General features: G+C 72.2%; 46 protein-coding genes. 20 read left to right on the forward strand and 26 right to left on the reverse strand.

Annotation, left to right across the window (positions count from 1 at the left end):
• Positions 1-104: 104 nt before the first annotated feature.
• The 4 genes from FLX08_RS25470 to lepA all read right to left on the reverse strand — a co-directional run bounded on the left by FLX08_RS25470 (position 105) and on the right by lepA (position 4,008).
• Positions 105-680 (reverse strand): DUF6461 domain-containing protein, encoded by a 576-nt coding sequence (locus FLX08_RS25470; RefSeq protein WP_142622113.1) that lies wholly within the window; start codon positions 678-680, stop codon positions 105-107.
• A gap of 169 nt (positions 681-849) precedes the next feature.
• The gene (locus FLX08_RS25475) at positions 850-1,413 is read right to left on the reverse strand and encodes a hypothetical protein (protein ID WP_142622115.1); all 564 of its coding nucleotides are present in this window, start codon (positions 1,411-1,413) and stop codon (positions 850-852) included.
• Positions 1,414-1,468: 55 nt separating this feature from the next.
• On the reverse strand, positions 1,469-2,116 hold the full coding sequence (locus FLX08_RS25480) for an MOSC domain-containing protein (protein WP_142622117.1): 648 nt from the start codon (positions 2,114-2,116) through the stop codon (positions 1,469-1,471).
• A 68-nt stretch (positions 2,117-2,184) separates the two neighbouring features.
• Positions 2,185-4,008: a translation elongation factor 4 gene (gene lepA, locus FLX08_RS25485; RefSeq protein ID WP_244312880.1), complete on the reverse strand. Its 1,824-nt coding sequence runs from the start codon at positions 4,006-4,008 to the stop codon at positions 2,185-2,187.
• 119 nt (positions 4,009-4,127) lie between these two features.
• Between lepA and FLX08_RS25490 the strand changes: the two genes are divergently transcribed.
• Together FLX08_RS25490 and rpsT are read left to right on the forward strand one after the other, a co-directional pair.
• Positions 4,128-5,162: a glycoside hydrolase family 18 protein gene (locus tag FLX08_RS25490; protein ID WP_142622121.1), complete on the forward strand. Its 1,035-nt coding sequence runs from the start codon at positions 4,128-4,130 to the stop codon at positions 5,160-5,162.
• A 183-nt stretch (positions 5,163-5,345) separates the two neighbouring features.
• Positions 5,346-5,618 carry a 30S ribosomal protein S20 gene (gene rpsT / locus FLX08_RS25495; protein ID WP_142622123.1) on the forward strand — a complete coding sequence of 91 codons (273 nt, stop codon included), beginning with the start codon at positions 5,346-5,348 and terminating at the stop codon, positions 5,616-5,618.
• A 199-nt stretch (positions 5,619-5,817) separates the two neighbouring features.
• Here the strand turns inward: rpsT and FLX08_RS25500 are convergent, their stop codons facing one another.
• Entirely contained in the window at positions 5,818-7,023 is a 1,206-nt protein-coding gene (locus FLX08_RS25500) for an MFS transporter (RefSeq protein WP_142622125.1), read from the reverse strand.
• A 66-nt stretch (positions 7,024-7,089) separates the two neighbouring features.
• Between FLX08_RS25500 and FLX08_RS25505 the strand changes: the two genes are divergently transcribed.
• On the forward strand, positions 7,090-7,587 hold the full coding sequence (locus FLX08_RS25505; RefSeq protein WP_208761652.1) for a MarR family winged helix-turn-helix transcriptional regulator: 498 nt from the start codon (positions 7,090-7,092) through the stop codon (positions 7,585-7,587).
• A 110-nt stretch (positions 7,588-7,697) separates the two neighbouring features.
• Here FLX08_RS25505 and holA read toward each other — a convergent pair whose 3' ends face one another.
• From holA to hflX, 6 genes are all read right to left on the reverse strand, one after another.
• The gene (holA, locus tag FLX08_RS25510) at positions 7,698-8,663 is read right to left on the reverse strand and encodes a DNA polymerase III subunit delta (protein WP_244312882.1); all 966 of its coding nucleotides are present in this window, start codon (positions 8,661-8,663) and stop codon (positions 7,698-7,700) included.
• Positions 8,664-8,728: 65 nt separating this feature from the next.
• Positions 8,729-11,209: a ComEC/Rec2 family competence protein gene (locus FLX08_RS25515; protein WP_142622127.1), complete on the reverse strand. Its 2,481-nt coding sequence runs from the start codon at positions 11,207-11,209 to the stop codon at positions 8,729-8,731.
• On the reverse strand, positions 11,206-12,333 hold the full coding sequence (locus FLX08_RS41505; RefSeq protein WP_208761653.1) for a ComEA family DNA-binding protein: 1,128 nt from the start codon (positions 12,331-12,333) through the stop codon (positions 11,206-11,208). Before FLX08_RS41505 ends, FLX08_RS25515 begins: the two co-directional genes overlap by 4 nt.
• A 121-nt stretch (positions 12,334-12,454) precedes the next feature.
• Positions 12,455-13,309 carry a DegV family protein gene (locus tag FLX08_RS25525; protein ID WP_142622129.1) on the reverse strand — a complete coding sequence of 285 codons (855 nt, stop codon included), beginning with the start codon at positions 13,307-13,309 and terminating at the stop codon, positions 12,455-12,457.
• A 204-nt stretch (positions 13,310-13,513) separates the two neighbouring features.
• Positions 13,514-14,722, reverse strand: coding sequence for an imidazolonepropionase (gene hutI, locus FLX08_RS25530; protein WP_142622131.1), 1,209 nt, complete (start codon positions 14,720-14,722; stop codon positions 13,514-13,516).
• A 451-nt stretch (positions 14,723-15,173) separates the two neighbouring features.
• Positions 15,174-16,577, reverse strand: a complete 1,404-nt coding sequence (gene hflX / locus FLX08_RS25535; RefSeq protein ID WP_244312883.1) for a GTPase HflX — start codon at positions 16,575-16,577, stop codon at positions 15,174-15,176.
• A gap of 221 nt (positions 16,578-16,798) precedes the next feature.
• On the opposite strand from hflX, the gene FLX08_RS25540 reads away from it, so the two are divergent.
• The gene (locus FLX08_RS25540; RefSeq protein WP_244312884.1) at positions 16,799-18,151 is read left to right on the forward strand and encodes an FAD-binding oxidoreductase; all 1,353 of its coding nucleotides are present in this window, start codon (positions 16,799-16,801) and stop codon (positions 18,149-18,151) included.
• A 7-nt stretch (positions 18,152-18,158) separates the two neighbouring features.
• Here FLX08_RS25540 and FLX08_RS25545 read toward each other — a convergent pair whose 3' ends face one another.
• A complete protein-coding gene (locus FLX08_RS25545; protein WP_142622137.1) occupies positions 18,159-18,839 on the reverse strand; it encodes a DUF4097 family beta strand repeat-containing protein in 681 nt (226 codons plus the stop codon).
• A 146-nt stretch (positions 18,840-18,985) separates the two neighbouring features.
• On the opposite strand from FLX08_RS25545, the gene aceB reads away from it, so the two are divergent.
• Genes aceB through FLX08_RS25575 form a run of 6 tightly spaced genes read left to right on the forward strand, consistent with a single transcriptional unit; the run spans position 18,986 to position 25,628 of the window.
• A complete protein-coding gene (gene aceB / locus FLX08_RS25550) occupies positions 18,986-20,575 on the forward strand; it encodes a malate synthase A (protein WP_142622139.1) in 1,590 nt (529 codons plus the stop codon).
• Between the two features lie 24 nt (positions 20,576-20,599).
• Positions 20,600-22,051, forward strand: coding sequence for an FAD-linked oxidase C-terminal domain-containing protein (locus FLX08_RS25555; RefSeq protein WP_142622141.1), 1,452 nt, complete (start codon positions 20,600-20,602; stop codon positions 22,049-22,051).
• Complete coding sequence (locus tag FLX08_RS25560; RefSeq protein ID WP_142622143.1) at positions 22,051-23,385, forward strand: FAD-binding oxidoreductase; 1,335 nt, start codon at positions 22,051-22,053, stop codon at positions 23,383-23,385. The genes FLX08_RS25555 and FLX08_RS25560 overlap by 1 nt, the downstream gene beginning before the upstream one ends.
• Entirely contained in the window at positions 23,385-24,650 is a 1,266-nt protein-coding gene (locus FLX08_RS25565; RefSeq protein ID WP_142622145.1) for a (Fe-S)-binding protein, read from the forward strand. Before FLX08_RS25560 ends, FLX08_RS25565 begins: the two co-directional genes overlap by 1 nt.
• Positions 24,647-25,381, forward strand: coding sequence for an IclR family transcriptional regulator (locus tag FLX08_RS25570; protein WP_142622147.1), 735 nt, complete (start codon positions 24,647-24,649; stop codon positions 25,379-25,381). The genes FLX08_RS25565 and FLX08_RS25570 overlap by 4 nt, the downstream gene beginning before the upstream one ends.
• Before the next feature lie 28 nt (positions 25,382-25,409).
• Positions 25,410-25,628 (forward strand): DUF2277 domain-containing protein, encoded by a 219-nt coding sequence (locus FLX08_RS25575; RefSeq protein WP_142558590.1) that lies wholly within the window; start codon positions 25,410-25,412, stop codon positions 25,626-25,628.
• Between the two features lie 80 nt (positions 25,629-25,708).
• On the opposite strand, the gene FLX08_RS25580 is transcribed toward FLX08_RS25575, so the two are convergent.
• Positions 25,709-27,544 (reverse strand): M48 family metallopeptidase, encoded by a 1,836-nt coding sequence (locus FLX08_RS25580; protein ID WP_142622149.1) that lies wholly within the window; start codon positions 27,542-27,544, stop codon positions 25,709-25,711.
• Positions 27,545-27,651: 107 nt separating this feature from the next.
• Between FLX08_RS25580 and FLX08_RS25585 the strand changes: the two genes are divergently transcribed.
• From FLX08_RS25585 to FLX08_RS25615, 7 genes are all read left to right on the forward strand, one after another.
• Positions 27,652-28,554, forward strand: a complete 903-nt coding sequence (locus FLX08_RS25585; RefSeq protein WP_142622151.1) for a hypothetical protein — start codon at positions 27,652-27,654, stop codon at positions 28,552-28,554.
• Between the two features lie 266 nt (positions 28,555-28,820).
• Positions 28,821-30,782, forward strand: a complete 1,962-nt coding sequence (locus tag FLX08_RS25590) for an FHA domain-containing protein (RefSeq protein WP_142622153.1) — start codon at positions 28,821-28,823, stop codon at positions 30,780-30,782.
• Between the two features lie 153 nt (positions 30,783-30,935).
• Positions 30,936-31,622, forward strand: coding sequence for an RNA polymerase sigma factor (locus FLX08_RS25595; protein WP_341874347.1), 687 nt, complete (start codon positions 30,936-30,938; stop codon positions 31,620-31,622).
• Positions 31,622-32,650 (forward strand): CU044_5270 family protein, encoded by a 1,029-nt coding sequence (locus FLX08_RS25600; protein WP_142622154.1) that lies wholly within the window; start codon positions 31,622-31,624, stop codon positions 32,648-32,650. The genes FLX08_RS25595 and FLX08_RS25600 overlap by 1 nt, the downstream gene beginning before the upstream one ends.
• Positions 32,651-32,726: 76 nt before the next feature.
• Positions 32,727-34,100, forward strand: a complete 1,374-nt coding sequence (locus FLX08_RS25605) for an SWIM zinc finger family protein (RefSeq protein WP_142622156.1) — start codon at positions 32,727-32,729, stop codon at positions 34,098-34,100.
• Entirely contained in the window at positions 34,097-37,153 is a 3,057-nt protein-coding gene (locus tag FLX08_RS25610; protein WP_142622158.1) for a DUF6493 family protein, read from the forward strand. Before FLX08_RS25605 ends, FLX08_RS25610 begins: the two co-directional genes overlap by 4 nt.
• Before the next feature lie 61 nt (positions 37,154-37,214).
• On the forward strand, positions 37,215-38,681 hold the full coding sequence (locus FLX08_RS25615) for a hypothetical protein (protein WP_142622160.1): 1,467 nt from the start codon (positions 37,215-37,217) through the stop codon (positions 38,679-38,681).
• 10 nt (positions 38,682-38,691) lie between these two features.
• Here FLX08_RS25615 and FLX08_RS25620 read toward each other — a convergent pair whose 3' ends face one another.
• From FLX08_RS25620 to FLX08_RS25670, 11 genes are all read right to left on the reverse strand, one after another.
• Positions 38,692-39,453 carry an HNH endonuclease family protein gene (locus tag FLX08_RS25620; protein WP_244312885.1) on the reverse strand — a complete coding sequence of 254 codons (762 nt, stop codon included), beginning with the start codon at positions 39,451-39,453 and terminating at the stop codon, positions 38,692-38,694.
• 253 nt (positions 39,454-39,706) lie between these two features.
• A complete protein-coding gene (locus FLX08_RS25625; RefSeq protein WP_142622162.1) occupies positions 39,707-40,657 on the reverse strand; it encodes an ABC transporter substrate-binding protein in 951 nt (316 codons plus the stop codon).
• A 175-nt stretch (positions 40,658-40,832) separates the two neighbouring features.
• Positions 40,833-41,813, reverse strand: a complete 981-nt coding sequence (locus tag FLX08_RS25630; protein WP_142622164.1) for an ABC transporter substrate-binding protein — start codon at positions 41,811-41,813, stop codon at positions 40,833-40,835.
• Positions 41,810-43,747, reverse strand: a complete 1,938-nt coding sequence (locus tag FLX08_RS25635; protein WP_142622166.1) for an ABC transporter permease — start codon at positions 43,745-43,747, stop codon at positions 41,810-41,812. The genes FLX08_RS25630 and FLX08_RS25635 overlap by 4 nt, the downstream gene beginning before the upstream one ends.
• Positions 43,748-44,818, reverse strand: coding sequence for a quaternary amine ABC transporter ATP-binding protein (locus tag FLX08_RS25640; protein ID WP_244312886.1), 1,071 nt, complete (start codon positions 44,816-44,818; stop codon positions 43,748-43,750).
• A gap of 349 nt (positions 44,819-45,167) precedes the next feature.
• Complete coding sequence (locus tag FLX08_RS25645) at positions 45,168-45,929, reverse strand: SDR family NAD(P)-dependent oxidoreductase (RefSeq protein ID WP_244312887.1); 762 nt, start codon at positions 45,927-45,929, stop codon at positions 45,168-45,170.
• A 94-nt stretch (positions 45,930-46,023) separates the two neighbouring features.
• Complete coding sequence (locus FLX08_RS25650; RefSeq protein ID WP_142622170.1) at positions 46,024-48,300, reverse strand: tetratricopeptide repeat protein; 2,277 nt, start codon at positions 48,298-48,300, stop codon at positions 46,024-46,026.
• Between the two features lie 66 nt (positions 48,301-48,366).
• A complete protein-coding gene (locus FLX08_RS25655) occupies positions 48,367-49,134 on the reverse strand; it encodes an SCO6745 family protein (protein ID WP_142622172.1) in 768 nt (255 codons plus the stop codon).
• Positions 49,135-49,207: 73 nt separating this feature from the next.
• Positions 49,208-50,020 carry a diaminopimelate epimerase gene (gene dapF, locus FLX08_RS25660; RefSeq protein WP_142622174.1) on the reverse strand — a complete coding sequence of 271 codons (813 nt, stop codon included), beginning with the start codon at positions 50,018-50,020 and terminating at the stop codon, positions 49,208-49,210.
• Between the two features lie 9 nt (positions 50,021-50,029).
• The gene (miaA, locus tag FLX08_RS25665) at positions 50,030-50,944 is read right to left on the reverse strand and encodes a tRNA (adenosine(37)-N6)-dimethylallyltransferase MiaA (RefSeq protein WP_142622175.1); all 915 of its coding nucleotides are present in this window, start codon (positions 50,942-50,944) and stop codon (positions 50,030-50,032) included.
• 28 nt (positions 50,945-50,972) lie between these two features.
• Entirely contained in the window at positions 50,973-51,506 is a 534-nt protein-coding gene (locus FLX08_RS25670) for a methylated-DNA--[protein]-cysteine S-methyltransferase (protein ID WP_142622177.1), read from the reverse strand.
• A 42-nt stretch (positions 51,507-51,548) separates the two neighbouring features.
• Between FLX08_RS25670 and FLX08_RS25675 the strand changes: the two genes are divergently transcribed.
• Positions 51,549-52,256, forward strand: coding sequence for a class III extradiol dioxygenase subunit B-like domain-containing protein (locus tag FLX08_RS25675; RefSeq protein ID WP_142622179.1), 708 nt, complete (start codon positions 51,549-51,551; stop codon positions 52,254-52,256).
• Here FLX08_RS25675 and FLX08_RS25680 read toward each other — a convergent pair.
• Positions 52,229-53,179 (reverse strand): ribonuclease Z, encoded by a 951-nt coding sequence (locus FLX08_RS25680; RefSeq protein ID WP_142622181.1) that lies wholly within the window; start codon positions 53,177-53,179, stop codon positions 52,229-52,231. The two genes, FLX08_RS25675 and FLX08_RS25680, sit on opposite strands and share 28 nt — an antisense overlap.
• Positions 53,180-53,471: 292 nt before the next feature.
• On the opposite strand from FLX08_RS25680, the gene FLX08_RS25685 reads away from it, so the two are divergent.
• Complete coding sequence (locus tag FLX08_RS25685; protein ID WP_142622183.1) at positions 53,472-54,215, forward strand: hypothetical protein; 744 nt, start codon at positions 53,472-53,474, stop codon at positions 54,213-54,215.
• Between the two features lie 71 nt (positions 54,216-54,286).
• On the opposite strand, the gene miaB is transcribed toward FLX08_RS25685, so the two are convergent.
• The gene (gene miaB / locus FLX08_RS25690; RefSeq protein ID WP_142622185.1) at positions 54,287-55,807 is read right to left on the reverse strand and encodes a tRNA (N6-isopentenyl adenosine(37)-C2)-methylthiotransferase MiaB; all 1,521 of its coding nucleotides are present in this window, start codon (positions 55,805-55,807) and stop codon (positions 54,287-54,289) included.
• 280 nt (positions 55,808-56,087) lie between these two features.
• Between miaB and FLX08_RS25695 the strand changes: the two genes are divergently transcribed.
• Positions 56,088-57,503 (forward strand): sensor histidine kinase, encoded by a 1,416-nt coding sequence (locus FLX08_RS25695; protein WP_142622187.1) that lies wholly within the window; start codon positions 56,088-56,090, stop codon positions 57,501-57,503.
• Positions 57,504-57,671 lie beyond the last annotated feature (168 nt).

Below are 57,671 nucleotides of genomic sequence, written 5' to 3' on the forward strand. Positions count from 1 at the left end.
GTAATGTGAAGTGACATCCCGACGTAGGACAGGACCGATTTCCGACCAGACCGTACGCGACTACATCACACGCGGCGCATCCAAGCAGACGGCGTCGGCCGGCGTTACGACGTGGCCGGTTCTGGAGCGACGGCACCCCACATCAACGTGGAGCCCTTCAGCAGCTGCTCCGTCGCCCTGATTCCGGTCAGGTGCTCGACGAGCAGGAAAGCCGGCCCTCGGTAGAGCCGAGGACCCGATGGGTAAATCCTGTCGATCTCCGCCATCACATCCACGAGTTCGTCCGGGATCTCTGTCAGATATCCGTCATCGCCGCCCCAGGCGAATCGGATTTCGCCATCCTCACACCAGTAGAAGTAGTCCAAGTCCTTGATGGCGAGTGCGGCTTGGGAGACGAGGCGGGTGCCCTCAGACAGTTTGGTGATCAGGTCTTCGCGGTTGCCGAGCCAGTCGGGGTCGAAGACGAACGTCCAATCGCCGAAGGAGGTGACGCCCAAGGGCTCCCCAGAGCCCGAGTAGTAATCCGGGTCGTCGGGGAAGGGACCCGGCGTGAAGTCCTCCCATCGGCCGCCGAGGCGGGCGACCACCTGTTCCGGCGTCGCACGAATGTAGATGAAGCTGTAGCACTCCTCGGCGTATTCGCCGCAGAGCCAGGAGATATCGAGGGGCCGCATGGTCATGTCGTCATGCTGCCAGCCCCCACCGACAGAAATGGTCACGCGGAACGATGGAGCCGGGCGCGATGCGGCGTGGCGCACCATAGGCGCGAACCGGGGATTCCGACGACCAGCACGTCTTCGCCGTACAGCTCGGAGGCGGGTGACGCCGGAAACGGATGCTCGGCCGGCATCAATCGTCGCAGTACTTCGTCCGTCCTTGCCGGTCGAACTCGGCCTGCGGGAGCAGCACGTCGGAGACCTTGTCCCTCTCCGGGTCGTAGTCGTTCACGAGCACGGTGCCCGGGTTGCGCCTGAGCTTGCCCGCGTCGCCGATCTGGAACTCGACATGCGCGGTGGAGAAGGTGTTGTCCCGCGTCCAGCCGTACGCCCGATAGGTGATGGCCGGGTCGAGGGAGGGGATCCGCTGATCGGCCCGCCAGCCGTTCCCGGGAGCGTCGAGCCGGAACGACGCGGTCTCACCCGCCACCCGAGGAGCCCAATAGGAGGCGTCGTCGACGGGGGGATTGGGCGGCCCGCTCGCGTCGGGGTCGTACGTCTCGGGGGTGGGATCCTCCGAGTACGTGTCGTGGTAGACGGTCACGCCGTCCGGCTGCCGCCCGCACCAGGCCAGGACGATGACGAGGTTCCCGTCCTGGTCGAGGCCGACGCCGGTGATCCCGTTGATGGGGACGGTGCAGCCGGTCGCCCCGAAGGCGAGCAACCCGACCACGAGCAGACCCGCGAGCCGTCTCATACGGCGACGGTAGATCGCCACGCGGCCGAGGCCGAGGGCCGCGGGCAATTCGTGATCAGGATGCGACGACGCCGCTGCGGTCTCCGAGCACGCGCTCGGCGATCCGGTCCCACTTGTCACTGTGGCCGGGAAGATCGAGGATCTGCAGCATCAGGTCACGGTCGCCGTGATAGGCCCGGAACGACTCGGCGATCGTCACGCCGTTCGAGGGCCGGTGGAGCACCTCGATCTCGTCTCCGGCGCCGAGCTCGCCCTGCTCGACCACCCGGAAGTACGCCCCGGTGCGGTTCGCGTCGGTGAAGCGCTTCACCCAGCCGCGCTCGTCCAGCCAGTTGCGGAACACCACGCAGGGGATGCGGGGGGCGGTGACCTCCAGGACGGCCGTGCCGATCCGCCACCGCTCCCCGAGGACCGCACCGGTCACGTCGGCCCCGGACGTGGTGAGGTTCTCCCCGAACTGGCCGTCACGCAGGTCGCGGCCCATGATGGGCTCCCACCAGTCGTAGTCCTCCCGCGCGTACGCGTACACCGCCTGGTCCGGGTGGCCGTGGTTGACGACGTCGGCGCGCTCGTCGCCCGCGAGACCGTTCTCGCGGACGGCGATCCGGCCCTCGATCTTCCGCTTGTCGATCGCGGTGCGCCGCAGGTTGCCGGCCCAGTCGGCGTCCACGGCCCGGCCCACGTTCACTGAGAGGATGCGCATGACCAAACGTTAACCGATGGTCATGTTTCTCCGCGATCGCAATTAAGTTCTGGTCAACCCAGGGACGCCTACTTCTTGTTCTTGTCCGGGGCCTCGGACGAGAGGGCGGCGACGAAGGCCTCCTGGGGGACCTCCACCCGGCCGACCATCTTCATCCGCTTCTTGCCTTCCTTCTGCTTCTCCAGCAGCTTGCGCTTACGGCTGATGTCACCGCCGTAGCACTTGGCGAGCACGTCCTTGCGAATGGCCCGGATGTTCTCCCGGGCGATGACGCGGGCGCCGATCGCGGCCTGGATGGGCACCTCGAACTGCTGCCGCGGGATGAGCTCCTTGAGCTTCTTGGCCATCTCGACGCCGTAGGCGTACGCCTTCTCGCGGTGAACGATCGCGCTGAACGCGTCCACGGTCTCGCCCTGCAGCAGGATGTCCACCTTGACCAGGTCGGCCTCCTGCTCCCCGGACGGCTCGTAGTCGAGCGAGGCGTATCCGCGGGTCTTCGACTTGAGCTGGTCGAAGAAGTCGAAGATGATCTCGCCGAGCGGGAGCGTGTAGCGGATCTCGACCCGGTCCTCCGACAGGTAGTCCATGCCCTGAAGCTGCCCGCGGCGGCCCTGGCACAGCTCCATGATCGCGCCAATGAACTCGGACGGCGCGAGCACCGTGGCCTTCACCACCGGCTCGAAGATCTGGCCGATCTTCCCGGCCGGGAACTCCGACGGGTTGGTGACGACGTGCTCCTTGCCGTCCTCCATGATCACCCGGTAGATGACGTTGGGCGAGGTCGAGATCAGCGACAGGTTGAACTCGCGCTCCAGCCGCTCCCGGACGATCTCCATGTGCAGCAGGCCGAGGAAGCCGCAGCGGAAGCCGAAGCCGAGCGCCGCCGAGGTCTCCGGCTCGTACACGAGCGCGGCGTCGTTCAGCCGCAGCTTGTCGAGGGCCTCGCGCAGCTCGGGGTAGTCGTCGCCATCGATGGGATAGAGCCCGGAGTAGACCATCGGCTTGGGGTGCTCGTAGCCGCCCAGGGCCTCGGCGGCGGGCTTGGCCGCGTTGGTGACGGTGTCACCGACGCGGGACTGACGCACGTCCTTCACACCGGTGATCAGGTAGCCCACCTCGCCGACCCCGAGCCCCCGGTCGGACGGCATGGGCTCGGGCGAGATGACGCCGATCTCCAGCAGCTCGTGCTGCGCGCCGGTGGACATCATCAGCACGCGCTCGCGCTTGGAGAGGTGGCCGTCGACCACCCTGACGTACGTCACGACGCCCCGATAGGTGTCGTACACCGAGTCGAAGATCAGCGCCCGGGCGGGGACGTCGGGGTTCCCCACGGGCGCGGGGACGTGCTCCACGACGTGGTCGAGCAGCTCCTTGACCCCCGCGCCGGTCTTGCCGGACACGCGCAGCACGTCGGAGGGGTCGCAGCCGATGAGGCCCGCGATCTCCTCGGCGTACTTGTCCGGCTGCGCGGCGGGCAGGTCGATCTTATTGAGCACCGGGATGATGTGGAGGTCGGCGTTCATGGCCAGGTAGAGGTTGGCCAGCGTCTGGGCCTCGATGCCCTGCGCCGCGTCGACCAGCAGGATCGCGCCCTCGCACGCCTCCAGCGACCGGGACACCTCATAGGTGAAGTCCACGTGGCCGGGAGTGTCGATCATGTTGAGGACGTGGCCGTTCCACGGGAGCCGCACGGCCTGCGACTTGATCGTGATGCCCCGCTCCCGCTCGATATCCATGCGGTCGAGGTATTGCGCGCGCATCGATCTGTCGTCCACCACACCGGTGAGCTGCAGCATCCGGTCGGCGAGTGTCGACTTGCCATGGTCGATATGCGCGATGATGCAGAAGTTGCGGATCAACGCGGGGTCGGTCTGGCCAGGCTGAGTGCGCACCGAGGTCCGTTTCGACAAGATGATTGACTGCTGATCGGGCGGGCCGTCCGCCTCGCCTCGCGCTCGGCGGGCCCTCCCGAGGCTGGCGGACCAGCCACCCTCCATGGTGGCATGTCCGGGTGCTTGCCTTGACCACCAGACGTGTTCTGCGATTAGCCGCCATCGCCGTCGTGGCCGTGCCGCTCGCGCTCGGCCTGGCCGGCGCCGCCGCGCTGCGCCTGCAGTACGCCGGCACACCGGCCGGATGGGCCAGGACCACCGGCCACGACGCCCTGTGGATGGGCCACGCGTGGGTGGACGGCCGCCGCACCGAGGCCGACGTGCGGGCCCTCGCCGTACGGCTGCGCGCGAGCGGGATCAGGGACGTGTACGTCCACAGCGGGCCGTTCAAGTACGACGGGACCCTGCCGCCCGACCGCTACGCCAACGCCGGAAATTTTTTGAAATGGTGGCGGAAGAACGTGCCGGATGTGCGGGTATCCGCCTGGCTCGGCCAGACGGTCAACGACAACGGCAAGCTCCACCTGAGCCTGGCCGACACGGCGACGCGGGCACGCGTCGTGGCGGGCGCCCGCGACCTGGCCGCCCTCGGGTTCGACGGGATCCACTACGACTTCGAACCCGTCTCCGACGGGGACGGGCCGTTCCTCAGCGTCCTGCGCGAGACCCGGCAGGCCATCGGCGCCCGGCTGTTGTCGGTCGCCACCCAGCAGATCGAGCCGCTGCCCGGCCTGCGCGGCCCCACCGCCCTGGCGATCGGCCACGACAAGTACTGGACGCCGGACTACTTCCGCCAGGTCGTGGGCCTCACCGACCAGGTCGCGATCATGACGTACGACTCCTGGACGCCGCTCAGCTCCCTTTACGGCGGCTACGTCGCGCGGCAGACCTCGCTCGCCCTCGGCCTGGTGCCGGAGGACAAGACGCTCCTCATCGGGGCTCCGGCCTACCACGACCACGGCGTCTGGTACGGCGACTCGGCCGAGAGCGTCGAGACCACGGCCGAGGGCGCACGGCTCGCGCTCAGCGATCTCGGCCCGCGCACCGAGTTCGGCCTGGCCCTGTACGTGGACTTCGCGGCCACGGAGGAGGACTGGAGGGAGTACGAGCGGGCCTGGGTGCGCGGCGGCGCCCGAGGGAGCGTGGACTCCTAGGGTGGGCGGCCCGATGTGCGGACCGCGGTGGCCCCGCCGCGATAGCATGAGCAGGGGCGGCCCTGTCGTCGTTGATTTGAGCGGCGACCCGGGCTGTTGGTATCCTGTCCAACTGCGTGTGGCGCGCCCTCTCACCAGCCCGCGCGCCCCATCCGACCAAGACTTAACACTGAGGCTTTCTTCGTGGCGAACATCAAGTCCCAGATCAAGCGCAACCGGCAGAACGAGAAGCGCCGGCTGCGTAACAAGGCCGTCAAGTCGTCCCTGAAGACCGCGGTCCGCAAGTTCCGCGAGGCTGCCGACCAGGGCAACGTCGACGATGCCCTCGTCGCGCTCAAGGCCGCGTCCCGTCAGCTCGACAAGGCCGTCAGCAAGGGCGTCATTCACAAGAACCAGGCCGCCAACCGGAAGTCGGCGATCGCCAAGCGCGCCGCCGCTCTGCAGGGCGCCAAGTAGGTCGACCGACGCGCACGCCGCATCCCCCTCGCGGGGGTGCGGCGTTTTCGCGTGCCCGCCGCCGGCGTGGCGCGGCCTTTTCGCATGCCCGACAGCGGCGTGGTGCGATGCAGCCGCCTGCCCCCTGTCGGCAGCAGGACGGTCGGAGGTTGCCGGGCCGGTAATGGCTGCCGGTGTCTGGCCGGTAAGGGCCCTCATGTCAGGCCGGCACGGGCTGCGCCGCCTCCTCCGTCGTACGCCGCCGGACCTCGGGCAGGGCGAGCACGGCCAGGTTGACCACGGCCACCAGCGCCGCCGCCGTGAGCAGCGGTGCCGCTGTGCCGGCCCAGGCGGCGACCGGCGCGGCCGCGGCGAGCCCGAGAGGCCGTGCCGCGAAGGAGATCAGGCCGTCGAACGAGTCCACCCGGCCGAGGGCCTGCGGCTCCACACGCTGCTGCACCACCGTCTCCCACAGCGGCGTCAGCATCCCCACGCCCAGCATGGCGACGACGTACGCGGCGGTCACGACCACGGCCGGGGCGGGCAACGCCGCAGGGAACGCGAAGGCGGCGAGCGGGCACGCGTAGACCGCGGCGCCGACCGCCGCCACGGCGAGGGGCCGCCGGATCCGCAGCCTGGGGGCCACGAAGACGCCGAGCACCGTCGCCACCGTTCCCGCCTGCATCACGACCACCCAGGTCGAGTCCCCTCCCAGGCTGCGTACGGCGATGACGGGACCGAGGGTCAGCAGGATGCCCGCCCCGAAGTGCCAGACGCCATGCCCGGCCACGCTGATCAGGAACCAGCGGTGCCGCCGCGCCTCGCGCCACCCTTCCCGCAGGTCGTGGAGGAAGTGATCGCGTTCGGCCGCCGGCCGCGAAGCCGTCACCAGGCCGCCCAGCGTGACCGCGGACCCGGCGAACAGCACCCCGGTCAGCAGGAAGGACCATCCCGGCCCGAGCCACAGCGTCAGGCCTCCGGCGAGCGCGGGACCGGCGATCTGGGCGACGCCGCCGGCCACTCCCATGTGGGCGTTCACCCGGAGCCGGCGCTCCGCCGGCACCACTCCGACGACCAGCGGGGACACCGCCGGGACGCCGAAGGCCACCGCGGCTCCGGTGAGTGCCGCGAGTCCCGCCATCAGCGCGACAGGGGGCTGCCCGAGGAGGAGCAGCGACCCCAGTGTCACCTGAGCGGCGCAGCGGACCAGATCGGCCACGAGGATCACCCGCCTCGGCGGGAAGCGGTCGGCGAACACTCCGCCGACCGGGAGCAGCAGGAGCATGGGCAGCATCTCGGCGGCGAGGACGACACCGAGATCGAGGGCGGAGCCCGTCACTCTGATGACGGCGAGGGTGAGCCCGGTGGGGATGAGTGCGGTGGCGAGCGCCGCGACCGTCCGCCCGGCGACCAGACGTGCAATCATGCGAGGCAAGGTATTTCGCCAGCGAATCTTTCGTCAACGTATTTTTATCTGGCGTAGGATTGCCTCGTGGACGACTCGGTGGACCGGCACATCGCGCGGTGGCGCGGGAAGGCGCCCTTCGACGAACGCGTGGAGGCGATCGTCACGCGCATGCAGTTCCTGGTGAAGCACCTGGCCCAGGCGAAGGACGGCGCGCTCGCCGCGGTGGGCCTGCAGGACTTCGAGTACGAGACCCTGCACTGGCTCGGGGCCCGGGGAGAGGGCGGCCGTGCCACCCCGTCGGAGCTCGCCGCCGAGCTGAAGGTCTCCCCCGCCGGCATGACGGGCCGCCTGGACACCCTGGAGAAGGCGGGGCTCGTCCGGCGCATCCGCAGCGTGGAGGACCGCCGCCGGGTGGACGTGGAGCTGACGAGCGAGGGCCGCGCGATCTGGCTCAAGGCGATGGACCTGCGCGGCGAGGTCGAGGACACGATGGTGGGCGTCCTGGGGCCGGACGACCAGGAGATCCTCGCCGCGTTGCTCAAGCGAATGCTGCTGCGCATGGAGAACCCCGGCCGCGGCTGACCGGTGGGCGGGGAGCGGCGCGTCCAGGCATGGCGACCGGCTCCCGCGACCAGGCGTCCCCGGCCGGGCGTCTCGGTGCCTCGGCGACGTCCCGAGCCGAGGAGGTGTGGTCAGCGCTTGTGTCGGCTGGCCACGATCGTGTGGACGGCCTTCTCCAGCGCGTACGCCGGGTCGGTGCCGCCGCCCTTGACCTGCTCGTCGGCGGTGGCCACGGCCTGGAGGGCGACGGAGATCCCCTCCGGCCCCCAGCCGGCAAGCTGGCGCTTCACCCGGTCGATCTTCCACGGCGGCATGCCCACGTGGCTCGCCAACTGGCCGCCGCGCAGGTTGCGGGGCGCCCCGCCCACCTTGGCGAGCGAGCGCAGGCCCGCCGCGAGCGCACTGACGATCAGCACCGGCGCCACGCCCGTGGCGAGGGCCCAGCGGACCTGTTCGAGCGCCTCCCCCAAACGGCCCTCGATGGCCAGGTCGGCGATGGTGAAGCCGCTGACCTCCGCGCGCCCCCGGTAGTACTTCGCGACCGCCGCCTCGTCGATGTTCTTGCCCTCGGTGTCGAAGGCGAGCTGGCTGCAGGCGGCGGCCAGTTCGCGCAGGTCGCTCCCCACCGCGTCGAGCAACGCCTGGGCGGCGGCGGGCGAGATCGATCGGCCCTCCCGGCGGACCTCGGCCTTGATGAAGTCGAGCCGCTCCCCCGCCTTGGTCGCCTTGGCCACGGTGACGACGTCCGCGCCCGCCTTCTTCACCCCGTCCACCAGGGCCTTCCCCTTGGCCCCGCCGGCGTGGGCCAGCACCAGCACCGCGTTGTCGGCCGGATGGGCGGTGTATTTCACGATCTCGGCGATGACGTCCTTCGAGAGGTCCTGAGCCCCGCGGATCACGATGACCGACCGGTCCCCGAACAATGAGGGGGAAGCGAGCCCGGCCAGCTCCCCCGGCTCCACCTTGCTCCCCTGAAGGTCGTGCAGCTCCGCCCCCGGATCCTCGGCGCGTACCGCCGCCACGATGGAGCCCATGGCGCGATCGGCCAGGAACTCCTCGTCGCCGACGACCAGGGTCACAGGTGCTGGGTTCGCCATGTCACGCAGCATGCCACGCCCAGGCGGCCGGGGCACATCCACCGCCAGCCCCGCCCTCGCCTTCTTCACCTGGCTCGCGCTCCTTTTCCCCGTACGACCACAGCCAGGCCGTTGTGAGTGGCGACGACGGCGATGTCTCCCGACAGGTCGGTGCGGTAGGGGCGCATGCCCAGCCAGCGCAGGCGCCGCAGCGTCAGCGGGGCGGGATGCCCGTAATCGTTGACCGCGCCGACGCTGATGAGCGCGGCCCGCGCGCCTGTGGCGGCGAGGAAGGCCGGTGTCTGTCTCGACGAGCCGTGATGGGGAACTTTCAGCAGGTCGACCCGTGGCAGGCCGCGCCGCACCAGGGCTTCCTGCGCCTCCGTCTCCAGGTCGCCGGCGAGCAGGGCCGCCCCGAGAGCCGGTGCCGGCGAGCCGTCTGGTGCCGTGGACGGTCCGAACCAGCGGACCAGCAGCACGACGCTGGCGTTGTTGGCCACCGCCCCCTCGCCGGGACCCTGCGGCCCCACACCGGGCTCGGGCGCGAGCACGGTGATCTCGCTCGGTCCGAACCGCCACCGCAATCCGGGGACCGCCTGCCATTCCGGAATGTGCGCCGCCCTGAGCTGTGCGGAGACGCGTCCGGCCTCGCCCTCGGGCACGCGGCTCGGGCTCACGACCACCGCCCCCACCGCCCGGCGGCGCAGCACGCCCGGCAGCCCGCCGACATGGTCGAGATGGGGATGGGTCAGGACCACGAGCGGCACCTGTCGTACCCCGAGAGCGCGCAGGCACCGATCGGCGGGGCCCGGCTGCGGCCCGGTGTCGACCACCACCGCCCGGCCGGGACCGGCCGCCAGCGCCAGGGCGTCCCCCTGCCCGACGTCGCAGACGACCAGCAGCCATCCCGGCGGCGGCCAGGGCGACACCACCGGCATGGCCACGAGCGCGGCGAGCAGCGCTCCGGCGGAGAGCGCCGCCACCAGGCGTCTTCGCGCGCGGCCACGCAGCACGAGCCATCCTGCGACGGCCGCCGCCGCGAGCGCGGCGACGCCCGCCGCTCCCCCGAACCACTCCGCCGAGGCGAACGGAAGGTCCGCTGCCCGCTGCGCCACCGCGATGATCCAGCCCACCGCCCACCCCGCAGGGCGCACCAGCAGCCGGGCCAGGTCCATGCTCACCGGAGCGACCAGTGCGGCTCCGAACCCCAGCACCGTCGCGGGCGCCACCGCGGGCTCCGCGAGGAGGTTGGCCGGGATCGCCGCCAGGTCGAGGCGCCCCGACATCAGCACCAGCAGGGGCGTGACCGCCGCCTGCGCCGCGGCGGTCACCGCCAGGGCCTCGGCGAGCAGGCGGGGCACCCGGCGGGCCGTCAGACGGTCGCGCCATCGGGGAGCGAGGACCAGAATGCCGCCGGTCGCGAACACCGACAGCGCGAAGCCCCACTGACGGGCCAGCCCGGGATCGAACACGACCAGTCCCAGCACGGTCGCCGACAGGGCGGCCACCCCGTCCCGGGTGCGGCCGGTGCCGAGGGCCGCGGCGGCGACGGTTCCCATGACGAGGGCTCGCAGCACGCTTGGCGACGGCCGCGCCACGACCGAGAAAGCGATCATCGCGATGACCGCGACGACGGCCCGGAGAGCCAGAGGCAGGCCGGCGAAGCGCCCGACCACCAGCACAGCGCCCGCCACGATCGCCAGATTGGTGCCGGACACGGCGGTGAGGTGGCTCAGGCCCGCCGTCACCAGGTCGAGCCGCACCTCCTCGTCGAGGCGTGACACGTCGCCGACGACCAGGCCGGGCAGCAGCCCGCGCTGGTCGTCCGGCAGCACACCGCTCGCCTCACGCAGCCCCTCGCGCAGCACCCCGGCCGTACGCTGAACGGCCGAGGGCGTGCCGATCGGCTCTGGCGGCCCCCGGACGAGCATGACGGCCGCGACCGGCTCACCCTGCTCCGCCGGGCCCAACCGCCCGCGCACCCTGACCCGCTGGCTGGGCAGCAGCGGACGCCAGCCGTCGGCGGGGCCGAGCAGCACGACGGGCACGTCCACGGCGTACCGCTCCCGAGCGGCCGACACCAGCAGCATCCGGGCGCGGACGACCGCCGTCTCCCGCCGGGACACCCCGCCCTGGTGCGGCCGGATGCGCGGATCGTCGGTGATCTCGGCTTCCGCCGTCACCGTGACGTTCCGGCGGGCCAGGTCCGGCACCGGCCCGGTCGTCACCCGGTGGACCGTGAACGCCGTCAGCGCGGCCGTGACGGCCGTGGACGCGAGCACCGCCAAGGCGATCCTGAGGGCGGCCCCCGGCGCTCCCGCCGGGTCGGCGAGTCCGCCGCCTGCCTGCTTGCCGCGCCGCCCGGCGGTCCACGCCGTCGCCCACGTGACCGCACCCGCGACGGTCGCGGCCAGCGCCACGGCGGCTCCGGCGACGGCCGAGCAGCCGAGCAGCACGAGCGCCGTGAGCCAGGCGGAGACCGCCGGAGCGGCCAGAGCCACCGGACCCGAAACCGCCCTGCCCCGTCCCGCCTCATCGCGGCGCTCGGGCAGGTCGCCGGCGATCACACGGAGACCTTGTCGCGCATCTCGGCGAACTTCCTGTCTCCGATGCCCGGGACCTCCTTCAACTGGTCGACGCTCTGGAAGCCTCCGTGCGCGTTCCGATAGTCGACGATCCGTTGCGCGATCACGCCGCCGATCCCGGGCAGCGCGTCGAGTTGCTCGGCGGTGGCGGTGTTGAGGTTCACCACCCCCGGTCCGGGCGCCATGGTCGATCCCGGAACGGAAGCGAGCCCCGCGTCGGCCGCCGCCGGGCTTCCGGCGACGATCTGCTCACCGTCCACCAGACGCCGGGCCAGGTTGATCCCACCCGGTTTCGCGCCCTTCCGCAGACCTCCCGCGGCCTCGATCGCGTCGGCGACCCGCGCGCCGGACGCGAGGACGAACACTCCCGGGTGGCGAACCTTGCCCGTCACATAAACGACGACCCGCGCAGGCGAACCGGGGGTGGTGACCGCGGGGCCGCCGGCACCCGCGACATAGGCCGTCGCGCCCGGCCCGCTGTCGCCTCCCGGGCCCGGCGACGCGGGCGCCGCCGAACCGGGCGGCACGTCGCGGCCGGTGGCGGAGCCCGCGGCATGGTCTGCGGCGTGGTCTGTGGCGTGGTCTGCGGCAGGGCCGAGGTCGCGAACCGCGGCGGCCGGGAGTGGCGGGCCGATGGGCTCGGCCACCGGCCGCGACCGCCAGGCCAGGACCCCGGTGACGACCGCGGCGAGCAGCCCGGCGGCCACGAGCACCCGCAACCCGGGCATGCCGGGATCGAGCCGTGGCAGGGCACGACCGAGAGCCGCTCGTCCGCGCGCTCTCAGGTCCGGCGCGGACGTCCCCGGCCCGTCCGGACGTGCTGGCGACTCGTCCAGGCGTCCTCCCCACCGATCGGCGGCCTCCTCGGGCAGGCCGAAGGTCTCCTCGCGGTAAGGGCCGTCCTCGGCCTCCGTCGAATGCTCGGGCACGTAGGTCTCCGTACAGACGATGTGGGGAGCGCCGAACGACGGCGGCGGCCCGGGCGGGGACGGCGTCGACCGCAGGCGGGCGGACGGGGGAACCGGATCGAGCGGACGCAGCAGCCCGCGCAGGCGGGACTCGCCGACGACACCGCGTGCGGCCCCACGAGACTCCTTGCTTCGCACGCCATGGACGGTAGGGACTCACCGAACCCTCAATCGCCGCCGAACGCGATTCTGTGGACAACCCGCGAACCCCCGGTCGCCCGGCAACGCGACGAGGGTGATGTGCGGCTTGGCCGGAGGCTCAGCCGGGGGTGGCGGGGGCGATGGTGACGCCGAGCATGCCGGGACCGACGTGGGCCCCGAGGACCGGGCCGATTTCGGCCACCCACATCCGTACGAGCCTGGGCAGTCGTGCTGTCAGGCCCTTGGTGAGCGCCTCGGCCCGCTCGGCGGCCATCAGGTGCTGTACGGCCACGTCGACCGGCCGGTCCCCGGCGGCCTCGACGGCCAGGTCCTCCAGGCGGGCGAGGGCCCGGCTCCCGGTGCGGACCTTCTCCAGGACGCCGATCTCGCCCTCGGCCATGCGCAGCAGCGGTTTGATCGACAGCGCCGATCCCAGGAGGCCGGCCACCCGGCCGATGCGGCCGCCGTGCCGCAGGTAGTCGAGCGTCTCGACGTAGAAGAACGTGCTTGCGGAGGCGGCCCTCCGCCGGGCCACGTCGGCCACTTCGGCGGCCGGGGCCCCCGCCGCGGCCGCCCCCGCGGCGGCCAGTGCCGCGAAGCCGAGTCCCATGGCGATCGACCCGCTGTCGACGACCTCGACCGGCACAGGGGCTTGTCTCGCGGCCAGACGTGCGGAGTCGGCGGTGCCGGACAGCGCGCCGGACAGATGGACGGAGACGATCGCGGTGGCGCCGTCCGCGGCGGCCCGCCGGTAGGCGTCCGCGAAACGCTCGGGAGCCGGGCGCGAGGTGAGGATCGGCGAGCGGGCCTTGAGGGCGTGCGCGAGAAGACCGGCGTCGAACGGGGTCACGTCGTCGATCTCGCGATCACCGAGGATCACTTGAACCGGCACGACGGTGATGTTCCATCTGCCGGTCGCCTCGGCGCCGAGGTACGCCGTGGAATCGGTGACGACAGCGACAGATGGTGACATATCGCGAGATTACCCGCGGGTGATCGCCTGGCAAGCTTTTCCGGAACCCCGGGCCGCCTTTTCCTGGATCTCCCAGCCTTTTCCCGGACCTCCAGGCCTTTTCATAAACCTTCAGACCGCTTGCTGGATCTTCAGGCCTCGCGCACGGCCCGCCCGTCGCCGAACCGGCCTTCACGAAAACCGGCCCGTCACAAAACCGGCCCGTTACTGGACCGGTACGCCGCCCCGCCAGACCCGACGCGGCTTGAGACCGAACGACCAGGCGAACGCGCCCTCGTGGTCGGCGTCCCACTGGACGATGTCGGCCAGGCGGCCGGGGGCGAGGATGCCGCGGTCGGGCGCGCCGAGGACCTGGGCTCCACCCAGCGTGGCGGCCCGCAGGGCGTCTCCGACGCTCATCCCGAACGCCGCCACCGCGAGGCTGATGACCAGGGACATCGAGGTGATGCCGCAGTGGCCCGGGTTGTGGTCGCTGCCGAGCGCGATCGGGACACCCTGGGCCAGCATCCGGCGCACCGGCGGGAGGTGGCCCACCTGCAGAGCCGCGCCCGGGCAGACGACGGCGGGCACGCCGTACCTCGCCATCAGGGCGACGTCCTCGTCCGAGGCGTGGTGGAGCAGGTCGGCGGAGGCGCAGCCCATCTCGGCCGCGAGCTGGACGGCGCCGCGCCGGTTGTAGGCGCCCGCGTGGATGCGCGGCAGCAGCCCGACGTTGCGGCCGGAGGCCAGCACCCAGCGGGCCTCCTCTGCGGTGAAGTGGCCGTCGTCGCAGTAGACGTCGACGCTGTCGGCCCCGGCGCCGGCGGCGTCCGCGCACCAGGAGGCCACGGCCTCGACGTAGTCGCGCTGGCGGCCGAAGTATTCCGGCGGCACCACGTGGGCGGCCAGGAACGTGACGTGGACCCGCGGCATCATCGGCTCTTTTTCGAGCTCGCGCAGCAGCCGCACGTCGGCCAGCTCGCCGTCGCGGGTGAGGTGGTAGCCGGTCTTGGCCTCGACGGTGGTGGTGCCGCCGAGCAGCCACTCGCGCAGCCGCTCGCGGACCCCGTTGCACAGCGTCCAGGGGTCGGTGCCGCGGGTCACGGTGACGGTCGAGCCGATGCCGCCGCCCGCCGCCGCGATGGCCGAGGCGCTGGACCCGCCGGAGCGCATCGCCATCTCCGCGTAGCGGTTGCCGGCGTACACGGGGTGGGTGTGCGCGTCGATGAGGCCGGGCGTGACGAGCGCGCCGCCGAGGTTCTCCACGTGGTCGACGTCGACGATGTCGTCCACGACGCCGGGAACGCTCTGCGGGAGGTCGGCGGCGCGGCCGACCCACGCGATCCGGTCGTTGTGCACGAGGATCGCGGCGTTGCTGCACACATCGTGTCCGGTCCAGAGCCGGCCGATGTTGGTGAGAAGGCGAACGGTCATCCGACCACCTGCCAAACACCCCGGGACGACGAAAGGCCCCCGCCTGCGGGCGCCTGGCCCGCCGGGTCCGCTTCGCGTCCGGACGTCATTGGGGGGTCTCCTGCCTCATCGCGCACCGATGTTGTGCGATGACCCTACCGCCGGGATCTCGAACCCGGGCGATTCAGTTCAGTTACGGTATTTCACAGGTGGGCTTGATGTACAGGGTTAGCGACAGAAACGTAGGCCGGCATCATGCGCATCGCCGCGCATCAGTCGTCTCACACGCTGCGGCGAGATCAGGTTCGACGAGACCGATCCGTTGTCCGCGAACGCCTTGAATAGGGTGACCGCACTGCCTGGAGTCATGTTGTTACCCACGCCATAAGGTCCCATTAGGCTTTCCTTATCTTAGCAAGGGCAACCGCCGGCGGGCCACCGACACGCGAAGGTGGCCCGCCGAGGAAAGGCGTCAGACGGTTTCGACGGGTTTGGCCACCCGGTCGAGCTCCGCGTACAGGTCGGCGAGGACCCGGGCGTGCAGGACGGTGCCGTCGCCGGTGTGCTCCAGCGACAGGACCTCGCCCTCGCTGTGCGCCCGCGCGATCAGGTCGCCCCTGTCGTATGGCACCAGCAGCCTCACCTCGTGGTCGAGGCGGGGCAGCTCCCGCTCGATCACGGCCATGAGCTCACTGATCCCGGCCCCGGTGCGGGCGGAGACGACGACGCTGTGCCGTTCCTTCATGGTCAGCCGGGTCAGCACGACGGGGTCGGCGGCGTCGGCCTTGTTGACGACCACGATCTCCGGGATGTCCCGCGCGCCCTCGATCTCGGCCAGCACCTCGCGCACGGCCGCGATCTGCGACTCGGGGTCGGGGTGCGAGCCGTCCACCACGTGGAGGATCAGGTCGGCGTCGCCCACCTCCTCCAGCGTCGAGCGGAACGCCTCGACGAGCTGGTGGGGCAGGTGCCGTACGAACCCGACCGTGTCGGCCAGCGTGAACAGGCGGCCCTCGGGCGTGCGGGCCTTGCGCACGGTCGGGTCGAGGGTCGCGAACAGCGCGTCCTCGACCAGCACTCCGGCGCCGGTCAGCTGGTTGAGCAGCGACGACTTGCCGGCGTTGGTGTATCCGGCGATCGCCACGGCGGGCACCTCGCGGGCCTGCCGCCGGTGCCGCATGGTCTGCCGTGCGGTCGACATCTCCTTGATCTGCCGCCGCAGCTTGGCCATCCGCTCGCGGATCCGCCGCCGGTCCAGCTCGATCTTGGTCTCACCGGGACCGCGGCCACCGATGCCGACGCCGCCGGCGGCGCGGCCGCCGACCTGACGGGACAGGTTGCCACCCCAGCCTCGCAGGCGCGGCAGCAGGTATTGCAGCTGCGCCAGCTCGACCTGGGCCTTGCCCTCGCGGCTCTTGGCGTGCTGGGCGAAGATGTCGAGGATCAGCGCGGTCCGGTCGATGACCTTGACCTTCACGATCTCTTCGAGCTGGCGGAGCTGGCCGGGGGTCAGCTCGCCGTCGCAGATCACGGTGTCGGCGCCGCTCGCGGCGACGATGTCACGCAGCTCGATCGCCTTGCCCGATCCGATGTAGGTGGCGGGGTCGGGCCGGTCGCGACGCTGGATCAGACCCTCCAGCACCTGCGATCCGGCGGTTTCGGCCAGCAGCTTCAGCTCCTGCAGCGAGTTCTCCGCGTCCAGCGCGGTGCCGCCCGCCCAGACGCCGACCAGGACGACCCGCTCCAGCCGCAGCTGCCGGTATTCGACTTCGGTGATGTCTTCGAGCTCTGTCGACAGACCCGCTACGCGGCGGAGCGCCTGGCGCTCTTCCAGTTCGTAATCGCCCACGGCGAGGTCTTCGGGCTCGTTTCGCATATATGTCATCTCTACTAGACAGAACAGTCGGACACCCCGATGCCTTCCCAGGCCCCGGATGCCTCCCGTCGATGGTGACACGACCCCCGGGACGTACGCACTCCCTTATGCGCCCGATTCGCCAGGAGCCGAGCCAATTCCCAATCATCAACAAACGGGATGTAGCAGGGTTGATCACGAGCGGGGCCGACCGGCGCCCCCGTGCACAGCAGGAGGAGAGCGTGACAACCCTGGGCACCGACCTTCGCCGTACGGTACGCGGGCAGGTCCACGTCCCCGGCGACGACGGCTTCGAGTCAGCGCGACTGCCGTGGAACCGGGCGGTCGACCAGCGGCCGGCCGCGGTCGTGGCGGTCGAGGACGCGGCCGACGCCGCCGCCGCGGTCCGCTTCGCGAGCCGGGCCGGCCTCCCCGTCGCGGTGCAGCCGAGCGGGCACGGCGCCACGACCCGCCTCGACGGCACGATCCTGCTGCGCACAGGACGGCTGCGCAGTGTGGAGGTCCTGCCGGAGCGGCGGACCGCCCGGGCCGAGGCCGGCGTGCAGTGGGGTGAGCTGCTGACCGCGACCGGCAAGCACGGGCTGACCGGCCTGCCCGGCGGCTCCCCCGTCGTCACTGTCACCGGCTACACCCTCGGTGGCGGGCTCGGCTGGTTCTCCCGCAGGCACGGCTGGGCGGCCGGCGCCGTACGCGCCTTCGAGGTGGTCGCCGCCGACGGCACGCAGGCCCGCGTCACGGCCGAAACGGACCCCGAGCTGTTCTGGGCGCTGCGCGGCGGCGGGGGCGACTTCGCGCTGGTGACGGCGATGGAGCTGGACCTGCACCCGGCGCCGCACCTGTACGGCGGGCGCATGCTGTGGCCCGCCGAGCGGACGCCCGAGGTGCTCGCCGCCTATCGCGAGGTGACGGCGGCGGCGCCCGCGGAGCTGACCGTGTGGTTCGCGATGGTGAAGTTCCCGGCGGCGCCCCATGTGCCCGAGCCGTTGCGCGGGCTGGCCGCGGTCGCGGTGGACGCGACGTTCCTGGGCGGCGAGGAGGAGGGGCGCGACCTGCTCCGGCGGTTCGAGGGCATCCCCGGCGTGCTGAGCGACAGCCGCGCGGCGATGCCCCTGGACGCCCTGGGCGGCATCTGCGCCGAGCCGACGCAGCCGGTGCCCGGCGCGGGCCGCGCCGAACTGCTGACCGGGCTCGGCGACGCCGTGGCGGACGACCTGCTCGCGGCCGTGGGAGGCATCGCCCCCGTGGGCACCGTGCAGGTGCGTCACCTGGGCGGCGCGCTGAGCCGGCCCGCGGACGGCGGCGGGGCGTGCGGGCACATCGCCGAGCCTTACCTGCTGAGCATGGTCGGGCCGGTCCTGTCGCCCGAGGGCGGGCAGGCGCTCACCGCGCGGATGGCGGAGATCGCCCAGGCGATGGCGCCGCACACCAGCGGCCGCAAGCCGTTCACCTACCTGAACGGCGGCGAGACGGCCGCCTCCGCGTTCGACGCGGACACGCTGGCCCGGCTGCGCGAGATCAAGCGCCGGCGCGACCCCGGCGGTGTCTTCCGCGCCAACCGGCCGGTGCTCGGATAGCGGCCGGCTATGCCTTGTGCACCTCGGCGTCGCCCGATCCGGTCCTGACCGTGATCGTGTGCGGCGCCGAGTCGTCGTCCAGGACCTCGATCCTGCGGTCGCCGCTTCCCGTGGACGCGTTGACGTTGTAGGCGCCGTCCGGCACCCAGAGCCGGCTGTCGCCCGACCCGGTCACGGCCTGTACCTGGTCGGGAACGGCGGTGAACCGCAGCGTGATGTCCCCCGACCCCGTGCGGGTGTTGACCTGCTTGGCGGCGAGCCCCCGCGCGTCGAGGTCGCCCGAGCCGGCGGAGGCGTTCACCTGGCCGGTCAGGTCGCGCAGCGTGATGTCCCCTGAGCCGGTGTCGATCTTCACGGTGAGACCACGCGGCACCTCCACCTTGTAGTCCACCGAGCAGTCGTCGCACTTGTACGCCAGCCTCAGCGTGTCCCCGTCGACGGAGTGGCCGTTCGCGGGCTTGTCCCCGCGCCAGTGCAGGGTCTCGGTGACGTGGACGCCGGTCCTGTCGCTCTCGTTCACCACGACGTCGCCCGACGCCGTGTGGGTGTCGAGGACGGTCACCTTGTCCGTCACGTCGTAGGACTCCACGGCCTGCTGCCCGCCGAAGTTGAGTCGCACGTCACACGCCGCGACGGAGAGGCTCAGTCCCAGGACGGCCCCCGCGACGGCCATCGTCTTGTGTCTCATGCCGTAGATCCTCGGGGATGCGTGCGTGGTCTCTCATCGGGGAAGTCCCTCACCATCCCCTGAGCCGTCCCCCGCGTTGACCCCCGGACGTTCCCTGAAGTAGCGTCGATTCCACGATTCAGAACTATTTTTCCGGAAGGTGGAAAATGGCGGAAGACGTCGAGATCAAGGGCCCCATGCTGGACCGGTTCGACGAGATCCTCACCCCCGAGGCCCTCGGCTTCGTGGCCACCTTGCAGCGCGAGTTCGACCCCAGGCGCAGGGAACTGCTCGCCGCGCGTCAGGCGCGGCAGGAGGAGCTGTCCGCGGGCGGCATGCTCGACTTCCTGCCCGAGACCGCCCACGTCCGCGAGTCCGAGTGGCGGGTCGCCCCGCCCGCTCCGGGGCTGGAGGACCGCCGGGTCGAGATCACCGGTCCGGTCGACCGCAAGATGACGATCAACGCGCTCAACTCCGGGGCCAAGGTCTGGCTGGCCGACTTCGAGGACGCCAACTCGCCGACCTGGGAGAACACGATCAACGGGCAGCTCAACCTGCGCGACGCGCTCGACCGTACGATCGACTTCGAGGCCGGCGGCAAGACGTACGCGCTGCGGCCGGACGAGGAGCTGGCCACCATCGTGGTGCGCCCGCGCGGCTGGCACCTGCCGGAAAAGCACATCCTGGTGGACGGCGACCGCATGTCGGCGTCGCTGCTCGACTTCGGCCTCTACTTCTTCCACTGCGCGCAGCGGCAGATCGCCAAGGGCCGCGGGCCGTACTTCTACCTGCCGAAGATGGAGTCGCACCTGGAGGCGCGGCTCTGGAACGACGTGTTCGTCCGGGCCCAGGAACTGCTCGGCATCCCCCGGGGGACGATCCGGGCGACCGTGCTCATCGAGACCTACCCGGCCGCGTTCGAGATGGAGGAGATCCTCCACGAGCTGCGCGAGCACTCCGCGGGCCTCAACGCCGGCCGCTGGGACTACCTGTTCAGCGTCATCAAGAAGTTCCGCACCCGGGGCCGGGAGTTCCTGCTGCCCGAGCGCAACGCGGTGACGATGACCGCGCCGTTCATGCGGGCCTACACCGAGCTGCTGGTGCGCACCTGTCACAAGCGCGGCGCGCACGCGATCGGCGGCATGGCGGCCTTCATCCCGTCCCGCCGCGACCCGGAGGTCAACAGGGTCGCGCTGGAGAAGGTGCGGGCCGACAAGACCCGCGAGTCGGGCGACGGCTTCGACGGCTCCTGGGTGGCCCACCCCGACCTCGTGCCGATCTGCCGCGAGGTGTTCGACGGCGTGCTCGGCGACCGGCCCAACCAGATCGACCGGCTGCGCGAGGACGTCCACGTCACGGCCGAGGACCTGCTGGCGGTGTCCAAGACCCCCGGCGAGATCACCGAGGCCGGGCTGCGCAACAACGTGGACGTCGGCCTGCGCTACCTGGCGGCCTGGCTGGGCGGCAACGGCGCCGCGGCGATCCACAACCTGATGGAGGACGCCGCGACCGCGGAGATCTCCCGCTCGCAGGTCTGGCAGTGGATCCACAACGAGATCACGCTGGCCGACACCGGCGCGGTGGTGACACGGGAGCTCGTCGAGCGGATCATCGAGGAGGAGCTGGCCGGGATCGCCGCCGAGCCGGGCTACGACGAGAAGCTCTACGCGCAGGCGACGGCGCTGTTCAAGGAGGTCGCCCTTGACGACGACTTCGCGGAGTTCCTTACGCTGCCGGCGTACGAGCGGATGCCGTGACGAGGTGAGGGGAAGCGGGAGCCGATGTCCGAGCTCGAACGGCTGACGGCACGGCTGGCGGCCGTGCTCCCTCCCGGCGCCGTCATCACCGATCCCGTACGGCTGCGCACCTACGAGTGCGACGGGCTGACCCACCACCGGGCGACCCCCGGAGTGGTCGTGCTGCCCGACGGAGCCGAGCAGGTCGCCGCGGTCGTGCGGCTGTGCGGCGAGCACGGCGTGCCGTTCGTCGCCCGCGGGTCGGGCACCGGCCTGTCGGGCGGCGCCCTCCCCCGCACGGACGGCGTGCTGATCGTCACCTCCCGCATGCGGCGGATCGTCGAGATCGACATTCCGAACCGGCGGGCCGTGGTGGAGCCCGGGGTGACGAACCTGGCGATCACCGAGGCGGTGCGCGACCAGGGGTACTACTACGCCCCCGACCCCTCCAGCCAGCAGGTCTGCTCGATCGGCGGCAACGTCGCGGAGAACTCGGGCGGCGCGCACTGCCTCAAGTACGGCTTCACGGTCAACCACGTGCTCGCCGCCGAGATCGTCACGCCGGACGGGGACATCGTGGAGCTGTCCGCCATGGACGCCGGCTACGACCTGCTCGGCGCGTTCATCGGCTCCGAGGGCACGCTCGGCATCGCCACCAAGATCACCGTACGGCTGTCGCGGGCGCCGGAGGCGGTCACGACCCTGCTCGCCGCCTTCACGAGCATCGAGGCGGGCGGGCACGCCGTGTCGGCGATCATCGCGGCGGGCGTCGTGCCCGCCGCCATCGAGATGATGGACGCGCTGGCGATCGAGGCGGCCGAGGCCGCCGTGCACTGCAGCTACCCCGCCGGGGCGGGAGCCGTACTGGTGGTCGAGCTGGACGGCCCCCACGCCGAGGTGGAGCACCAGTTCGCGGCCGTGGAGCGGATCTGCCGCGACAGCGGCGCCTTCGAGATCCGGGTGGCCGCCTCCGCGGCGGAGCGGGCGGCCATCTGGAAGGGCCGCAAGTCGGCGTTCGCCGCCGTGGGCCGGATCAGCCCGGCGTACATCGTGCAGGACGGCGTGGTGCCGCGCACCGCGCTCCCGCGCGTGCTCGCGGGGATCGACCGGCTGCAGGAGGAGTTCGGCATCCGGGTGGCCAACGTCTTCCACGCGGGCGACGGCAACCTCCATCCCCTCGTGCTGTTCGACGACTCCGTGCCCGGCGAGGCCGAGCGCGCCGAGATCGTCAGCGGGCGCATCCTCGACCTGTGCATCGAGCACGGCGGGTCGATCACGGGGGAGCACGGCGTCGGCGTGGACAAGGCCCGCTACATGCCCCGGATGTTCACCGGCGACGACCTCGACACCATGCAGCTCGTGCGGTGCGCGTTCGATCCCCGGGGTCTTGCCAACCCGGGCAAGGTCTTCCCCACCCCGCGCCTGTGCGGCGAGGTGCCGGGAGTGCGCAAAGGCGCCCATCCCCTGGTCGAGGCCGGTCTGGCGGAGCAGTTCTGATGAGCGAGCGGGACGTCGGGGACGCGCTGGAGGCGACGGGTGTGGCCGTGCGCGCGGCCGGCGACGAGGACGAGGTGGCGGGCGTGCGGCCGCGCTGGGTGGCGCTGCCCGAGTCGGCCGAGGAGATCGCGGCCGTGATGCGGGTGTGCGCCGCGCACGACCTGGCCGCCGTCGCGACGGGCGGCGGCACCAAGCTGCACTGGGGCGCCCCGCCGCGCCGCTGTGACGTGCTCGTCGACCTGTGCTGCCTCAACCGTGTGGTGGAGCACGCGGCGGGCGACCTGGTCGTCCGGGCGCAGGCCGGCGTGACCGTGGAGGCGCTCGCACGCGCTCTCGCCGAGGGAGGCCAGGAGCTCGCGCTCGACGTGCCCGTGCCGGGCACCACGGTCGGCGGCCTGCTGGCCACCGGCATCGCCGGACCGCGCAGGTTCCGCCACGGCACCGTCCGCGACCTGCTCATCGGCGTCACGGTCGTCCTCGCCGACGGCACCATCGCCAAGTCGGGCGGGAAGGTCGTCAAGAACGTCGCCGGATATGACCTCGGCAAGCTGTTCACCGGTTCGTACGGCACGCTCGGGATCATCGCGGACGCGACGTTCCGCCTCCATCCCCTGCCCGCCGCCCGCGCCTGGGTGACCGCGACGGTCGAACGGCCCGTGACCGAGACGTACGGGACCTGGACGAACGAGGACGGACTGACCTTCGAGACTCTCACCACCGACCTCGACGGATCTCTGGCGACGATGGTCCCCGCGGTGACCGAGTCGCCGCTGGAGCCGAGCGCGATGGAGGTGGACTGGCCCGACGTGTCCGGCCGCTGCACGGTGGCGGTGCTCGTGGAGGGCGCCGCCGCGGCCGAGCGCGCCAAAGCACTGTGCGGGCTGATGGGCGAGACGGCGGAGGTGGCCGAGGAGCCGCCGCCGTGGTGGGGACGCCTGCCCGAGCACGGGGGCACGGGGAACACCGGCGGCGGGGAGATCCTGCTGGAGGTCAGGAACATGCCCTGTCGGCTGGCGGACGGCTTCCTCGGCCTCTTCGAGGCGGTCCGTGAGGCCGGTGTGCGCGCGGCCATGCGCGGCTCCCTGGCCTCGCACGTCTTCCACGTCGCCCTGCCGCCGGACACCGATCCGGCACTGGTCGCGGGGTTCACCTCCCAGCTGCGCGCCGGAGTCGGCGAGGAGGCGCGCGTGGTCGTGCTCGCCGTGCCGCCCGAGGCCGGTCGCCGCCTGGACCGGTGGGGGCACGTCGGCGCGCTCCGCCTGATGCACCGGGTCAAGGAGCGGTTCGATCCCGATCGCCGGCTCTCCCCCGGCCGTTTCCCGGGAGGCATCTGATGGACCCCGAGCTGATCAAGGACTGCGTCCACTGCGGGTTCTGCCTGCCCGCCTGCCCGACGTACGTGCTGTGGGGCGAGGAGATGGACTCCCCGCGCGGGCGCATCCACCTCATGGGGCAGCACGTCGAGGGCACGCCGATCACCGACGCGATGGCCGGCCACTTCGACGCCTGCCTCGGCTGCATGGCGTGCGTCACCGCGTGCCCGTCCGGGGTGCGGTACGACCGGCTGATCGAGCAGACCCGTGCGGTCGTCGAGCGCGAGCACGTGCGCCGCCCCGATGACCGCGCGATCCGGGCGCTGGTGTTCGCGCTGTTCCCCTACCGGCGCAGGCTGCGGGCGATGCGGCTGCCCATGCGGCTGACCAGGCGCCTGCGGGCGTTCCTCGATCAGGTGCACCCCTCCCTCGGTGCGATGGCCGAGCTGGCCCCCGCCGTCCCCCGGTCCGTACGGCTGCCGCCCCTGGTGCGGGCGAGGCGGCGCCGCAGGGCACGGGTCGGGCTGCTCACCGGCTGCGTGCAGGGCGAGTTCTTCCCGCAGGTCAACGCGGCGACGGCCCGGGTGCTCGCGCTGGAGGGCTGCGACGTGGTCATCCCGCCGCGGCAGGGCTGCTGCGGGGCGCTGTCGCTGCACGCGGGCCGCGAGGCCGAGGCGCGGAAGTTCGCCCGCCGCACGATCGCCGCCTTCGAGCGGGCCGGCGTGGACACCGTGGTGGTGAACGCGGCGGGCTGCGGATCGAGCATGAAGGACTACGCCGATGTGCTGGCCGGCGAGCCCGGCTGGGCGGCCCGTGCCGAGGCGCTGCGGACCCGCGACCTGACGGAGTTCCTGACCGAGCTGGGCCCGGTCGCCGAGCGCCGCCCGCTGCCGGTGACGGTCGCCTACCACGACGCCTGCCACCTGGCCCACGCCCAGGGCGTGCGCGCCCAGCCGCGCGAGCTGCTGCGCGCGATCCCGGAGCTGGAGCTGCGGGAGATCGGGGAGTCCGCGATCTGCTGCGGGTCCGCGGGCACCTACAACCTCGTCCAGCCCGAGGCGGCCAGGGAGCTGGGCGACCGCAAGGCCGAGCGGGTGCTCGCCGCCGGCGCCGACGTGCTGGTGTCGGCCAACCCGGGATGCACGATGCAGATCGCGGCCGCCGTACGCAGGGCCGGCAAGGGGGAGATCCGGGTCGCGCACACGGCCGAGGTGCTCGACGCCTCGCTCCGTGGTCTCGAACCCGGCATCCTGGGACGGTCCCCGATCCGGAGGAGGATGCCGTGAGCGTGCAGAGCGTCGACCGGGCGCTGGACGTGCTGGAGGCACTGTCCGAGCACGGCGGCCAGGCCGGTCTGTCGGAGATCGCCGCCACGACCGGCCTGCCGTACGGGACGATCCACCGGCTGTTACGGACGCTGCTGGCCCGCGGCTACGTCCGGCAGGAGTCCGACCGGCGCTACGCGCTCGGCGGCGCGCTCGTGCGGATCGGCGGCGTGGCCGAGCGGATGCTCGCGGTCTGGGCCGAGCCCTATCTCGCGAGGCTCGTGGAGCTGTCGGGCGAGACCGCCAACCTCGCCGTGCTGGAGGGCGACTACGTCGTCTATGTGGCCCAGGTGCCCTCGCCGCGCAGGCTGCGGATGTTCGCCGAGGTCGGCCGCCGGGTGCTGCCGCACAGCACGGCCGTCGGCAAGGCCCTGCTGGCCGGGCGGGACGACGCGGAGGCGGTGTTCCGGCGCACCGGGCTGCCCCGCCGTACGGACCGGACGATCACGTCGGTCGGCGAGCTGCTGGAGGAGCTCGACCGGGTGCGCGCCCGGGGGTACGCCCTCGACCTGGGCGAGGAGGAGAGCGGGGTCCACTGCATGGCCGTGCCGGTCCACGACGGCGGGCGGGCCTTCGCGGCGATGTCGGTGTCCGGACCGGCCGAGCGCATCGACGCGATCGACCGCGAGGAGCTGGCCGCGATGCTGCGCAAGGTGGCCGAGGACTTCGGCGCCGCCGTCCTCCACCCCTGACCGGTCGCGGATCGGTCAGTATGGGGTCATGTGCCGAAGCATCAAGACCCTGCGCCCGCCGTTCACCGACGAGGTGACCGAGGAGGACATCCGGGCGGCGGCCCTGCAGTATGTCCGCAAGATCTCCGGCTTCCGCGCGCCCGCCGCGCACAACGCGGAGGCGTTCGACCGCGCGGTCGAGGAGATCGCGCAGGCCAGCACGGCGCTGCTGGCCTCCCTCCAGGTGCGCGGCTCGGCCGCCCGGTAGCCCCTCGAACGTTCCCGGCCGTCCGGTAACCGCTCAGACGTTCCCGCCGCCCGGTGGCCGCCCGTCCGCCGAGTGGCCGCTCAGACGTTCTCCAGCAGGGCGATGAGGTGCTTGCGGCTGTCGTCGTCCAGTTCGTCGCTGCTCCACCGTTCCCGCAGCCGCAGGGTCGCGCCGCCGTAGAGCACGAGTTCGGCGTCGAGCGGGATCCGCTTCCCGATCCGGACGCTCTCGATCTCCTCGAAGGCGACGAACCGGTTCTGCTCGGCCAGGCTCACCGCGGTCGTCGTGCCGAGCAGGTCGCGCATGCGCTGCCGCCCGTTGTCCGACTTGCCGGGATTCGCGACCAGGACGAGCCCCGTGGTCAGCACGAACAGGTCGTGCTCGGCCCCGTCCGCCCGCACGTTCGCCAGGCCTCCGACGACGGCGGACCCAAAGGTGCTCGGGGCCGTGTCGGCCGGTGCGGCCCGGCGGACGTCGACGCCGAGCGCCGCCAGCTCTCCGAGGGCCGCCTGCAGGCCGCCCGGACTGACCGCGAGCGTGGCGATCTTCCCCAGCGGCAGCTCGTCACAGCGTACGCCGCGGAACCGGGCCGGGCCGCTCCAGGAGTGCCACCACCGCCCGACGCCGGACCGCAACGCGGCGAGCCGGATCAGGGTCTCCAGCGGCTCGGCGAACAGCGGGCCCACCTCCCGCCGGGTGGCGGTCGGAAAGAAGGGCTGCGCGATCGTCGTGAGCTGCCCGGCCGCGATGGCGTCGACCACGTCGGCCAGCCCCACCGCCGGTTTGCCGGTCGTACGGGCGATCATGCGGAGGATCGCGTCGGCGTCGCGCTGGAGCTGCGCGGCGAGGGCCGTCGCGGTGAGCTCGGGCCAGGTCAGCAGGGTGCGCTCTCCGCTGTCGATCGCCACCTGCTGCAGCGCGCGCCCGGCCCAGGCGATGTCCGCGAGCAGCATCGACGCGGGCCGGGTGTCGAGCGGCGCCGCCGTGCGGGGCGCCGCCGCGAGAGCGGCGAGCCGTTCGGACAAGGGCGGATGGGTGTCCCATCTGGAGCCGCTGTCGTCCGGCTCGCGGGCGCGCAGCTCGTCCAGCTCGTCCCGGCGCGCCTCCACCAGCGCGCCGAACCCGGCGAACAGGTCGGCCGGGGCGTGTCCGGACTCCCAGCCGAGGCGGACGTACTGGTCCAGGAAGAAGTCCCAGGCGGCGGCGAGGACGCGGATCTCGCGCAGCGCGCCGGCCGCCGCGTCGGCTCCCGCCGCCCGGGCCGAGGCGAGGTCGGCCTCCAGCTCCTGGCGGCGCGACCCCGCCCGGTCGACCAGGAGGTAGAGCCGGGCGTACGCGCGGAAGAGCCAGCCCGCCGGGTTGTTCGGCCCGATGCGGTCCAGGGTGTGGGCGATCACCAGCCTGCCCCGGTACGCGGGCGCGGACAGGCGGGTGTGGCGTTCGGAGTAGTGCCCGAGCTCGTGCGCGAGCACGGCCCGCATCTGTCCCACCGTCATGGTCTGCAGCAGCGGCAGCCCGACGTAGAGGCGGCGGCGTCCTCCGGCGAGCCCGAGGAGACGCGACTCCTCCTGCACGGCGGCGTTGACCTCCGCGGTGAGCCAGATCTCCTCCGGCATCCGGGTGCGCGCCTCCGCCGCCAGTTCGTGTACGGTCGCCCACAGCATCGGCGCCCGGTCGGCGGGCAGCAGCAGGCCGGTGGGCGGCTCCGGGCGGGAGCGTGCCGCCCGCCACACGCCCCGGCCGACCGCCCAGGTGGTGGCGGCGAAGAGCGGCCACAGCAGCTTCACCACGACGAACCCGGCCATCACCGTGGACAGCCACAGGACGAGCGCCACGAGCCCGGCGACCTGCGCGGCCGCCAGCACGAAGAACCCCGCGAGCATGGCCAGGCTGAACCCGGCCCGAATCGTGTTCACTAGTTCACACACTCTCGATTGAGCTGATCGGCACTTTATGTACCATTCGCCGCATGCCTTTCCGCCTTTTTCAGAGAAGACGTGGAGATATCGATATCGATCCCGCGATGGGTGATCCAGGCGCCGCGGGGCTGCGGTCGGTGCTGGCGGCCCGCGACTGGCGTTCCGCCGGGTCCTTTCTCCGGTCCGTCACCGATCCGGACGACCGGGCCTTCTACCTGAACGTCTGCGCGTCGGTCAAAGGCGTGCAGGACTGGGCCGACGAATGGATCGCGGCCGAGCCCGGCTCCACGCTGCCGCTCCTGGTGAAAGGCGCGCACGGGATCAGGTGGGCCTGGGAGGCGCGCGGCGCCGCCACCGCGGAGCGGACCGGCGAGCAGCAGTTCCGCGAGTTCCACCGGCGCCTCAAGGTGGCCGAGGACTGCCTCGACGAGGTCGTCGAGCGCGATCCCGGCGACGTGGCGGCGTGGTCGTTCCTCGTCGTCTCCGCACGGGGCCGCGAGGTGGGGCGGGAGGAGACGCTGCGGCGCTTCCACGCGGCGACGAGCGGGCACCCCTGGCACCTGCACACCCACTCACAGATGCTGCAGTGGCTGTGCGCGAAATGGTTCGGCAGCGAGGAGGAGATGTTCGCCTTCGCCCGGCGGGCCGTGGCGGACGCGCCTCTTGGCAGCCCGCTGGGCAGACTCGTCGCCGAGGCGCACCTGGAGAAGTGGCTGTCGCTCGACAGGGGCGAGGACGACGCGTACATGACGCGGCCCGACGTCAGGGCCGAGTTGCGCGCCGCCGCCGATCGCTCCGTGCGCCACCCGGCCTACCGGCGGCGGCCGGGCTGGCCGGAGGACCACAACGTGTTCGCCTGCGCCTTCGCCCTGGCGGGCGACCACGTCGCGGCCAAGGAGCGCTTCGAGGCGTTCGGGGATCTGGTGACCGCGATTCCCTGGCGCTACCTGGGCGATCCCGGCGGGATCTGCGAGAGGTTGCGCCGGGTCGCGCTCGCGTACGCCTAACCGCCCACTGGCTCCCGCCCGGCAGGGCAACCGGATTCCAAGCGGACGGCAAGTGGCGGGCGCGACAGTGGCCGCATGGGTGTCGTCTCCGATTTCCGCGTGGCCCGCCTCACCCGGCTGGGTCCGTCCGAGCAGGGCGAAGGCGCGACGGCGCCCGCCGCGCCCGCGCAGGGATGATCACCTGTCCCGACTTGGACGCTTTGCAGCGAACAGGAAGCGTGTCACGATAAATGATCACGGCGTTTGCGAGGGAGAGGGGGCGGACGATGCCGCCTGCGATCGTCGGGCATGAAGGTCCACTTGCCGGTCAGCGTTTCCCGATCGACGACAAGCCGATCACCTTCGGCCGCAGAGGCGACAACAGTGTGGTGATCACGAGCGAGAGGGCCTCGCGCTTCCACGCGGAGCTGCGCCGCGAGGCCGAGGGCTACGTGCTGCTCGACCGGGGCAGCAGCAACGGGACGCTGGTCAACGGCGCGCGCGTCACCAGGCATGTGCTCCAGCCCGGCGACACGATCGCCATCGGAGGCGAGACGTTCCGCTTCGAGGCGTTCGACGACTCCGTGACGGTGCTGAACACCTCCCTGATGCAGCGGTTCCGCCCGTCGGTTCCGGACGTCGAACCGGAGCAGGTGTTGCACGTCACCGTCTCCGGTGGCGGGCCCGTCGGGCTGGCCTTCGCCCTGCTCCTCGACCACCTCATGGGGCAACGCGTCACCATCACGATCTACGACGGCCGCTGGACCGAGGACGGCTCGCGCGTCGTGTGGAAGAACGCCGCGCAGGGCAACAACCGGCGGCAGCAGGTCGTGACCGTGCAGAGCCGCCAATATCTGAATCTGCCGGAGGACGTCCAGCAGCGGCTGTTCACCGAGGGGTCCTACAGCGAGATGTGGCCGGCCGGTCCGGACTCGATCCGCGGCTGCGGCCCGCGGAACATCCGGATCGCCCACATCGAGGACACCCTGCTGGAGATGGCGAACGAGAGATCCGCCCGCATCCGCCTGGTGCCCGAGAAATTCGACGTCGCGCAGCGCCAGGACACCGTGGCCAAGGAGCACGTGCTCGCCATCTGCGAGGGAGGGCGCTCGCGGACCCGCGAGCACTTCACCGACAGGTTCGGCCGGGCCGACGAATCGATCTTCTCGCTCGACGGCCGCCACCTGCAGGACGTGGTGCTGGGGATCCGGGTGAAGTCCGGCCTGCCTGACCCGGCGATCGTGCTGCTGACCGTGGCGCAGAACCGCTTCCTGCTGAACTCGCTGCGTGGCGAGGGCTTCCTGAACATGCGGCTCACCGACGACGAGGCCGCGGAGGTCGTGGGCATCGACCCCGTCCGGCACGTGTTCGAGGAGTGCGTCGCCTCCAGCCCCTGCCTGATGGAGCGCACCCAGGACGGGGACTTCCACTGCTCGACCCACCACACGCTGTTCCTGCCCGCCCTGATCAAGGGGTCGGCACTGTGGAAGCGGGCGCAGGAAGGGCTCGCGCTCTTCGGCGTCGCCGACGGCGACGTGAGCGCGGTCACGGCCTTCCGGCTGGACATGGTGCAGCGGCCGCGGTTCACCGCCCGGTTGTTCTCCCCCACCTCGACCACTCCCGGGACGTACGGGTTCCTCCTGGGCGACGCGGCCAACGCGATCCACTTCTGGCCGGGGCGGGGGCTCAACAGCGGCCTGGCGTCGGCCATCTCGCTGGCCCGGTCGCTCAACCGCAACTGGCGCGGCAGGCCGTTCCGGGACGCCGACTTCGTCCGGCACGAGGCGGCGATGTCGATGCTGCAATATCGGCACAAGAGCCGCGCGTGGAACGCGATGGTGACCACCGACGAGCAGGGGGTCACCCGGGCGATCAAGGACACGATCGTGCAGGGCATCGAGGAGGGCAGCGCCACCCCGGACCGGGAAGCGGACATCGACGCCTTGATGGAGCGCCTGCGGCAGATCCGCGACCGCCTGTCACCCCGTGTGCCCGGCATGCCCGACGACGCGACGCTCCTCCGGCACCTGCATGGACTGAGCAGCGAGACGCTGCACACCCTGCTGGTGAGCGAAGCCTGGGAGACGCTGACGGTCGGCGGCGAGGAAGTCGACATCGACATCTTCGACCAGCCGGTCGCCGCTGCGTCCCCCGCGGCCTCCCCCGCCACGTCCCCTGTGGAGGGAGCGCTCGTCGCGCGGCGGGCGGACGGGCAGAGCGGGCGGCCCGGCGGCACGCCCTCCGGCTGACGCCGCTGCGCGAAAACCCGCTGCGCGAAAACCCGCTGCACCAAAAACCGCTGCGCAAAACACGGAACCGGCCCGGGCCGTCCGGCGGAGTAGAGGCGAGAGGCGCGACAGCGCCCACGGAAGGATAGCCTCTATGAACGGACAAAACGGGTGGTGAGGACGGTATCCGGCGACCTGCGATTCCCCTCGGTCGCCCCGGCTCACGAACCCGGCGGCTCCCGCGACGGCACCGAACCAGGTCCCGGAGCCGGTTCCGAAGCCCGCATTCGGCCGCATGACGCCGAGCCGAGCGACGCGGGGCTGATCGAGGCGTCGCTGACCGCGCCCGAGCGGTTCGCCGGCGTCTTCGACCGGCACGCGGACGAGATCCACGCCTATGCCGGCCGCCGTCTCGGCCCGGAGCACGCCGACGACGTGACGGCCGAGACGTTCCTCGTGGCGTTCCGCAAGCGGCACCGCTACGACACCTCGCGGCCGGACGCCAGGCCCTGGTTGTACGGCATCGCCGCCAACCTCATCTCCGGGCACCGCCGCTCGGAGGTCCGGCGCCTGCGGGCGCTCGCCCGCGCGCCCCGCGACGCCGACGAACGCGGCCTCCACGAGGAGGAACGCGGAGCGGAGCGGGCGAGCGCCGCCGCCCTGCGGCCCGCCCTCGCCGCCGCGCTGGCCAGGCTGTCGTCCGCCGAGCGCGACCTGCTCCTGCTGGTCGCCTGGGCCGACCTCTCCTACGAGGAGGCGGCCGAGGCGCTGAAGATCCCCATCGGCACGGTCCGCTCGCGCCTCCACCGCGTGCGCGCGAAGCTGCGCCGCCATCTCGACCTTCCCGAGGAGAACGTGTGATGACCGACGAGATCGACCTGGTGGCGCGGGAACGGCCCGACGTCGCCCCCTACTCCCTGGCGGCCAAGGCGGCCGTGCGGCGGCGGCTGACCGACCCGGGGAGCCGTCCCGCCCGCCCCCGCCCCCGTCCGTACATGCTGCTCGCGGGCGGGACGGCGCTGCTGGCCGCGGCGGGCGTCACCGCCGTCATCATGAGCCCGGCGGAGCCGGAGCCCCGGCCGGTGACGGTGAGCGCCGGGGTTGTGAGCCTGCCGAAGGTGTCGAACATGTCGGCCGAGGAGGTGCTGGGCAAGGCGGCCCGCGCGGTGACCGACCTGTCCCCGCGCGACGACCAGTTCGTCAAGGTCAGCTCCCAGACGATGTACGAGGCCGTCATGGTCGGCGAGGACAAGAAGCAATCTCGTTACCTCTACCGGACGAAGCGGACGATCTGGCTGTCGGCCGACGGCACGAAGGACGGCGCGCTGAAGGTCGAGTATCTGGAGCCCCGGGCGTACCCCGGCTGGCCGATCCCGCCGGAGGCGTACCAGCAGAAGGGCACCGCGTGGATGCGGCTCCCGGCATGCAACAACGTGCGGGACACCGCCTACACGAGCCTGAAGAGGCTGCCCGCCGACCCGGAGAAGATGCGCGCCTACCTGTACGGCCGGCCGCGCGGCGACAACCCGCCCGACACCGGCGCGTGGACGGCCGTCGGCGACCTGCTGCGGGAGACGTACGTGCCGGCGCCCCAGCGCAAGGCGCTGTTCAAGGCCGCCGCCACGATCCCCGGGGTCACGGTCAACGAGAGCGCCGAGGACGCGGCCGGACGGACCGGCATCGGCGTCGGCCGGGTCTCCGGCGGGGTGCGCCAGGAGATCATCTTCGACCCCTCCAGCTATGAGCTGCTCGGCGAGCGCGGCATCGTGGTGGACGCGAAGGAGGCGCAGGCGCCCGCCGGGAGCCTGGTGGCCTCGACCGCCCAGCTGGAGGTCACGGTCGACGACAGCGCGCCGAAGGTCGACGACCCCGCCGCCGGCTGCGACTGACCCCGCGCGCCACTCGATCCCGCGGTGACGCGGATCGCGCGGCTAAATGTCGGTGGTGATCTCTAGCCTCCGGCACATGACAAACGCGACGCAGGCGTACAGCTACGCCGCGCCTTCGATGCTGGTGGACGGGCGTCTCGGGCTCTCGACGTCCGGGGGCAGGGCCCTGAGCGGCCCCGCCGTGGCGCCGAGGTTCTTCAGCGGGGTGGTGACCCAGGCGGCCCCCGCGGCGGCGGCCCTGCTGGGCGTGGCCGACGTGGCCCTCACCCGTTATCACCAGCCGCGTCCGGGGTGGACCCGCGATCCGGTCGTCACGTGCGGCGGCGACCGGCTGCGGCTCGAGTCGTTCTCCGCCTGCGGCGGCGTGTACGCCCGGCTCGACCTGCTCGGGGACGCCCTGGACGGCGAGGTGTTCGACCGGGGGACGACCAACGTCGACGTCAACGGCGCGCTGCGGGAGGCGCTGGCCCGCGTGGGCCCGCGCGACCCGCTGCACCTCGGGGTCGGCGCCGACGAGCTCACGGTGACCACGCTCGACGGCGCGGTGGTGGAGAAGAAGGTGCCGCTGCCCGAGCGGTGGCTGCGGGGGTTCGCCGAGGTTCAGGTGATCGCGGCGCGGATGGACCTGCGGGCCGAGCTGCAGGGGATGAGCGCGGTGCGGTTCCTGCGGTCCCTGCCCAAGCGGGCGACGGCCGACCTGTGGGTCGCCCCCGCGGACCGCGACCTGCGCGTCGCCGACCGGCCCGGCCCCGGATCGGTGTGCCTGTCCGGCGTGGGCCGCCTGGCGACGCTGCTGCCCCTGCTCCGCTTCGCCAGAAGCCTCAAGGTGTACGGCCCGGCCTCCCCCGGCGGCCCGGCGTCGAGCGCGTGGGAGCTGGAGCTGCCCGGCATGCGTTACACGCTGGTCCTGTCGCCCGAGCGCTGGCGCGGATTCTCCGGCGAGGGCGCGGTGCTGACCGACCTCGCCACCGACGAGGCCGAGGCCGACGCCGACGTGGTGGGGATGCTGCTCAACTTCGAGCCCGAGGTGGAGATCGGCCTGCTGGCCGACCGCGCCGGGCTGTCCTCCAGCCGGGTGCGGGCCGCCCTCACCCAGCTCGGCACGGCGGGGCGCGTCGGCTACGACCTGTCCGAGGCGGCGTACTTCCACCGTGAGCTGCCCTACGACCGGGAGCACGTGCAGCACCTCAACCCGCGGCTGACGGCCGCGCGGGCGCTGGTCGCGGCCGGCGCCGTGGAGGTCACGGGCGACACGGCACGCGTACGGACCGACGGTGGGCTGCGGGAGGTCGGTCTGACCGACGGATCGTGCACCTGCCCCTGGTGGTGGGATCATCGCGGCTCACGCGGGCCGTGCAAACACGTGCTCGCGGCCAGGATCGCCGCGCGGGCCGGCACGGACGCCGGCATGAGGGCGGTCGTGGAGACGAGCCCGGAGCTCGTCCGATGAGCGCCTGGCAGGAGGTGCGCGACCTCGTCACCGCGCGCGAGACGAAGGCGCTGGCCGACCGCGTGATCGCGCTCACCGAGGCCGAGCGCGCCGAGGTGGCGAAGCGGCTGCCGGGCTTCCTCACGGAGATGCGCGACAGCGCCACGCAGATGGCCCGCGAGAGCGAGCGGGCTCACGGCTTCGGCGACGAGGACCCATGGCTCGTCTGGGAGCGCCGCCGCACGGTGCGGGACGCCCTCGCCGAGTTCGGCACGGTCCTGCGGATCGCGGGCGCGGGGACCATCTCCGGGCCCGCCGCGGCGGCGGCGTGGCTGACCCGTCGTGAGCTCTACCCGGAGTGGGCGCCGGCCCCGGGCCCGGCCGAGGTGGTCCGGGTGATGGTCACCCGCCCGGCCGGGTGGCAGGCCGACGTGGCGGGCCGGCTCGCCGCAAAGATCCGCAGGGCCGGCGACGATCGGATCGCCCCGCTGGTGCTCGCACTGCTGCGGGCCTCCGGCATCACGCCGCCCGCGCACGACATGCTCGTCGTCGCGTGGCTGACCGGCGAGGCGGCGGACGACGATCCGCTGCTCGGCCCGCTGCTGCCGCGGATCTTCCACGCCGAGGGCGCGGGCCGCGCCCTGCGCGAGGAACGGCTCACGCCGACGCCCACCCGGTGGCTCTCCCTGATCCGGCGGCTCCTGGACGCCGGGCGGGTGTCCCGGACGGAGCTCCTGGACGGCTGCGTGAGCCGGTTCCTGCGCGGGGGCGACGCCGCGGACCTCCGCTTCTTCGTGCGCCTGCACGAACTGGTCGATCCCACGCCGCAGGAGGCGGCCGAGAGGGCCCGTGACTACCTGCGGCTGCTCCCCGCCGCCCCCGGCCCCGTCGCCGAGCTGGCCCTGACCCAGATCAACCGCTGCGGCCCCCACGACGACGCCGACGTCCAGGAGGCGATCGACGCGCTGACCTTCAGGCCCGAGGCCAAGCAGGCCCGGGCCGGCCTGACCCTGCTCGACCAGGAGGTGCGGCGAAGTCCCGCACGGGCCGGCGCACTCGCTCCCGCGCTCGTCACGGCGCTCGCCCACACGTCCGACGACGTGCGGCGGCGAGCCGTACGGATCGCGCTCAGGCACGCCGCGGCGTTCGGCGGGGACGCGAAACCGATCGCCGACGCGGTGCCACTGCTGCCCGCCGATCTCGGCCGGGAGCTCGCCGCGGTGTTCGGCGGCGAGGTCGCGGCCGAACAGACGCCGGAACCGTTCACCCCCGCGCCGCTGCCCGTCTTCCCCGAGCCCGGCCCGTTCCCCCCGCCGACGGTGGATCGGACCGCGAGCGCACTGTACGGCTGGGAGGCGTGCGAGCAGTGGCTCGCCGGCTTCGTCGAGCGGGCGGGCAGTGACCGGGCGGCCCTGCGGGAGGCGCTCGTCCCCGCCTTCGGGGACTCCTTCTCCCATCTGTACGACATGGAGCGCTGGCTCGATCCGGACGCCTGGATCGCCGCCATGGCGAAGGAAGTGATCACTCCCGGCGCCGATCCCGGCGTGCCCGATCCGGAGCCCGTCGATCCCTGGGCGGGATCGAGCTTCTCGGTGAGCGTGAGCGCCGTGCCGCCCGACGAGCCGGACGGCCACGCCGCACCGGACAACGCCGCACCGGAAAACGCCGCACCGGAAAACGAAGGCGGCGCGGAAGACGGAGACGACGCGGAAGACGGGGCCGCGCCCGAGCCGGCCTTCGGCCGCCTGCCGGAGTACGTCCGGGAGGAGATCTTCCGCCAGATCCGTGAGCTCGGGGTCTCCGCCGAGCGGGTGGCGGCGATGCGCGACGGCCTGCCCATGCCTCCCCGCGATCCCGGCGAGCCGAACTTCCGCGTGGGGATCATGTATTCGGGCTTCCGGCCGCTGTTCGCCGAGCCGGAGGAGCCGGACCCCGCGGTGGAGTTCCGCCGCCGCGCCCGGCTGCCGGAGCCCGCGCACGTCTCCCCGCCGCACATGTTCCTGCTGCACCGGCTCAGCGAGATCTATCGGGCGCTCCGGGAAGGGACGCTGCCTCCCGTCCTGCTGGCGACGCCGACGGTGACGACCGGGCACCTCGATCCCGGCGTGCTGGTGGACCGGCTGGAGCTGTGCGCCGCCGCGGGCACGGAACCGCTGCCCGCCGACCTGCAGCAGGCGTTGCTGCGGCTGCCGAGGGGGGCGCACCCTGTCGCCGCCGAGCGCGCCGCACGCGTGGGTTCGCGGGCGGCGTCGGCCGTCGCCGCCTGGCTCGCCCGGGGCGGCCTGCCCGATCCGGAAGCCGGGGTGAAGTGGGGCTACGTCGAGGGGGCCCATGAGCACCTGTTCGAGGAGCACGACCCGGTGCATGTCGAGCAGGTGCACGTCGGGCGGGTGCGGCTGGTGCCGGTGCTGCGAGCGGAGCCGACCGGGCATCCCCTCATCGACGAGCTGCTGCGCGAGCCGTCGAAGTGGCGGTGGGACGATCACGGCCACGCCATGGACTGGTGGCCGTCGATCCTCCCGTCGCACCGCGAGGCCGTCTCCGTCAACTACCTGCCCCACCTGCTCTATCAGTGGAACCAGCCGGGGGTCTATCCGCCCCATCTGCGGGGCGTGGCGGACGCCGACGGCCCGCTCGGGGACGCGACCGCGCTCATCCTGGCCTACTTCCTGGCCACGGGTCACCCCGGCTCGGTGCCCCTGCTGCTGCGGATGACGAGCCGGGGAGCGCTGGACGCCGAGGCGGCCGGCCGTCAGCTCGCGCTGCTGATCCGCCGCACCAGGTTCGAGCCCCGCCCGGTGATCGCGTCGCTGCGGGAGGCCGCGCATCAGGGGGCGCACGAGCAGGTGTGGGAGATCGTGCGGACCCTGTTGCCCGGCCTGCTGCCCTCCGCCGGGGAGCGACCCGCCGTCGCCCACACCGAGGCGGTGACGCTCGCCGCCGACGTGGCCGCCTGGGTGGGCGCCCGCGGCGAGATCCCGGCGGTGTCGGCGCACGCCGCCGCCGGCCGGGCGAGCCGGGGCAGCCGCTTCGCCCGGGAGTGCGCGCGCCTGCGCGACCTGCTCGCCGGATAACGGGGCGCTGCCGGAACGATCTGCCCTAAGATCGTCCGTCTTGTCAGAGAAGGAGCGCGGGATGTTCCGGCAGCGTGTGGGGCCGATCGTGGCCGGGGTCTACCTGACGGCCGCTGCCGTCGCGGGCATGCTCGCGGCCGTCACGGGAGACCTCGGTCCCCTGTGGACCGTCGTCGTGTGGAACGTCCCCGGCGAGCACGCCTTCACGGAACCGTCCACGGCCGCCGTGCTGGCGGCGGCAGGCCTGTTCGCGATCCTCGCGCTGAAGACCTGGATGCTCCGGCAGGTCCTGGCCTTTCCCCCGCGCGCGGCTCCGCCGGGCGGCACGCGGGTCGTCTGGGCGCGGCGCGGGCTCTACCTGGCCGTCGCCTTCCACGTGGCCGGCCGGCTGCCCGCCGCGCTGCTGCCCGGCGACCTCGCCGTCGTCCTCGCCCTGCTCCCCATGGGTGCGCAGACCGTGTCGTTCGCCCTGGTCCTGTCCGGGCGCCGGATGCGGATGTGCGTGCTCGCCGCCGCCCTGGCGGCGTCGGCGGCCACCGCGGCGATCGCGTTCTACGACGAGATCGAGCCGCTGCCGCCGCCCATGTTCTTCTACGTCCTCTGGGTGCCCGTGCTGAGCTGGCAGGTGGTCGTCCTCGCCGGTCAGCGCCGCGACGGCCGCTGGAGCCGCGCGACGCTCAGGGCCGGCCTGGTCGCCGCCTGTCTCACGCTGGTGAGCCCCTACCCGGGAGCGGGCCTGGAATGGGCGATCGGCGGGCCACCGGGGCTGCCGGACGAGGGGCTCGGCGTCTTCCTCGTGGTGTGGCTCGCCCGCTCGGCCCACGAGCTCGCCGGCCCGGGCGCCCTGCCGGAGGAGCTCGGGCCGCCCCGGCGCCTGCCCCGGCCGATCCTGCTGGCGGGGGTCCTGCTGCCGTTCCTCGTGCTGGTCGCGCCGGAGGCGGCGCCCCCGCCCGCCGGCTACGCCTGGCAGCTCGAGCCGCCGCGTACGGGGAACGGGCAGGCCGTGGACACGGAGGACTACGTGGCGGAGGCCAACGCCCGCTGCCGGGACCCCTGGCCGCGGGTGCGGGCCCGGCGTCAGGGCACGGCGGCGTACTTCCTGTTCGAGGGCGGCGGATACGTCGTCTACGACCCGGACGGCACCGGCGAGGGCGAGGACGTCGTCGGCGCGGCGATAGAGGACGGCTTCGTCGCCGCGGCGGGGAGTTCGGCGGCCGTGATGACGTACGGCGAGAACGAGCCGATGTGCCTGACGGTGAAGGCGTTCGGCTCCGCTCCCCCGCTGCGGCTGAAGGGCTGGGAGCAGGTGGCCGAGGTCGGCGTGGTCAGCCGCAGCGGCCGCCTGGAAGTGCCCGCCTACGCCGACGGCGGCGACGAGGGCGCCGGAAGGCCCCTGCCGAACCTGGCGGCCCGGGGCCCGGGACGCTACCGGCTGCGGGTCTACGCCCGGGTGCACGAGGAGATCGGCGAGCAGCACCTGGTCGTCGTGTTCCCGGGCCGGTCGGCCGGGAAGGTCGTCTACCGGTGAGCGGATCGGCTCACTTGCACTGCTCCAGCATGGCCGCCTTGTCGGCGGAGGTCACCGGCAGGTCGTACTTGAGAGCGACCTGGGCGAACCGCACGACGTAGGAGCAGCGGATGTCACGGCTGGGCGGCAGCCAGGTGGCCGGCCCCGAGTCGCCCTTGGAGCCGTTGGTGGAGCCGTCGACGGGGATCAGGTTGAGCGGGTCGTTGGCGATCTGCTTGCGCTTGCTCTCGCTCCAGCGCGACGCGCCCATCTGCCAGTCGTACGACAGGGGCATGACGTGGTCGATCTGAACCGCCGCCGCCTTCGACTTGGTCCAGTCGATCGTCTTGCCGGTGTAGGGGTCGTACAGGGTCATGGAGACGATGACGCAGTTGGACCCGTCGCGATATTCGACGTCCCGGCCGTCCCGCTTGAGCAGGTCGTTGCGGGTGTCGCAGCCGTTGCGCCCCCAGGGGACGTCGTCCACGCTGTCGGCCCAGGCGTAGCCGAACTTGTCGCGGTCATAGCCGGTCTTCGCCCCCCGGCCCTTCGTCGCCACCTTGTCGATCAGCTCGCGGGCCTTCGCCCGGTCCTTGTCCGACGTGATCGGCTTGAGGCCGGGGCCGGTGCCGTCGGGGTTGTCGAGCGGGTTGACGCCCCGCTCCGTCCCCGAGTCGCCCTGCGCGCCGCTGCTCGTGCCGCCGCCCTTGCCCGCGAGGTCGCCGTCGAGTTCCGGCATCGGCCCGCAGCCCGCGAGTACGGCCACCGCCATCGAGAGTCCGGTGATCGACACAGCGATCGACCGGGTTCCACGCCCGCCCACAGCCACCCCTAGGTAATGAAATGTCCCCCTCAGATATAGCAAAGTGCAAAAAGGTGGCAAAGGAGGCGCGCACAAGATCTCGGCGCACGACAAGGGGCGTGGCACGCCGTGCGTGCCACGCCCCTCGGTCGGACCCGTGGAAGGCCCCGTTGATCAGATGCCGTTGATCAGATGCCGGGGATCGGACGCCCGGGATCGGACGCCCGGGATCGGACGCGGTGGATCAGGCGGGGATCCAGTCCTGCCAGACGATCTTGTTGGCCTCGACCCATTTGCGGGCGGCGTTCTCCGCGCTCATCTTGTTCACCGCCATGTCGTAGGCCACGGCGTTCTGGTCGTCGTTGGTCCAGACGAAGTTCTTGATCAGTTCGTACGCCGTGCCGCCGGTCTTGGCGAACTTCACGCTGACGACCTTGTCGAGCAGGTACGGCGGATAGTCGCACTTGATCGTCTTGACGTTGGCGTCGCACCCGATGGCGTACGGCGGCAGGTTGATCTTGACGAGCTTGAGCTGGTTGAACAGCCACTGGGGCTCGTAGAAGTACATCAGCAGCGGAGTCTCGTTCTCGGTGGCCTTGCGGGCCGCCGCGATCAGCGCGTCCTCACTGCCGGAGTAGACCACCTTGTAGGGCAGGTTCAGGTTCCTGATGAGCGCCTCGTCGTTGGTGACGAAGGACTTGTCGCCGGCGAGGAACTGGCCGAGGCCGTCGCTCTTGTCGGTCTTGAACAGGTCCTTGTACTTGGGCAGGTTGTGCCAGTCCGTGATGTCCGGATATTTCTGGACCATCCACTCCGGGACGTACCACCCGATGACGCCCTTGTTGCCGTTCTCACCCGCGGTGATCGCGACCTTCTTGTCGTCGATGTACTCCTTCTTCAGCTCCGGGTGGCTCCAGTTCTCCAGCACGGCGTCGACCGTGCCCTTCTCGAAGCCCTTCCAGGAGTCCGCCTCGCCGCTCTCGACCTTCTCGACCTTGTAGCCGAGCTCGTGCTCGAGGAGATAGGCGACGACCGCGGCGCTGGCCTCGTAGCCGATCCAGGGGTTGATCGCGAGTCGAACGGTCTTCGTGCCGCCCCCGGCGCCTGCCCCGGCGGCGTCATCCGAACTCCCGCCACTGCAGGCGGTCATGGCCAGCGCGAGCGTCAGCACGCCGGCAAGGAGACGGATCCTCATATCTAGCCTCATTTGATTTCGTACGGGCGGGTCGTGCGGGCGCGGAACGCGAACGGCGGGGCCGCGGCGACACCGGCAGAGTATTCCACAACACGCGGGATCGGCCGCGATCGCGGGGATCGCGGCCGACGCGTGCGTCAGCGCCCGGACGGGCGGACCACAGACACGACCTGGATCACTTCGGCATCCAGGCCTGCCACTTGGTGGGGTTGGCCTCCACCCACTTCTTGGCCGCGTCCTCGGGCGTCATCCCGTTGTTGGTGATGTCGTCCGCGACCGCGTTCTGGTCGTCGTTCGTCCACTGGAAGGCCTTGACCAGCTCGAACGCCTTGCCGCCGGTGTCGGCGAACTTCTTGCTCACGATCTTGTCGAGGTCGTACGGCGGGTAGTCACAGGCGACCTTCTTGGGGTCGCTGTCACAGCCCTCCGTGTAGGCGGGGAGGTTGACCTTGACCAGCTTGACCTGGTTGAACAGCCACTGCGGCTCGTAGAAGTACATGAGCAGCGGCTTCTTCTGGTCCGTCGCCTGCTTGGCGGCCTTGATCAGCGCGGCCTCGCTGCCCGCGTAGACCACCTTGTAGTCGAGCTTGAGGTTCTTGACCAGCGCCTCGTCGTTGGTGACGAAGGACGGGTCGCCGTCCAGCATCTGGCCCTTGCCGTCCGACTCCGAGGTCTTGAACAGGTCGGCGTACTTGTTCAGGTTCTTGTAGTCGGTGATGTCGGGGTACTTCTGCACCATCCACTCGGGCACGTACCAGCCGATGACGCCCTTGTTGCCGGTGCTGCCCGCCTCGACGGCGACCTGCTTCTCCTCGATGTACTTCTTCTTGAGGTCCGGGTGGCGCCAGTTCTCGATGATGACGTCGACGTCGCCCGACTCCATGCCCTGCCAGGACGGCTCCTCGGCGAGCGTCACCTTCTCGACCTTGTAGCCGAGCTCGTGCTCCAGCAGGTACGACACCACGGCGGCGCTGGCCTCGTAGCCGACCCAGCCGTTGATGGCCATCTTGACCGTGCCCCCCGCGGACGCGGGCGCGGAGCCCGCGGCGCTCGCGCTCGGCGCCGCCGCGGAGTCGTCCTCTACCTTGGCGCCTCCGCAGGCGGCCACGGCGAGGCCGAGAGCGAGAACCCCTGCGATTAGGCGTAACTTCTTCATGCGTTCCTCTTCTTGTGGGGAGAGCGGCGCCCGTTGGCGCCTTGCGTGATCCGGTCGAGCATGACTCCGAGGAGGACCAGGGCGACGCCTGCGGCGAGACCCTTTCCGTAGTCCTCCTGCTGCGCGAACCCGGCCACGACGTCGTATCCAAGAGCCCCGGCGCCGACCAGCGCGCCGATCACCACCATCGCCAGCGTCATGACGATGCCCTGGTTCGCCGCGAGCAGCAGCGAACCGCGCGCCATCGGCAACTGGACCTTCCACAGCAGCTGCCGGTCCGTGGAGCCCGCGGACCGCGCCGCCTCCATGACGGTCCCGGGGACCGCGCGCAGGCCGTCCTCGACGAGGCGGGCCACCACCGGCACCGCGTAGATGAAGGAGGCGGTGATCGCGGTGAAGCGGCCGTTGCCGAACAGCGCCACGGCGGGCAGCAGGTAGGAGAACGAGGGCATCGTCTGCGCGGCGTCCAGCAGCGGGCGCAGCCCGGCGGCGAACCACCGCGACCGCGCCGCCGCCACGCCGAGCGCGAGCCCCGCGGCGATGGTGATCACCGAGGCGACCAGCACCATCGTCAGCGTCTCCATGGCGTGCTCCCACAGCTGCAGCCCGGCGACGCACAGGAGGCAGGCGGTGGCGACCAGACCGGCCGCCGCCCCGCTCACCCGCCAGGCGAACACCAGCACCGCCGCGGTGACCAGCCACCACGGCGCGTTGGTCAGCACGTCCTGCAGCGGGTTGAGCAGGCCGTACGCCACCACGTCGTTGAGGAAGCCGGTGAAGGTGTACCAGTGGGCCTCGATCCAGTCGACCACGTCGTTGATCGGCCGGACGATCTGCACCTCCCACTGCTCGGGGAAGTCCTGCGCCAGCACGGGGAGCAGGGCGAGCCCGGCCGCCGTCAGGACCGCGAACCCGCCCCAGCGGACGGCCCGCGCCCGGGTGCCGCCCTCGCGCCGCTGCGCCGCCGCCCGCGTCATGCGGTCGAGCACGATGGCGATCAGCACGATCGCGACGCCGGGCACCAGCGCGGCGCCCACGTTGACCCGGGCGAGCGCGCGGAGCAGGTCCTCGCCCAGCCCGGGCGCCGCGATCAGCGCCGTCAGCGGCACCATCGACAGCGCCGCGGCGATGGTCTGGTTGACGCCCAGCATGATCGTGTTGAGCGCCAGCGGCAGGCGGACCTTGCCCAGCGTCTGCCACCCGGTGGCGCCCAGCGACTCCGACGCCTCCACCGCCACACCGGAGACCCGCTGGATGGCCATCGCGGTGATCCTGATCGCGGGCGGCATCGCGTAGATCATCGTGGCGATCGTCGCCGACGCCGGGCCGATCAGGAACAGCAGCACCATCGGCGACAGGTACGAGAACGTCGGCATGATCTGCATGACGTCGAGCACCGGCGTCACGATCCGCCGTACGCGGGGCGAGCGGCCCGCCCAGATCCCCAGCGGGATGCCGAACAGCAGCGACAGCACCACCGAGGACAGGGTCAGCGCGAGCGTCTCGACGCTCGCCTCCCAGAAACCGAGCACGCCGACACCGGCGAAGCCGGCGAACGAGACGAGCGCGATCCGCCATCCGCCGGCCAGCCAGCCGAGCCCGGCGGCCAGCCCGAGGAGCCCGGGCCAGCCGAGCGCGACCAGGCCCGCCTGGATCGCTTCGTAGACTCCGGCCGCCCCCAGGCGGATGTAGTTGACGACGTACAGGAAGATCGGGCTGCTGTTGCGGTTGGCGTCGACCCAGTCGCGGGCGTCGTTGAGCCAGTGGAACAGGGTGGCGTCGTCGTCGTGCGGCAGCACCGCCTTGCCGCGGAAGGCCACGTAGAGGACCACCACCGCGACCACGCCGGCGACCGGCGCGACCCACCGCGGCAGGCGCCGGGCCCGCGCCGGGGCCTCCACGGGCGGCGCGACCTGCACAGGCGCGCTCACCATCTACGCCTCCTCACCCGTGGCGCCGGCGGAGGCCGCGGCCGCCACGGGCTGGGGTTCCGGCCGCACCGCGCCGAGGAGGTCGACGCGGCTCACCACGCCGACCAGCTCGCCGCCGGCGACGACGCGGATGGGCCGGTCGGACGCCATCGCGGCCGGGACCGCGTCGTGGATCACGGTGTCGGCGGGGAGCTCGGGACCGTCGAGCGGTTCACCGGGCTCGGGGGCACGGCAGATCCAGCGCAGCGACAGCACCTGCGCCCGGGGCACGTCCCGCACGAAGTCGGCCACGTACTCGTCGGCGGGCGCGCCCACCAGCTCCTCGGGGGTGCCCACCTGCACGATCGCGCCCGCCCGCATGATCGCGATGCGCTCGCCGAGCTTGAGCGCCTCGGACAGGTCGTGGGTGATGAAGACCATGGTCTTGCCGACCTCGCGGTGCAGCCGGATGACCTCGGCCTGCATGTCGCGGCGGATCAGCGGGTCGAGCGCGCTGAACGGCTCGTCGAACAGCAGCACCTCGGGGTCGACGGCGAGCGCCCGGGCGAGGCCCACCCGCTGCTGCATGCCGCCGGAAAGCTGCTCGGGATAGGAGTCCTCGTGTCCCCCCAGCCCGACCAGCGACAGGATGCGCCGGGCCTTCTCGTGCCGCTCGGCCTTCCCGACGCCCTGGATCTCCAGGCCGTAGCCGACGTTGTCCACGACCTTGCGGTGCGGCAGCAGCCCGAAGTGCTGGAAGACCATGCTCACCCGGTGGCGGCGGAGCTCCCGCAACTGCTTGGCCGACATGGCGCGCACGTCCTGTCCGTCGATCCGCAGCTCGCCCGCCGTCGGCTCGATCAGCCGGGTGAGACAGCGCACCAGCGTCGACTTGCCGCTGCCGGAAAGGCCCATGACGACGAAGACCTCGCCCGGGCGTACTTCGAAGCTGACGTCCCTGACGGCGGCGGTGCACCCCGTCTTCGCCCGCAGTTGCGCGGGCTCAAGGTCTGCGTCGGGGCTGCCGATGATCCGGTCGGCCTTGGGACCGAAGATCTTCCAGAGCCCGCGAACCTCGATCGCGGCTGTGCCCACTCTGATTCCCCTCACTTGGCGCTCGCCCGCGAGGCGGCGTGGACGCCCGGAAACGCCAAAGCACGGCGCGAGGGCTGCCGCTCGCACGCCGTGAATGAAGAGCGGGGGGCCAACGACTCCTCAGGGCACACGCACAGGCGTTGCGCTTGGCGCAACACGGATCCTGTTTTGACAACAGGTCTGAGGCTAGGGCCCTGCTGCCCCTCTTATGGTGAAAAATGCCACCTAATCTCCATATCGTGATCGTCCGGTGATCTTCTGCTCCGCGGGCCGTACCGGGTTGTGAAGACGCGGCGGCGCGGCGTGAGGACCCGCCTTCGGCGAGGCGGCGGCCGGTGTCACGACGGGCTCAGGTGGCGAGGATGCCTCCGTCGACCGGGAGCACGGCCCCGGTGACGTACGAGCCGGCGTCGGAGGCGAGGAAGACGGCGGCGGCGACGAGCTCCTCCGGCTCGCCGGAACGCTTCATCAGCACCCGCTGCTCCCGCATGCGGTCGAGGTAGCCGCCGGGATACTGCGCGGTCATCTCGGAGTCGAAGAAGCCCGGCTCCAGGCAGTTGACCCGGATGCCCCGGCGCGAGGTCCACTGCTGGGCGAGGTCGCGGGTGAGCCCGACGACGGCGGCCTTCGACGCGCTGTAGGCCGCCTGCGGCAGCCCGGCCGTGGTCTCGCCGAGCACGCTGCCGATGTTGACGATCGACGAGCCCGGGCGCATGACCCGGGCGCAGGCCTGGGCCATCCAGTAGGTGCCGTTCAGGTTGACGTCGAGCACCCGGCGGAACTCTCCGGGCGTCTCCCGCAGGGCGGGCACGGCCGTGCCGACGCCCGCGTTGTTGATCAGCACGTCGACGCGGCCGAACTCGCCCATGGCCGCGTCGACGAGGGCCTGGCACTCCGCGGGGACCGACACGTCGGTCGGGACCGCGAGGCAGCGGCGGCCGGTCTCCTCGACCAGCCGCCGGGTGCGCTCCAGTCCTTCGGGACGGCGGGCCCCGATCACCACGTCGGCGCCCGCCTCCGCCAGACCCCTGGCGAAGGCGACGCCGAGCCCCGACGAGGCCCCCGTCACGATGGCCACCCTGCCGTCAAGACGGAACCGGTCCAGGATCACGCCGCCTCCTCGCTCATGAATCGAACCCGACTCTAGAGCAAGGTTCCGCCAGGGGTGGCCGGCGGGTGGATCAGAGGCGTGGCGGGCGGGTGGATCAGAGGCCGTACTCCTTGGAGATCCGCTCGTGCCGCTCGGCCTCGATGCCCACCTCGCGGGCGAGGTCGAGCCACGCGAGCGGGTGGGACCACTGCTCGGTGACGTCGTCGAGAACGGCGTCCAGCTCCGCCGGCCGCACGGCGGGCGGGATCGCGATCCAGCCGAACACGCCGGGAAGCTGCTCGCCGGTGGCCGGGTGGGTGACGCGATAGTTCTCGTCGCTGTAGACCCACATGGGCCAGCCGCGCTCGGCCAGGACCTCGTTGAACTCGGCCCACTCGTCCTCCGACGGCGCCGCGCCGTCGAAGAACCAGCTCGTGTAGCCGCCCGGGCGCAGCATCGTCACCCCGGCGAACGGGATGACGAAGCTCTCGCGCTCCTGCTCGTTCTCCGGGATCGGCTCCAGCGGCCGGGGGTCGATCACGACGACGTCGCCCGCGTTGTACTCCATGCCGCGCGGCTGCGGGATCGCGAGGCGCGCGGTGGCCGGGCCCGTCCGTACGGCGAGCACCTCCCGCTGGCTGCCGTCGGGGGCGGGGAGGATCACCCGGACCAGGTGCCACTCCTCCTCGATCGGGCCCTCTCCCGGCTCGATCGGCATGCCGAGCTTGGCGCCCGCGGCGCGGACGGCCGCCCAGTCCTCCACGGCGGTGGACAGGACGATGAGCCGCCAGACGTCCTCCTCCTCGCCCTCGCCGGAGTCGAGGAGCGGCTTGAGGATCTCGGCCGCCTTGGTGTTGTCGCCGAGCTGCTGCACGGCGCCCGACCACAGGCGGCGGGCCTCCAGCCCGCTCCCCTGGGCGACCGCCTGCTCGGCCTCGGCCGCCGTCTGCTCCCAGCGCTCGCGCGCGCGGTGCAGCCGGGCGAGGGCGAGGTGCGAACGGCTCTCCGGCAGCCGGGCCGCCAGGGTCTCCACGCGCTCGTCCTGCCCGGCCTCGATGAGCAGGCCGGTGAGGTAGGAGATGTCGTCGTCGCCGGCGGCGGCCGGGTCGCCGTCCTCGACGATCGTCTTCCAGTAGAGGTCGGCGCCCACCGGGGCGTAGCCGAGGAACCCGAGCGTCGTGGTGTGGCGCCGGGTGGCCTCCAGGTCGGTGCCGGACAGCGGCCACAGCCAGCCCACCCACCGCTCGGGGTCGGCGGTGCTGCCGTCGGCGGCGTCGAAGTAGGCGACGAGCTCGTCACGCGGGCCGGGCGGCGCCGGCTCCTTGGCGGCGTCGGCGGCGGCGCGCAGCTCGGCCACCCGCTCGGCCAGTCCCTCCGTGGCGCGGAGATCGGCGATCGCGGCCTCGGCGTAGTCGGCCAGCAGGCGGGCCTGCCACAGGCCCTGCCGGGCGATCGCCAGGTGCCCGGCGGTCAGCGCCAGCTCGAACCTGGCGCGGTGGCCGCCCACGCTCTCGAAGTAGGAGATCCACTGACGCAGGATGCGGCCGAGCTGCCAGGTGTTGGCGATGCCCTCGGTGAGCATGCCGACGGTGCGCGCCCACTCCACCCACTCGCGCGCGTGGTCGCCCACCACGTCGAGGTCGGGCAGCGCGTCGACGGCCTCCTGGATGCGGCCGAGCGTGGCCAGCACCTGCGACTTGAGCAGGGTCTCGCGGCGGCCCCTCGCGACCGGGTCGTCCGGCTTGAAGCCGGTCGAGGCGTCGAGGGCGGCCAGGGCGTCGTCCGGGCGTCCGGCGGCCAGCAGGGCACGCGCGGAGGCGGCGCCCAGCTCCCAGCTCGCCTCGCGGCCCGCGCCGCGCAGGCGCTCGACCGCCGCCTCGGCGTACGCGACGGCCTCGGCCGCCTGGCCGGCGTCGATCAGCGCCGCGACGTACTGCGTGGCCAGGCCGGAGAAGGCGAGGGAGTCCGGGCCGACGCCGTCGAGGACGGCGCCCAGGGCGGCGAGCCGGGTCGCGGCATAACCGGGGCCGTCGGTGTTGGCCTGGGTCATCGCCAGGACCTCCACCGCGCCGGGGGCGGCGGGACAGTCGCTGACGTCGTCACGCTGGGCGAAGTCCGCCAGCGCGACGGCGTCGTCGAGCGCGGCCGCGCCGATCGCCCGGTCGCCCACCCGGCCGAGCAGGTGCCAGTAGCGCGCGAAGAACTCCAGCCACGGCTTCTCCAGCGTCTCCGCGTGCTGCGCGATCGCCGGCGCCACGACGTCGAGCTGGGTGAAACGGCCCTCCAGCGCCTGCGCGGGCACGTCACCCAGCGCCATGGCCAGCCCCGTGTTGCCCGCCTCGTGCAGTTCGCGCTGGGTGCCGCCGACCCAGGCCCAGATGTCCACGTCCATGAGCAGTCAGTCTGCCAGGTCGCCGACCATGACCCAAACGAACGCGGCCTTCGGCTCTCCGGCGCGTCAGCGCGCCCGGCCCGCCAGGGACGCCTCCCGGAGCAGGCCGCACAGCTCGGTGAGCTCCGCCGGGCCGAGCGCCGCGTACGCGCGGGCGACGAGGTCGTCGGTCAGCTCCTCCGCCCTGGCCCTGCGTTCCACCGCCTCCTCCGACGGCACGGGGTAGGGCTCGGGCCAGGCGAGGAACCGGGCGACGTCGGTGGTGCGGCCGTAAGGAACGGGGGTCCCGGCGTCGGCGGCGCCCACGAGGGTGGCCTCCAGCGGGCCCAGTCCCTGCGCCACCACGGCCGTCGCGTGCCAGGCGCCGCGCAGCTCCCGCACGACGTGCAGCAGGTGGGCCGCAAGGGCGGGCCCGCCGTCGGGCCGCGGCATCGCCCGCCATCCGGCGAACAGCGGCGCGCAGTAGGCGTCCGCGCCGTCGGCGACGGCGGCGAGCAGCTCGGCCAGCCGGTCGGCGTTCCCGAAACCGGCGAGCCTGCGCCGTCCCCAGTCGTGGCAGGCCCCGGCGTAGAGCGCGGCGGCCTCCTCGACGGGGAGCTTGCGCCCGCCCTCCCACGACTCACGGACATGCCCGGCCGGGAAGAAGACGACCGCCGCGAGCACGACGTCGGCGTCCACCTCGCCGAGGACGCCGCACCTGCCCCGGAAGTACATCTCCCGGGGGCCGAGGCCGTGACGCTCGCACAGCGCCTTGACCTCCCGCGAGAGCATGAAGCCCCCGCCGAGGGCCCCGATCGCCGCCTTCGTCTCCACCACCGCGTCACGCGGGTCCATGCGCCCTCCTCGGTCCGGTCTCCCAGACTCACGGTGGCGGATCAGAACAAGATTCTGCAAGTCTCTGAAACGATCAGAGGACGGCGGGCCACTCCCCCGAGGCGACGAGGACGGCCGGCCCGGACAGATAGCTCGTGTCCTCCTCCAGCCTGACGGTGACCGTGCCGCCGAGGATCCGGACCTCCCAGGTGCCGGTGGTCTCCCCGGCGGCGTGGGCGGCGGCGACGGCCGTCGCGATCGCCCCGGTGCCGCACGACCGCGTCTCACCCGAGCCCCGCTCGTGCACCCGCATCGACACCTTGTGGTCGCCCAGCATGTTGAAGATCTCGACGTTGACGCCCTCGGGGTAGACCCCGCGGTCGAAGGCGGGCTCGCGGCCGAGGTCGAACCCGGCCACCGGCTCCTCCACGGCGCACGCCAGGTGAGGGTTGCCCACGTTCACGTTCACGCCGTGGCACTCGCGCCCGTCGACGACCGCGCTGCTGTCCCCCAGCACGTGGGGCATGCCCATGTCCACGGTCACGTCGCCCGTCGCCCCGAGCCGTACGCGCTTGAGGCCCCCGCGGGTGGCGACGGCGAACTCGCCGGGCGCCGCGAGGCCCGCGTCCACGAGGTAGCGGGCGAAGACGCGGACGCCGTTGCCGCACATCTCGGGGATGCCGCCGTCGGCGTTGCGGTAGTCCATGAACCACTCGGCCTCGCCGGCCAGCCCGGCCGCCTCGGGGCAGAGCTTGGTGCGCACCACGCGCAGCACCCCGTCGGCGCCGATGCCCGCGCGCCGGTCGCACAGCGCCGCGACGTCCACCGGGGACAGGTCCAGCGTGGCGTCGGCGTCCGGCAGGATGACGAAGTCGTTCTCGGTGCCGTGGCCCTTCAGAAACCGCATGGCAGCAGTCTAGGAGGCACCGGTGATCACGGCGATCGCGCGGTCGGCCAGATCGGGCGCGTCGAACGGCAGCCACACCACCCGGGGGTCGCGGCGGAACCACGACTCCTGCCGCCGGGCGAACCTGCGCGTGGCGCGCACCGTCTCCTCCCGCGCCTGCTCCTCGGTCCACTCCCCCGAGAGGAAGCGCAGCACCTGCGCGTACCCGAGCGCCCTGCTGGCGGTCCTGCCCTCCGCCAGGCCGCGCGCCGCCGCGAGCGCGCGCACCTCGTCGACCAGCCCGGCCGCCCACATGAGGGCGACCCTGCGCTCGATCCGCTCGTCGAGGACCGGCCGGGGCACCTCGACGCCGATCTGCACGCTGTCGTAGACCGCGTCGTACGACGGCATCGTGGCGGAGAACGGCCGTCCGGACAGCTCGATGACCTCCAGCGCGCGGACGATCCTGCGGCCGTTGCCCGGCAGGATGTTGTCCGCGGCCACCGGGTCGAGGCCCTTGAGCCGCTCGTACAGGGGGGCCGGGCCGGTGGCGGCGAGCTCCTTCTCCAGCCGGGCCCGCACGTCCGGGTCGGTCCCCGGGAACTCCAGGTCGTCGATCGCGGCGCGCACGTAGAGCCCGGATCCGCCCGCAAGCACGGGCGCCCTGCCGCGGGAGCGCAGGTCCTCGATCAGCGGGCGGGCGAGCCGCTGATACTCCGCCACGCTGGCGGTCCGCGTCACCGGCCAGATGTCCAGCAGGTGGTGGGGGACGCCGCGCCGCTCCTCCATGGTCAGCTTGGCCGTGCCGACGTCCATGCCCTCGTAGAGCTGCATGGAGTCGGTGTTGATCACCTCGCCGTCCAGCCGGAGCGCCAGCTCGACGGCAAGATCTGACTTTCCCGCCGCGGTCGCGCCCACGACGGCGATCACTGGTAGCTGCCCCACACCCTCCAGTGTCCCAGCGGCGGGGAGGTCAGATGTCCCAGTCGAGGGTGGGAGGCAGGTGGCCTTCGAGGGTGAGCAGCCACCGCTTGGACTCCACGCCCTCGCCGCCGCTGAAGCCGCCGAGCCCGTTGCTCGCGACGACCCGGTGGCACGGCACGATGATCGGGATCGGGTTGGCGCCCATGATCGAGCCGATGGCCCGCGCCGGGACCCCCGTGCCGCTGCGCGCCGCCAGCTCCCCGTACGTCACCACCTCGCCGTACGGGACGGTCGCGAACAGCGTGCCGAGGACCTGCCGCTGCAGCGGCGACATGAGCCGCCAGTCCACCGGCACGCGAAACTCCTTCAGCTCGCCCCGGAAGTAGGCCGTCAGCTCCTCCCGCGCGGCGGCCGTACGGGCCGGGTCGTCGGCGACGGCCATCCCGAGACGATCGGCGACGTGCTCCCTGAACCGGGGGCCGTCCTGGAAGTGCGTCGCGACGACCCCGTCTTCGGTGACGGCGGCGACCACGTCGCCCACCTTGGTCGGTACGGCCGCGAACGCCACCGTGCTGCTGTCCATGCGTCCCATTCTGCGCGCGCCCGGGCGGGGTAGGGTGATCGGGTGCTGGTCGCCGCTGCCGTCTGCCCGCATCCTCCGCTGCTCGTCCCGCAGGTCGCCGGGGCCGCCGCACCCGAACTCGACGATCTTCGCGCGGCCTGCGCCGCGGCGGTCGGCCCGCTTCTGGACGCGCGCGCCGGCGTGCTGGCCGTGGCCGGCGGCGCGGACGCCACCGCGTCCTTCCCCGGGGACGCCGCGGGGACGCTGCGCCCGTGGGGCCCCGACGTCCGGGTCGGTCCGGGCGATGCCGTCCTGCCCCTGTCGCTGACGATCGGCCGCTGGCTGCTGGAGCGGGCGCAGGCGTCGTCCGGAGGCGACCTGCCCGCGCTGCGGTTCGAGGCGGTCGGATTCGACGCCCCAACGGCCGGATGCGCCGCGCTGGGCCGCCGCCTGGCGGACTCGGCGGAGCGGGTGGCGCTGCTGGTGATGGGCGACGGCTCGGCCAGGCGCACCGAGAAGGCGCCGGGTTACATCCATCCCGGCGCCGTGCCGTACGACGAGACGATCGCCGGCGCGCTCGCCTCGGGCGACGCCGGCCGCCTGCTGGGCCTCGACCCCGGCGAGGCGCGGGAGCTGTGGGCGGCGGGCCGCGCGGCCCTCCAGGTCCTCGGCGGCGCGGCGCAGGCGGCGCCCCCGCCCGCCGCCTCCGAGCTGCTGTATGACGACGCGCCGTACGGCGTGGGCTACTTCGCCGCCCGCTGGGCCTGGTAGTCCGCCCGCTTCGGCACGGGGACGCGCATGAGGTCGCGCGCCGTCACGACGTCCCCCGCGTAGGACTCGCGCACCTCGTCGACGAAGCGCGGCTCGTCCGCGGTCGTGTAGCGCTCGGAGAAGTGGGTGAGCACCAGCCGCCGCACCCCGCAGGCCGCCGCGATCCGCCCCGCCTGGGCCGCCGTCAGGTGCCCGTACTGCGCGGCCAGCGCGCTCTCGTCCGACAGGAACGTCGACTCGATCACCAGCAGGTCGACGCCGTCGGCCAGGGCGAACGCGCCGTCGCATATCCGGGTGTCCATCACGAAGGCCGCGCTCTGGCCCGGTTTGGGGGCGCTGCACTCGTCCAGCGTGACGGTCGTGCCGTCCGGCAGCGTGAGCGAGCCGTGCCGCTGTAGCTCCCCGATCATCGGTCCGCGCACGCCCCGCCTGGCCAGTTCCCCGGGCAGCATGCGGCGTCCGCCCGGCTCGTCCACGCGATAGCCGTACGACTGGACGGGGTGCGACAGCGGCCGCGCGGTCAGCGTCACCGGTCCCGCCGGCCACCGGGCCACCTCGCCGGAGACCGGGCGCGGCGCGATCACGTCGGTGTCGGCGAAGGCCGCCGCGTTGCGCAGCCTGCGCCAGTAGCTCTCGCCGCTCGCGGGGTAGGCCGCCCGCACCTCGTGGGTCACCTTGTCCCTGGCGATCCGCTGGACCACGCCGGGCACCCCCAGGCAGTGGTCGCCGTGGAAGTGCGTGACGCAGATCCAGGTGATGTCGTGCGCGCTTACCCCGGCGTGCAGCATCTGCCGCTGGGTGCCCTCGCCGGGGTCGAACAGGAACCCCTCGCCGTCCCAGCGCAGCAGATAACCGTTGTGGTTGCGGTGACGGGTGGGCACCGCGCTGGAGGTGCCGAGGACGACCAGTTCACGAACGGACACACGGCGATGCTAGGACGTGTCCGGCACCCGCGGTGTTCCGGGCGGAGACATCGGTCGCACGCGGCCTTTTTGGGCGAATTGCCCCGCTCACCAATATTAGGGGCATTCATTCGCGACAATGGCCGGCGGCGCATTTGGAGTTCCCGGTAATCGGTGGAACCGCCGCGGGAATTCGTAAGCGGCGGGCAGACTGAGAAATCGGAAACGACTGGCCGCCGCACGGAAGATCACGACCTTGCCGGATTTCTCCCCAACCCCGAGGCACCGCCGCGACGGTCATCCCGTCCTCGCCGTGACGGGCGTCATCGGCGTGACCGCCGTCGCCGGGCTCGGCGTCGTTCTGGCCGTCCTGTCCGGTCAGGCCCCCGCGCCCCCGCCCGCCCGGCCGGTGGCCGTCGACCTGGGCGCCGCGGCCACGCCGGCACGTCCGGTGCCGGGATCGCCCGCCGCCGATCCCTTCTTCCCGCCGGAAACCGCCCCGCTCGGCCGTGCGTCCGAGCGGCCGGAAACGGAACCGGAACGCGCGACCGAGCATCGCGAGGAGACCGGAGAAGCGGTCACGCGAGACGGCGCGGAGAACAATTCGGGAAACGGCCCGGAAAAGGGACAGCCGGCGAAAGAACAACCGGTGCGAGAGCAGCGGGCGAGTCGACGCGGCGCACCACCACCCGGTCGAGAGATCGAATCGTCACGGTCGTCCCGGCGCCCCGCCCCGACGGCGGGCCCCTCCTCGTCGTCCCGCGGCGGCGGAGGCGACTCCACCGACGGCCGGCCCGGGACCGGGGAGGTCCGGCGGCCGCGCCCCGCCCGCATGGCTCCGCAGGACGCCCGGCAGCAGAGTGCACGCGGCTCCGCGAGCGACGCCCCGGCGGCCGAGACCACGAAAGCCGAGACCACCGCGTCCAAGAGCGCCGCGTCCAAGGACACGGACCCGTCCGGCGCGGCGAGCACCCGGGTCGAGGACCCCTGCCTGCAGTTCGACGACGAGCTGCGGCGCGCCTACTGCTACGAGGTCCTGCGCGCCCTCGGCCAGTGAACGCCAGCGCCCCGCCCGATGACCCGCTCAGCGGTGCGGCCGGTGACCCGGCCGTCGCCGGGCCTGGGGCGTCAGACGGCCGAGCAGGCGGACGGCTCGGCGGGCAGCGGAGCGGGACGCCCGATGGTGGGCATCCCCAGGTTGACCGCGCTGCCCCGCTGCGGGGCGGCCTGCCGGGTCTCCCAGGCGTCGCCCGCGCGGGTCCGCCGTACGGACAGGACCTTGTCGGCCACCAGGTGGTGCGGCGCGGCGTAGGTCACCTCCACCGTGACCATGTCGCCGGGGCGCGCGTCGGCGGCGGCCTCGCCGGCGAGGTGGACGAGGCGGTTGTCGGCCGCGCGGCCGGACAGGCGACGGGTTGCGTCGTCCTTGCGGCCCTCGCCCTCGGCGACCAGCACTTCCAGGGTGCGGCCGACCTGCTTCTTGTTCTCCTCCCAGGAGATCTCCTCCTGGAGGGCGACCAGGCGCTCGTAGCGCTCCTGGACCACGGCCTTGGGCACCTGGTCCTCCATGGTCGCGGCGGGGGTGCCGGGCCGGATGGAGTATTGGAACGTGAACGCGTTGGCGAAGCGCGACTGCCGTACGACGTCGAGGGTCTGCTGGAAGTCCTCCTCGGTCTCGCCGGGGAAGCCCACGATGATGTCGGTCGAGATCGCGGCGTCCGGCATCGCGGCCCGGACCCGCTCGATGATCCCAAGGTAGCGCTCGGACCGGTATGACCGGCGCATGGCCTTGAGGATGCGGTCGGAGCCGGACTGCAGCGGCATGTGCAGCTGGTGCATCACGTTCGGCGTCTCGGCCATGGCGGCGATCACGTCGTCGGTGAAGGCGGCCGGGTGGGGCGAGGTGAAGCGGACCCGCTCCAGGCCCTCGATGTCGCCGCAGGCCCGCAGCAGCTTGCCGAACGCCAGCCGGTCGCCGAACTCCACGCCGTAGGTGTTGACGTTCTGGCCCAGCAGCGTGATCTCCAGGACGCCCTGGTCGACGAGTGTGCGCACCTCGTTGAGGATGTCGCCGGGACGGCGGTCCTTCTCCTTGCCCCGCAGCGACGGCACGATGCAGAACGTGCAGGTGTTGTTGCACCCGACCGAGATCGCCACCCAGGCCGCGTAGGCCGACTCGCGGCGGCTCGGCAGCGTGGAGGGGAAGGTCTCCAGGGACTCCTTGATCTCGACCTGGGCCTCTTCGGCGATCCGGGCCCGCTCCAGCAGGACCGGCAGCGAGCCGATGTTGTGGGTGCCGAAGACCACGTCCACCCAGGGGGCCCGGCGGACGATCTCGCCCTGGTCCTTCTGCGCGAGGCACCCGCCGACCGCGATCTGCATGCCCTTGCGGGCCATCTTGATCGGTCTCAGGTGGCCCAGGTTGCCGTAGAGCCGGTTGTCGGCGTTCTCGCGTACGGCACAGGTGTTGAACACGACGACGTCCGGCGTGTCTCCTTCGGCCGCGCGGACGTATCCGGCGTCCTCCAGCAGCCCGGACAGCCGCTCCGAGTCGTGCACGTTCATCTGGCAGCCGTAGGTCCGCACCTCGTAGGTCCGGGCCTCGCCTTCGGCGCCCTGGGTCGTCGCAGTCTGTGTGGTCGCAGTCATCGCACTACAAGGGTAGGCGCTTCCCCGCCCCCGCCCGTACCGGAACGTCGCACACCCGGCCGCGACCGGGCGGCGATGGCGGACGGTTGCGTGACACGCCTCCGGAATGCCGGACGCGGACCGGATCGTGGAGGCGGGGCCGCTGTCATGACCCGGGCTCGCATCCGGCATTACCCAGGCTTGTGAAAACAGAAAGTTTCGTTTTATTGAGTCGTTCATGTCTATGTGGTGCCCTTGTGAGGGCACCAGACCAACGCTCCCCACCGATTGGCCCGAAACGATGTCGAACTGGAACCGATCATCCATTCTCGTCCGGAGGACGGTCGGTTACTCCATCGTCGCGGCGCTGGTCTGCACCGGGGTCAGCCTGCTCTTCCTCTTCGTCGTGGGCAGCAGGGACGCCGACGCGGCACGGGCCCGGGTCACCGGGGCGTGGGATCGAACGGTGCCCTTGATCAGGGAGGGATACCTCCCCTCCATGCTGCCGGCGGGCCAGGACATCGCGCTCCAGGTCCTGGACACGCAGGGACAGGTCGTCGCGTCCACGCCGCAACTCGCGCACAAGCCGCCAATGGCCACCTTCCACGCGCCCAGCGCGAGCGTGCACGCCGAACGGGTGCTGTGCCCTCCGGCCGGGCTGAAGGGCTGCATGACCGTCTTCTCGTACAAGGTCTATCAGCCGGACGGGCCGTGGCTCCTTTACGTGGCGGCGCCCACGGTCCCCTGGTTCGGGAACATGGCGGCGCTGTCCTTCGCGATCGGCATGTCCCTGGTCGCGACCGCGATGACGGCCGCCGGGACCTTCCATGTGGTCAAAAGGGACATGACCGCGGTGGACGCCATCCGCAGGGAGCTGGCGGAGATCACTGCCACCCATCTGCACCGCCGGGTCCCCGTGGGGTGCGACAACCAGGAAGAGATCAAGCTTCTGGCCGGAACGGTGAACGACACCCTCGACCGGCTCGAAGGCGCGTACAAGCAACTGCGGCAGTTCACCTCGGACGCCTCGCACGACCTGCGCAACCCCCTCACCGCCATGCGGACGCAGCTCGAAGAGGCCCTCATGCATCCGCACGACACCGACTGGCCGAGGACGGCCGGGGCGGTGCTCACCGGTGTGGACCGGCTCCAGGCGATCGTGACCGACCTGCTGACCCTGGCCAGGCTGGACGCCCGCGCCCCCCTCGACCTCAGTGCGACCGACCTCGGCCGCCTGGTCGGCGAGGAGCTCGACCGCCACGCCTACCGGATGGAGATCGTGCGGGATCTCCGGCTGAACGTGTTCGTCGACTGCGACCCGCTGCGGATCACCCGCCTCCTGGTGAACCTGCTCGACAACGCCGAACGGCACGCCACCTCACGGATCACCGTCATCGTGCGGGCCGACGGGCCGACGGCGACGATGGAGGTCATCGACGACGGCGCCGGGATCGCTCCGGAACACCGGGAACGGGTCTTCGACCGCTTCACCCGGCTGGACGCCTCACGCGACCGGGACTCCGGGGGGACCGGGCTGGGGCTGGCGATCGCACGGGAGATCGCGGAAGCACACCACGGCACGCTGACCATCCAGGACAGCGAAAGGGGAGCGCGGTTCGTCCTGCGCCTCCCCGTCCGCGAAGCGCCGCAGACCTCCGGCCGCAGCACGCACGGCGCCGGTCATGCCGGCCTTTTCAGTTTTCCGGTCATTCGCTGAGTTCCCGGCCATCCGACTGAGTTCCCGGCCATCCGACTGAGCTCCCGGCCATCCGACTGAGTTCCCGGTCATCCGATGAGCCGCTCCCGGTCCCGATGAGCCCCGTTCCGCCGCCGGCGCCGTGCGGACAAACCAGGACTGATGTCCTGAGCTGCCGGGATGTGATCT

Source organism: Microbispora hainanensis, assembly GCF_006874475.1.
Taxonomy (GTDB): domain Bacteria; phylum Actinomycetota; class Actinomycetes; order Streptosporangiales; family Streptosporangiaceae; genus Microbispora; species Microbispora hainanensis.

Coding starts and splice junctions, on each gene's coding strand:
- FLX08_RS25470 (WP_142622113.1), bottom strand. CDS start 680: ATGACCATGCGGCCCCTCGATATCTCCTGGCTCTGCGGCGAATACGCC.
- FLX08_RS25475 (WP_142622115.1), bottom strand. CDS start 1,413: ATGAGACGGCTCGCGGGTCTGCTCGTGGTCGGGTTGCTCGCCTTCGGG.
- FLX08_RS25480 (WP_142622117.1), bottom strand. CDS start 2,116: ATGCGCATCCTCTCAGTGAACGTGGGCCGGGCCGTGGACGCCGACTGG.
- FLX08_RS25500 (WP_142622125.1), bottom strand. CDS start 7,023: ATGATTGCACGTCTGGTCGCCGGGCGGACGGTCGCGGCGCTCGCCACC.
- holA (WP_244312882.1), bottom strand. CDS start 8,663: ATGGCGAACCCAGCACCTGTGACCCTGGTCGTCGGCGACGAGGAGTTC.
- FLX08_RS25525 (WP_142622129.1), bottom strand. CDS start 13,309: ATGTCACCATCTGTCGCTGTCGTCACCGATTCCACGGCGTACCTCGGC.
- hutI (WP_142622131.1), bottom strand. CDS start 14,722: ATGACCGTTCGCCTTCTCACCAACATCGGCCGGCTCTGGACCGGACAC.
- hflX (WP_244312883.1), bottom strand. CDS start 16,577: ATGCGAAACGAGCCCGAAGACCTCGCCGTGGGCGATTACGAACTGGAA.
- FLX08_RS25545 (WP_142622137.1), bottom strand. CDS start 18,839: ATGAGACACAAGACGATGGCCGTCGCGGGGGCCGTCCTGGGACTGAGC.
- aceB (WP_142622139.1), top strand. CDS start 18,986: ATGGCGGAAGACGTCGAGATCAAGGGCCCCATGCTGGACCGGTTCGAC.
- FLX08_RS25555 (WP_142622141.1), top strand. CDS start 20,600: ATGTCCGAGCTCGAACGGCTGACGGCACGGCTGGCGGCCGTGCTCCCT.
- FLX08_RS25560 (WP_142622143.1), top strand. CDS start 22,051: ATGAGCGAGCGGGACGTCGGGGACGCGCTGGAGGCGACGGGTGTGGCC.
- FLX08_RS25565 (WP_142622145.1), top strand. CDS start 23,385: ATGGACCCCGAGCTGATCAAGGACTGCGTCCACTGCGGGTTCTGCCTG.
- FLX08_RS25575 (WP_142558590.1), top strand. CDS start 25,410: ATGTGCCGAAGCATCAAGACCCTGCGCCCGCCGTTCACCGACGAGGTG.
- FLX08_RS25585 (WP_142622151.1), top strand. CDS start 27,652: ATGGGTGATCCAGGCGCCGCGGGGCTGCGGTCGGTGCTGGCGGCCCGC.
- FLX08_RS25590 (WP_142622153.1), top strand. CDS start 28,821: ATGCCGCCTGCGATCGTCGGGCATGAAGGTCCACTTGCCGGTCAGCGT.
- FLX08_RS25600 (WP_142622154.1), top strand. CDS start 31,622: ATGACCGACGAGATCGACCTGGTGGCGCGGGAACGGCCCGACGTCGCC.
- FLX08_RS25605 (WP_142622156.1), top strand. CDS start 32,727: ATGACAAACGCGACGCAGGCGTACAGCTACGCCGCGCCTTCGATGCTG.
- FLX08_RS25610 (WP_142622158.1), top strand. CDS start 34,097: ATGAGCGCCTGGCAGGAGGTGCGCGACCTCGTCACCGCGCGCGAGACG.
- FLX08_RS25615 (WP_142622160.1), top strand. CDS start 37,215: ATGTTCCGGCAGCGTGTGGGGCCGATCGTGGCCGGGGTCTACCTGACG.
- FLX08_RS25625 (WP_142622162.1), bottom strand. CDS start 40,657: ATGAGGATCCGTCTCCTTGCCGGCGTGCTGACGCTCGCGCTGGCCATG.
- FLX08_RS25630 (WP_142622164.1), bottom strand. CDS start 41,813: ATGAAGAAGTTACGCCTAATCGCAGGGGTTCTCGCTCTCGGCCTCGCC.
- FLX08_RS25635 (WP_142622166.1), bottom strand. CDS start 43,747: ATGGTGAGCGCGCCTGTGCAGGTCGCGCCGCCCGTGGAGGCCCCGGCG.
- FLX08_RS25650 (WP_142622170.1), bottom strand. CDS start 48,300: ATGGACGTGGACATCTGGGCCTGGGTCGGCGGCACCCAGCGCGAACTG.
- FLX08_RS25655 (WP_142622172.1), bottom strand. CDS start 49,134: ATGGACCCGCGTGACGCGGTGGTGGAGACGAAGGCGGCGATCGGGGCC.
- dapF (WP_142622174.1), bottom strand. CDS start 50,020: ATGCGGTTTCTGAAGGGCCACGGCACCGAGAACGACTTCGTCATCCTG.
- FLX08_RS25670 (WP_142622177.1), bottom strand. CDS start 51,506: ATGGACAGCAGCACGGTGGCGTTCGCGGCCGTACCGACCAAGGTGGGC.
- miaB (WP_142622185.1), bottom strand. CDS start 55,807: ATGACTGCGACCACACAGACTGCGACGACCCAGGGCGCCGAAGGCGAG.
- FLX08_RS25695 (WP_142622187.1), top strand. CDS start 56,088: ATGTCGAACTGGAACCGATCATCCATTCTCGTCCGGAGGACGGTCGGT.